Annotated in this window: 43 protein-coding genes and 1 pseudogene; 15 read left to right on the top strand and 29 right to left on the bottom strand. The window is 41.7% G+C overall.

The genetic code is table 11. The features are described from left to right. On the top strand, nucleotides 1-722 hold a 722-nt coding region (locus WN50_RS15705), incomplete at its 5' end, for a CHAT domain-containing protein (protein ID WP_152964828.1). Nucleotides 723-956: 234 nt separating this feature from the next. Here WN50_RS15705 and cimA read toward each other — a convergent pair. Beyond that, nucleotides 957-2,579 (bottom strand): citramalate synthase, encoded by a 1,623-nt coding sequence (gene cimA / locus WN50_RS15700; RefSeq protein ID WP_046277237.1) that lies wholly within the window; start codon nucleotides 2,577-2,579, stop codon nucleotides 957-959. A 187-nt stretch (nucleotides 2,580-2,766) separates the two neighbouring features. On the opposite strand from cimA, the gene WN50_RS15695 reads away from it, so the two are divergent. Continuing rightward, entirely contained in the window at nucleotides 2,767-3,102 is a 336-nt protein-coding gene (locus tag WN50_RS15695) for a 2Fe-2S iron-sulfur cluster-binding protein (protein WP_046277236.1), read from the top strand. A gap of 75 nt (nucleotides 3,103-3,177) precedes the next feature. Then, complete coding sequence (trxA, locus tag WN50_RS15690; protein ID WP_235440982.1) at nucleotides 3,178-3,591, top strand: thioredoxin; 414 nt, start codon at nucleotides 3,178-3,180, stop codon at nucleotides 3,589-3,591. 122 nt (nucleotides 3,592-3,713) lie between these two features. Here trxA and WN50_RS15685 read toward each other — a convergent pair whose 3' ends face one another. Next, the gene (locus WN50_RS15685) at nucleotides 3,714-5,306 is read right to left on the bottom strand and encodes a serine hydrolase (RefSeq protein WP_046277244.1); all 1,593 of its coding nucleotides are present in this window, start codon (nucleotides 5,304-5,306) and stop codon (nucleotides 3,714-3,716) included. Nucleotides 5,307-5,419: 113 nt separating this feature from the next. Continuing rightward, a complete protein-coding gene (locus WN50_RS15680; RefSeq protein WP_082172459.1) occupies nucleotides 5,420-6,367 on the bottom strand; it encodes an RNA methyltransferase in 948 nt (315 codons plus the stop codon). 267 nt (nucleotides 6,368-6,634) lie between these two features. On the opposite strand from WN50_RS15680, the gene WN50_RS15675 reads away from it, so the two are divergent. Beyond that, nucleotides 6,635-7,558 (top strand): isoaspartyl peptidase/L-asparaginase, encoded by a 924-nt coding sequence (locus WN50_RS15675; protein WP_046277235.1) that lies wholly within the window; start codon nucleotides 6,635-6,637, stop codon nucleotides 7,556-7,558. Between the two features lie 69 nt (nucleotides 7,559-7,627). Here the strand turns inward: WN50_RS15675 and WN50_RS15670 are convergent, their stop codons facing one another. Continuing rightward, nucleotides 7,628-8,812: a DUF4336 domain-containing protein gene (locus WN50_RS15670; RefSeq protein WP_046277234.1), complete on the bottom strand. Its 1,185-nt coding sequence runs from the start codon at nucleotides 8,810-8,812 to the stop codon at nucleotides 7,628-7,630. A gap of 203 nt (nucleotides 8,813-9,015) precedes the next feature. On the opposite strand from WN50_RS15670, the gene WN50_RS15665 reads away from it, so the two are divergent. The 5 genes from WN50_RS15665 to WN50_RS15645 all read left to right on the top strand — a co-directional run bounded on the left by WN50_RS15665 (nucleotide 9,016) and on the right by WN50_RS15645 (nucleotide 12,657). After that, nucleotides 9,016-9,672 (top strand): pentapeptide repeat-containing protein, encoded by a 657-nt coding sequence (locus tag WN50_RS15665; RefSeq protein WP_046277233.1) that lies wholly within the window; start codon nucleotides 9,016-9,018, stop codon nucleotides 9,670-9,672. A 229-nt stretch (nucleotides 9,673-9,901) separates the two neighbouring features. After that, nucleotides 9,902-10,540, top strand: coding sequence for a bifunctional 4-hydroxy-2-oxoglutarate aldolase/2-dehydro-3-deoxy-phosphogluconate aldolase (locus tag WN50_RS15660; protein ID WP_046277232.1), 639 nt, complete (start codon nucleotides 9,902-9,904; stop codon nucleotides 10,538-10,540). A 71-nt stretch (nucleotides 10,541-10,611) separates the two neighbouring features. Then, nucleotides 10,612-11,124 (top strand): L,D-transpeptidase, encoded by a 513-nt coding sequence (locus tag WN50_RS15655; protein ID WP_046277231.1) that lies wholly within the window; start codon nucleotides 10,612-10,614, stop codon nucleotides 11,122-11,124. Further along, nucleotides 11,117-11,851 (top strand): metallophosphoesterase family protein, encoded by a 735-nt coding sequence (locus WN50_RS15650; protein ID WP_046277230.1) that lies wholly within the window; start codon nucleotides 11,117-11,119, stop codon nucleotides 11,849-11,851. Before WN50_RS15655 ends, WN50_RS15650 begins: the two co-directional genes overlap by 8 nt. A gap of 101 nt (nucleotides 11,852-11,952) precedes the next feature. Beyond that, complete coding sequence (locus tag WN50_RS15645) at nucleotides 11,953-12,657, top strand: metallophosphoesterase family protein (protein ID WP_046277229.1); 705 nt, start codon at nucleotides 11,953-11,955, stop codon at nucleotides 12,655-12,657. Nucleotides 12,658-12,932: 275 nt separating this feature from the next. Here WN50_RS15645 and WN50_RS15635 read toward each other — a convergent pair whose 3' ends face one another. From WN50_RS15635 to WN50_RS15600, 9 genes and pseudogenes are all read right to left on the bottom strand, one after another. Then, nucleotides 12,933-14,654 (bottom strand): peptide ABC transporter substrate-binding protein, encoded by a 1,722-nt coding sequence (locus WN50_RS15635; protein ID WP_046277227.1) that lies wholly within the window; start codon nucleotides 14,652-14,654, stop codon nucleotides 12,933-12,935. Nucleotides 14,655-15,077: 423 nt separating this feature from the next. Continuing rightward, nucleotides 15,078-16,628: a calcium-binding protein gene (locus tag WN50_RS15630; RefSeq protein ID WP_049559742.1), complete on the bottom strand. Its 1,551-nt coding sequence runs from the start codon at nucleotides 16,626-16,628 to the stop codon at nucleotides 15,078-15,080. 294 nt (nucleotides 16,629-16,922) lie between these two features. Further along, nucleotides 16,923-18,602, bottom strand: a complete 1,680-nt coding sequence (locus WN50_RS15625) for an alpha/beta hydrolase (protein WP_063847400.1) — start codon at nucleotides 18,600-18,602, stop codon at nucleotides 16,923-16,925. A gap of 172 nt (nucleotides 18,603-18,774) precedes the next feature. Beyond that, nucleotides 18,775-20,676 (bottom strand): alpha-amylase family glycosyl hydrolase, encoded by a 1,902-nt coding sequence (locus tag WN50_RS15620; RefSeq protein ID WP_235440981.1) that lies wholly within the window; start codon nucleotides 20,674-20,676, stop codon nucleotides 18,775-18,777. Nucleotides 20,677-20,782: 106 nt separating this feature from the next. Continuing rightward, nucleotides 20,783-20,929, bottom strand: a pseudogene (locus tag WN50_RS32310) (ion channel); the annotation flags it as partial. 390 nt (nucleotides 20,930-21,319) lie between these two features. Continuing rightward, nucleotides 21,320-21,583: a histidine kinase dimerization/phospho-acceptor domain-containing protein gene (locus tag WN50_RS15615; RefSeq protein WP_046277226.1), complete on the bottom strand. Its 264-nt coding sequence runs from the start codon at nucleotides 21,581-21,583 to the stop codon at nucleotides 21,320-21,322. A 121-nt stretch (nucleotides 21,584-21,704) separates the two neighbouring features. Next, nucleotides 21,705-22,772: an ABC transporter permease gene (locus WN50_RS15610; protein WP_046277225.1), complete on the bottom strand. Its 1,068-nt coding sequence runs from the start codon at nucleotides 22,770-22,772 to the stop codon at nucleotides 21,705-21,707. A gap of 48 nt (nucleotides 22,773-22,820) precedes the next feature. Further along, on the bottom strand, nucleotides 22,821-23,927 hold the full coding sequence (locus WN50_RS15605; protein ID WP_046277224.1) for an AI-2E family transporter: 1,107 nt from the start codon (nucleotides 23,925-23,927) through the stop codon (nucleotides 22,821-22,823). A gap of 53 nt (nucleotides 23,928-23,980) precedes the next feature. Next, on the bottom strand, nucleotides 23,981-24,835 hold the full coding sequence (locus tag WN50_RS15600; RefSeq protein ID WP_046277223.1) for an Npun_R2479 family HD domain-containing metalloprotein: 855 nt from the start codon (nucleotides 24,833-24,835) through the stop codon (nucleotides 23,981-23,983). A 537-nt stretch (nucleotides 24,836-25,372) separates the two neighbouring features. On the opposite strand from WN50_RS15600, the gene WN50_RS15595 reads away from it, so the two are divergent. Both WN50_RS15595 and WN50_RS15590 read left to right on the top strand, forming a co-directional pair. Further along, nucleotides 25,373-27,163, top strand: coding sequence for an efflux RND transporter periplasmic adaptor subunit (locus tag WN50_RS15595; RefSeq protein WP_046277222.1), 1,791 nt, complete (start codon nucleotides 25,373-25,375; stop codon nucleotides 27,161-27,163). A 33-nt stretch (nucleotides 27,164-27,196) separates the two neighbouring features. Further along, complete coding sequence (locus WN50_RS15590) at nucleotides 27,197-30,370, top strand: efflux RND transporter permease subunit (RefSeq protein WP_046277221.1); 3,174 nt, start codon at nucleotides 27,197-27,199, stop codon at nucleotides 30,368-30,370. Between the two features lie 416 nt (nucleotides 30,371-30,786). Here WN50_RS15590 and WN50_RS15585 read toward each other — a convergent pair whose 3' ends face one another. The 13 genes from WN50_RS15585 to cas10 form a co-directional block, all read right to left on the bottom strand. Continuing rightward, nucleotides 30,787-31,089 carry a hypothetical protein gene (locus WN50_RS15585; protein ID WP_009785626.1) on the bottom strand — a complete coding sequence of 101 codons (303 nt, stop codon included), beginning with the start codon at nucleotides 31,087-31,089 and terminating at the stop codon, nucleotides 30,787-30,789. Next, nucleotides 31,086-31,445, bottom strand: a complete 360-nt coding sequence (locus tag WN50_RS15580) for a type II toxin-antitoxin system RelE/ParE family toxin (RefSeq protein WP_200906295.1) — start codon at nucleotides 31,443-31,445, stop codon at nucleotides 31,086-31,088. Before WN50_RS15580 ends, WN50_RS15585 begins: the two co-directional genes overlap by 4 nt. Before the next feature lie 261 nt (nucleotides 31,446-31,706). Beyond that, the gene (locus WN50_RS15575; RefSeq protein WP_046277219.1) at nucleotides 31,707-32,315 is read right to left on the bottom strand and encodes a hypothetical protein; all 609 of its coding nucleotides are present in this window, start codon (nucleotides 32,313-32,315) and stop codon (nucleotides 31,707-31,709) included. Further along, nucleotides 32,315-33,385: an RAMP superfamily CRISPR-associated protein gene (locus WN50_RS15570; RefSeq protein ID WP_200906294.1), complete on the bottom strand. Its 1,071-nt coding sequence runs from the start codon at nucleotides 33,383-33,385 to the stop codon at nucleotides 32,315-32,317. Before WN50_RS15570 ends, WN50_RS15575 begins: the two co-directional genes overlap by 1 nt. Next, nucleotides 33,385-33,834, bottom strand: a complete 450-nt coding sequence (locus WN50_RS15565; protein ID WP_046277218.1) for a hypothetical protein — start codon at nucleotides 33,832-33,834, stop codon at nucleotides 33,385-33,387. The genes WN50_RS15570 and WN50_RS15565 overlap by 1 nt, the downstream gene beginning before the upstream one ends. Next, nucleotides 33,834-34,787 carry an RAMP superfamily CRISPR-associated protein gene (locus WN50_RS15560; protein WP_046277217.1) on the bottom strand — a complete coding sequence of 318 codons (954 nt, stop codon included), beginning with the start codon at nucleotides 34,785-34,787 and terminating at the stop codon, nucleotides 33,834-33,836. The genes WN50_RS15565 and WN50_RS15560 overlap by 1 nt, the downstream gene beginning before the upstream one ends. A 30-nt stretch (nucleotides 34,788-34,817) precedes the next feature. Further along, the gene (gene csx7 / locus WN50_RS15555) at nucleotides 34,818-35,711 is read right to left on the bottom strand and encodes a type III CRISPR-associated RAMP protein Csx7 (protein ID WP_046277216.1); all 894 of its coding nucleotides are present in this window, start codon (nucleotides 35,709-35,711) and stop codon (nucleotides 34,818-34,820) included. 21 nt (nucleotides 35,712-35,732) lie between these two features. Further along, a complete protein-coding gene (locus WN50_RS15550; protein ID WP_046277215.1) occupies nucleotides 35,733-36,299 on the bottom strand; it encodes a Uma2 family endonuclease in 567 nt (188 codons plus the stop codon). Between the two features lie 46 nt (nucleotides 36,300-36,345). Beyond that, a complete protein-coding gene (locus WN50_RS15545; protein WP_046277214.1) occupies nucleotides 36,346-37,494 on the bottom strand; it encodes a putative CRISPR-associated protein in 1,149 nt (382 codons plus the stop codon). A 46-nt stretch (nucleotides 37,495-37,540) separates the two neighbouring features. Next, entirely contained in the window at nucleotides 37,541-37,981 is a 441-nt protein-coding gene (locus WN50_RS15540; RefSeq protein WP_046277213.1) for a hypothetical protein, read from the bottom strand. Then, nucleotides 37,978-39,204: a type III-D CRISPR-associated RAMP protein Csx10 gene (csx10, locus tag WN50_RS15535; RefSeq protein WP_046277212.1), complete on the bottom strand. Its 1,227-nt coding sequence runs from the start codon at nucleotides 39,202-39,204 to the stop codon at nucleotides 37,978-37,980. Before csx10 ends, WN50_RS15540 begins: the two co-directional genes overlap by 4 nt. After that, the gene (locus tag WN50_RS15530) at nucleotides 39,201-39,929 is read right to left on the bottom strand and encodes an RAMP superfamily CRISPR-associated protein (RefSeq protein WP_046277211.1); all 729 of its coding nucleotides are present in this window, start codon (nucleotides 39,927-39,929) and stop codon (nucleotides 39,201-39,203) included. The genes csx10 and WN50_RS15530 overlap by 4 nt, the downstream gene beginning before the upstream one ends. Next, entirely contained in the window at nucleotides 39,926-42,196 is a 2,271-nt protein-coding gene (gene cas10, locus WN50_RS15525; RefSeq protein WP_046277210.1) for a type III-B CRISPR-associated protein Cas10/Cmr2, read from the bottom strand. Before cas10 ends, WN50_RS15530 begins: the two co-directional genes overlap by 4 nt. 745 nt (nucleotides 42,197-42,941) lie before the next feature. Between cas10 and WN50_RS15520 the strand changes: the two genes are divergently transcribed. Continuing rightward, complete coding sequence (locus WN50_RS15520) at nucleotides 42,942-43,811, top strand: alpha/beta hydrolase (protein ID WP_046277209.1); 870 nt, start codon at nucleotides 42,942-42,944, stop codon at nucleotides 43,809-43,811. Between the two features lie 318 nt (nucleotides 43,812-44,129). Next, nucleotides 44,130-44,303, top strand: a complete 174-nt coding sequence (locus WN50_RS34680; protein WP_160315391.1) for a hypothetical protein — start codon at nucleotides 44,130-44,132, stop codon at nucleotides 44,301-44,303. 152 nt (nucleotides 44,304-44,455) lie between these two features. On the opposite strand, the gene WN50_RS15515 is transcribed toward WN50_RS34680, so the two are convergent. Further along, a complete protein-coding gene (locus tag WN50_RS15515) occupies nucleotides 44,456-45,508 on the bottom strand; it encodes a Fe(3+) ABC transporter substrate-binding protein (protein WP_046277208.1) in 1,053 nt (350 codons plus the stop codon). 240 nt (nucleotides 45,509-45,748) lie between these two features. Further along, nucleotides 45,749-46,252 (bottom strand): pentapeptide repeat-containing protein, encoded by a 504-nt coding sequence (locus tag WN50_RS15510; protein WP_046277207.1) that lies wholly within the window; start codon nucleotides 46,250-46,252, stop codon nucleotides 45,749-45,751. A gap of 42 nt (nucleotides 46,253-46,294) precedes the next feature. On the opposite strand from WN50_RS15510, the gene WN50_RS15505 reads away from it, so the two are divergent. Continuing rightward, complete coding sequence (locus WN50_RS15505) at nucleotides 46,295-46,855, top strand: YraN family protein (RefSeq protein ID WP_082172456.1); 561 nt, start codon at nucleotides 46,295-46,297, stop codon at nucleotides 46,853-46,855. A 4-nt stretch (nucleotides 46,856-46,859) separates the two neighbouring features. On the opposite strand, the gene WN50_RS15500 is transcribed toward WN50_RS15505, so the two are convergent. Next, the gene (locus WN50_RS15500; RefSeq protein WP_046277206.1) at nucleotides 46,860-47,249 is read right to left on the bottom strand and encodes a hypothetical protein; all 390 of its coding nucleotides are present in this window, start codon (nucleotides 47,247-47,249) and stop codon (nucleotides 46,860-46,862) included. 239 nt (nucleotides 47,250-47,488) lie between these two features. On the opposite strand from WN50_RS15500, the gene queA reads away from it, so the two are divergent. Next, complete coding sequence (gene queA, locus WN50_RS15495) at nucleotides 47,489-48,604, top strand: tRNA preQ1(34) S-adenosylmethionine ribosyltransferase-isomerase QueA (protein WP_046277205.1); 1,116 nt, start codon at nucleotides 47,489-47,491, stop codon at nucleotides 48,602-48,604. Nucleotides 48,605-48,849 lie beyond the last annotated feature (245 nt).

The following is a 48,849-nucleotide window of genomic DNA, read 5'->3' as shown; positions in this document are numbered from 1 at the left end:
GGGATAGCCCCCCTCTGTCCCCCCAAGTTTGGGGGGCTAGGGGGGCGAAAGTTGACATGAGTTTTGAGGCGTTACCGGGAACGGCTGAAGAAGCAAATATCATTGCACCTTTATTGTCTGATGTGACGTTATTGACTCAATCTCAAGCCACAGAAAATGCGGTTAAACAGTTAGACGCACCGAAAATTATACACATTGCAACGCATGGTTTTTTTCTGCCCAATCTTCCTAGAGTTGAACCGGATAATACTTTGGGGTTTATCTCAGAAAACACTCAACAAAATACCCCTATTCAAGAAAATCCGTTAATTCGTTCCGGGTTGGCGTTGGCGGGTTTTAATCCTCGTGAAAGTGGTTCGGATGATGGGGTATTAACGGCGTTGGAAGTGGCAAATTTAAGGCTTAGAGGCACAAAATTAGTGGTGTTATCGGCTTGTGAAACTGGGTTAGGAAGCATCGAAAATGGAGAAGGGGTTTATGGGTTGAGACGGGCGTTTACGTTGGCGGGGGCGGAAAGTCAATTAATGAGTTTGTGGAAAGTAAATGATGATGGAACGAAGGATTTAATGATAAAATATTATCAACGGTTGCTGCAAAATGAAGGACGTTCGGATGCGTTGCGTCAAGTGCAGTTAGAGATGTTAAATTCATCTCAATATCAACATCCTTATTATTGGGCGGCGTTTATTCCTATTGGAGATTGGAGTCCGATAAAAGATTAATTGAACGGGAATTTAACCTAAATTAACATGAGTTCGATGACCTCTCCCTAACCCTCTCCTACCTCGGGCTACCCTCTCCACCCCTCTATAGTCTCCCCCTCTCGATTAATAAATAGTCCCGCCAGGGACACCTTTTCCCTCTCCTTGTAGGAGAGGGTTAGGGAGAGGTGGAGAGGGATGGGGAGAGGTAGGAGAGGGGTTGTTTCTATTTGTCGAATTCACGTTAAATTCAATTTAACTCAACTTCAGTGAAACGGGATTTTGTTGCGTTTGAGTTAATAATAAACCATATTCTAACCCTTCTACAACCGCTTGATAAGACGCATCTAAAATGTTTGTGGAAACGCCAACGGTTGTCCAACGTTTCTGACCATTACTCGACTCAATTAATACCCGAGTTTTAGCAGAAGTTCCTTCTCTCCCATCCAAAATTCTCACTTTATAATCTGTGAGTTGAAATTGAGCAATCGCCGGATAAAAACTCAATAATGCCTTTCTTAATGCCGAATCTAAGGCGGAAACAGGGCCGTTTCCTTCAGCAGAAGCCAGGATTTCCTCTCCATTTACTGTGACTTTTACAGTGGCTAAAGAATTGCTCATGTCTGAGGTTCGTTTGTCACAATGAACTTGAAATCCTTTAATTTCAAACAACGATTGTCGAGTCAATAATGCTTCTCGCATTAATAATTCAAAACTCGCTTCCGCCGCTTCAAACTGATAACCTTGATGTTCTAACTCTTTCAACCGTTGTAAAATTTGCCGACAAGTGGGATGATCACGATCAAGTTCAATGCCAAAACTCTGCGCCTTGATTAAAACATTACTTAAACCCGACTGTTCAGAAATGACAATTCGCCGTTTATTTCCCACTGTTTCCGGTTCAATATGTTCATAAGTCAGGGGATTTCGTTGAACGGCTGAAACGTGTATTCCCCCTTTGTGAGCAAACGCCGACAACCCAACAAATGGCGCGTGTTCATCGGGAGCAAGATTAACTAATTCACTCACTAACCGACTGGTTTCAGTTAATTTTATAATTTTGTCTTCCCCAATACAGGAATAACCCAATTTGAGTTGTAAATTAGGAATAACCGTACAAAGATTCGCATTTCCGCAGCGTTCCCCATAACCATTGATCGTCCCCTGAACCATCCGCGCCCCTGACCTCACCGCCGCTAAGGCGTTCGCCACCGCCGTTCCTGAGTCATTATGAGTATGAATGCCAATTTGCGGAATCGGGTCTAAATTCCAACTCGCCACCGCCTCCACGACTTGGCGGGTAATTTCGCTAACTTCATGGGGAAGAGTGCCGCCATTGGTATCACACAGAACTAACCATTCAGCACCCGCACGGGCGGCAGCTTCTAGGGTTTTCAGGGCGTAGTCAGGATTTTGTTTGTAGCCATCAAACCAATGTTCTGCATCATAAATCATTCGCCGTCCTTGAGCGATCAGAAACTCTATCGAGTCTCCTATCATGGCGAGATTTTCCTCTAAACTGGTCTTTAAACCCTCTGTAACCTGTAAATCCCAGGATTTGCCAAAAATTGTCACCCAACGGGTTCGGGCCGATAAAATCGGTTTAAACGCGGGTTCTGTGGCGGCAGTGGTTCCGGGTCGGCGGGTTGAACAAAAGGCGACCACTTCAGCTTGGGTGAGGGGTTCTTCTTGGAGTCGCCAAAAAAACTGCACATCTTTGGGGTTCGCACCAGGCCAACCGCCTTCAATAAACGGTATTCCTAAAGCATCTAGACGGTGTGCAATTCGCAGTTTATCTTCGATCGACAGGGAAATACCTTCTCGTTGGGCGCCGTCTCGCAGCGTGGTATCGTAAATCCAGCAGGTGGGGTGAGTCATGTTTGAGTGGTATATTCTTTTTGAGCTATTTTTAGAATGCCCAATATGACCATTATCTAATTTTACCCCCCGGTTTTGTCTAGTCTTTTTAGCAACTTTTTAACAAAGGGAGATCCGCCAAAAGTTGTTAAAATTTCTAACAAGAATCTTAAAAAGATGAGTAGTCTTACAAGAGGAGAACACTTTTATGGTATGTATTCAGGTGCAAGGGAAAACCATCACTTGCGATCGCGGTGAAAATTTACGTCAGGTTTTACTGAAAAATGATATTGATCTTTACAATGGTCAAGCCTCTGTGATTAACTGTCGGGGAATTGGAACTTGTGGAACCTGTGCGGTGGAAATTTTTGGTGAAGTTTCTGAACTCCAGTGGCGAGAAAAGGCGAGACTTTCTATTCCGCCTCATTCTCCCCAAACGACTCGCCGTTTAGCCTGTCAGGTGAAGGTGTTGGGCGATATTAAAGTTAAAAAATACGATGGGTTTTGGGGACAAGGTTCACAAACCGTTTGGACAGAAAGCTAGAGATCCCATTGATTTTTGGTAATTTTGGTTAACTTTTAAGTTGCCCCTGAATTTATGAGTCCATTTTGCGATACAGTGGCTCAAGAGTATTCAGAACTGATTGAGATAGGCTGGCTGCTGATGCACATATCCATCTCAATCATTAACAATTTTGGAGACACACCAATGGGTACGGTTACGTTTATTCAAGATGAAACTGAATTAGATTTACTGCTTGCAAATGAGTCATTATTGGTTGTAGACTTCACAGCGAGCTGGTGTGGTCCCTGCAAACTTGTAGCGCCTTTAATGGATCAACTCGCAGAGGAGTATGGGGATCAGATCAAGGTATTCAAGCTCGATCTAGATTCTAACAAGCCCGTTGCTAAACGGTTTTCGATTAAAAGTATTCCGGCTATCTTATTCTTCAAAGACGGTGAGTTGACAGAGACATTAATCGGGGTAAAACCTTACGAAGACTTCAGCAGTGTAGTTGCAGGACTCTTGTAGTCTGAAATGGTGTGCTGTGGAAAGTATCAACTGATAACATGGCACTCAGATCAAGCGCGATCATGCCTGAACTTCAGAAGTTCTCAACCCCCTTTGCACCTTGACATATTTCCTTCTAATTCTTAATTTTCCTCCTCTGTATCTTCTGAATTTTCAGGGTCTTGAACTTCAGAATCTTCTGTTGATTCGGCTTCCGTTTCGGGTTCAGGTGAACGGCTAAAATCTTCATAAACCGTTTTAGAAATGTTTCTAATTAGAGATTCAGCCGCCGAGTCTTCCTCATTTCGTTCGACAATAACGGCTAATAAATACCGCTTTCCATTCGGTAAATCAATTAAACCGACATCACCTGTAACCAATTTTAAATTCCCCGTTTTATGAGCAATAACCGCACCTTTACCTAAACCACTCGGGAGGAGAGAATCATTTTCTGTTTTCTCCATAATTCTAAAAATGCGATCGCGAGATTTCATCGAAACCAATCCACCTTGATTCAATTGAGTTAATAAATTAACCAAATCTCTCGGTGTAGTTTTATTCGTTCCTCTCAAATCGGGAAGTACATCTCGAATCACCGTATTTTTCATGCCCCAATCGAGAAACTTTTGATTGATAAATTCTGCACCCCCCAAACGTTCAATCAACATATTTGTTGCCGTATTATCACTAACTACAATCATTTTAGTCGCCGTTTCTAAGGCGGTGAATTCCGTTCCTGCGGGTTTGTATTGCATATCACCTGAACCGCCAGCAATATGTTGATCCTGCATGGTTAAGGTTTCATCTAGGCGAATTTTTCCTTCATCAACCGCTTGAAAAAATGCCACTAAAATCGGGACTTTAATGGTGCTTGCTGCCATAAAAGCCGATTCACTATTTATATCAACATAACCTCCCGTATCCAAATCAAGCAACAATACACCCGGTTTTAAATTAGAATTTTCTGGAGTTAAAGCTAAGATTTGTTGTTTGAGGTTTTTAATTTCTTGGTTGAGTTGAACCGATAACGGAAGCGTTTCTACACCGACTGGGGTTGGAGTTGGCGACTGTTGACTTTCAAGACCTAAATTGGCACTCGAAGTCGCCGCAGAAGATCCCAAACGTCCGAGAGAACTTAAGACCGATAACACTGTACCTGAAATTACCCCAATTCCAATCCCCAAAATCAGCAAACGCGCCCCATAAATCATCGGCGAAAATCGACGTTTCTGCTTTCTGATCACACGGGGGCGAGAAGAAGCAGTAGACACAGAAGCAGCCGGGGGATCAGTTGGCGCGAGGCTGCGGCTTTGACGACTGGAAGCCGGAGAGGGTACGTTAAGCTTTTTGCGGCTATCTGCGATCAAAAGCGGTAAAGGAGAACTAGAGGGTTGACGAGTTCGGTTGCGCCTTGGAGGGGGAGTTTTGCGACGATCTTCTTGTTGTCGAGTTTGCTGTCGCTGTCGTAGTTGAGAGACTAGCGGTTCTAGTGACTCCGCCCTTCGCGAAGTGTCAAAACGCGACGGTGAACTTGAGGCGTTAGAATTTTTGAATCGCAGAAAAGGAGCTATCCAGCCCTTAAAAAAGCCAGACGGTTGAGATGAAGCAGAACGACGATCGCGACGCCGACGCCGAGAAGTAGCAGCAGACCCATTACGAGAGGGGGACTCCCGAGATCGAGAGCCAGATCGAGAAGAAGAAACAAGCGATAAATGACGGGGAGATCGCTGGGCCACACCAAACACCTAGTAAACTGTGATCAACCAAACAAAGAATCAGTCCGCTTGGACGAGGACATAAACAGGAAAATCTTGTTGAGAGGAGAATCGGTGATCTTTAACCCTCAACGCTAGATCGAAGTCTCCGACGATGGGGATTCGCTCTCCCGACGGGTTGCTGGCTGTTCGACCACTGAACTGTTCGGGGAATTGCACAGAGTATCTGCAACAGGATGATTGCACGCTATCAGGGTATCATCAACTGCACCGGATTGTTCCGCCGAGTTTAATGCCCATTCCATTTGAGAAAGAATTCCCCGCAGCATATCGACTTCTGTTTGAGATAAATGAGCGCGATTAAATAAACGCCGAAATTTTTCCATGCGACTCGCCGCAGTATGGGGATAAAGATAACCAATGTTGAGTAAGAGGGTTTCAAAATGCTCGTAAAATCCTTCTAAACGCTCGAGGGAAGCCTCTGAGGAGGGAGAAACTTCTGAGGAAATTCCAGGAGGAACAGTCTGGCTCCTGCTGGCCAGTTGAGACAGTTCATAACAACAAACGGCCACAGCTTGAGCTAAATTTAACGCCGGATAAGCAGAACTTGAGGGAATGCGAACAAACCGTTGAGCATAGTTCAGTTCTTCGTTGCTCAGTCCTCGATCTTCCGGGCCAAAAATTAAAGCAGAGGGCGTTTCGAGTAACCACCCTAAAGCATGGCGAGGATGTTCTAAAGGGGTTTCTAGGGAACGTTGACGTGCTGTGGTTGCGATCGCCCGTTGACATCCAGAGAGGGCTTCTGGCAGGGTCTCAACGAGGATAGCAGTTTCTAAGATATCAACTGCATGAACGGCCATTTTTTGGGCTTCTGAGCCTCGGGGATCGCATTGGGGATTGACTAACACTAATTGTTGTAATCCCATATTTTTCAGAATCCGAGCCACAGAACCTACATTTAAGGCTCCAGCAGGCTCAACTAAAATAATCCGAACTTGGGCTAACGCTTCGTCTAACACCTTCTCTAACCTGGACAATGATATGCTAGTTGTTGAAAACAAGCAACTCAAATAACTTAACATGGCACGCCAGCGTTCTAAATCTGACTTGCCCACTAAATTATGCCCTGTTTGTGGTCGTCCCTTTACCTGGCGCAAAAAATGGGCTGACTGTTGGGATGAGGTGAAATATTGTTCAGAACGTTGTCGGCGACGGAGAAACAGTGAACAGTCTTGACAGTGAACAGTCACCCCATCTCCCATTTCCTGACCAATTCGCTTGGAATTGGTGAACTGGACGTGCAACAATATTTCAACTACTAACTAGAAAATCTATTTTCGCAAATCAGTATGGTGCAGCCTAAATTAATTATTCACGGGGGAGCTGGAAGTTCCATTCACAGTAAAGGGGGGATCGATCAAGTCCGAAAAGCCCTTTATAGCGTTTTAGAAAAAGTTTATCCTCTCTTCGCTCAAGGGATCAGCGCGACAGATGTGGTTATTGAGGGGTGTCGGTTACTCGAAGATGAACCCCTCTTTAATGCTGGGACAGGTTCGGTTCTTCAGTCTGATGGTCAAATTCGCATGAGTGCGGGCTTGATGAATGGTACAACTCAAAGTTTTAGTGGCGTGATCAACGTTTCTCGGGTGAAAAATCCTATTGATCTCGCTCAAGCGTTACAAGGCTCTATGGATCGCATTTTATCGGATCAGGGAGCGGCTGAACTGGCGCGAGAATTGCAAATGCCGATCTATAATCCCTTAATTGATCGCCGACTCAACGAATGGATCGAGGAACGCAAACACAACTTTACCCGAGAAATGGCGAATGTTGTCGCTGAACCTGCTCGTACAGGTACGATTGGAGTTGTAGCGTTAGATGCAGCAGGTAGACTCGCCGCCGGGACTTCAACGGGGGGTAAGGGCTTTGAAAGAATTGGTCGGGTGAGTGATTCTCCTATGCCTGCGGGAAATTATGCCACATCAGATGCGGCCGTGAGTTGTACGGGAATCGGCGAAGATATTATTGATGAGTGTTTTGCGGCTCGTTTAGTGATTCGGGTGACAGATGGCTTATCGTTAAAAGAAGCGTTAAATCGTTCCTTTTTAGAAGCTACGCAACGAAAACGAGATTTTGGAGCGATCGCCATTGATGCGACAGGTGCGATTGGTTTTGGTAAAACCTGCGATGTGATTATTGCGGCGTTTCACGATGGTCATCAAATGGGTGATAGCCTGGAATTTGAGACAGGAACTCAGGTTTTTGTGGTGTAATTCTGTTTATTTGTCAAGACTTTTATGGCCGCTTCTTAGAAATGAACCTCTTTTGGTTTTATAAACCAGTTAAACCGCAGGAGGAATAATCTTTGTTCTGCTGAGATTTTCGTTAATTTGTCTGAGAAGTTCAAAGTCTTCTTCTGGTAAATAGGAACGCTTTTCTAAAAAGGTAAAAGCTTGTCGAAATTGATCGGGGTTGGCAGAAATGGGTGAGTCAAAATGACAAGCAATTATTCGTTCAAATTGCCAATTTGCCACCCAGTCAGCCCAGATTAAAGTTTCTACAGGAGCGCGGTTTAGAATTAGGGTTTGTAAAATCGGAGCCACTAATAACCGCCCCTGTTGATGTAAGGCTTGAAAAGATTGTTTCCAGTCGGACTTCCATCGAAATGGAAATAAACCAAAATACGCTTTTGAGGAACGTTCAGGGGCTTTTTTTGCCTCTGTTAGCGTTTGCGACAATGGAACGGTTTCTAAAGCACTGGGACTGAAGTAAAACGAAAATAAACAGATGCGTTGCCATCCTTTATAACGGTTCGCTTCACTATCGATCATTTTATCTAAAGCATGATCTCGGGCGTGAAACAGTAACGGGTAAGGATCAAGTTGTAGAATTTCAGGTGGGGTTTGGGGAACAGAAACAACGGTATCTGTTACCAATAATGTACGCGATCGCCGATCAAAAAAGACAACCTCCGCAAATTGTCCTGGCCCTAAATAAATTGGCCCCAGTGTGGCATAGTCGAACTGGTCACTAAAAGGCGCTTGACTGCTATCTTCGGGTAAAATATGAGTGCGATTTGCAGGTAAACCTAGCCAGCTCAAAGGTAAGTTTAACGGAAAACTCCATTGACTGGGAGCAACAAAAACTTGGGCTTGTCGAAAGTAACGAGCAAACGGGCCTACAAAAACTTTGTGTTCGATGCCGGAAATTGTTGGCAAAATAATATACTTGACATCGCCATGTTCAGCCACTAATTCTCGCACCAGACGAATACATTCCGGTGTTGGGGCGACAGGCGCGTAAACCAGCAAGCCTCCTTTTTCCAGCTTGACAACGCTCATGCGAATTGGTACAACCACGTAGAGAATCCCCTGAAGTTGATCAAAAGTCCAGAGGGTATCTTTGATCACTTCTCGCCGCAATGTACGTCGCTGTCCGTAGGGATAAAGCGGTGCGGCTGGCCACCAAGGCCAAGAAAAGTCTCTCGAAGGCATCGGTTGTTGTAGCGGCTCAGGTTGAAATAGCATCGATTCGCTATGATGTTATCGCGATCGCAGTTGTCCCAGAAGTTTAGCAGATTTTCCGGGAACAGGGAACACCGGAACAGTGAACAGTGATCTCTATCACCCTATAGTCCGATTACAATCACACTAAAGCGAGATGCTACTCATTTCTCGTTCCCCTAAAATAAGGAATAGTAAAGACTATCGAGTTTACCGAGGGTGTGCGAATGAAACTGGTAATGATAGCCACCGTAGCATTATTGATGAAAGTAGGTCTAGCTAGTCCCGCGATCGCTGAGAATCCCGCACACCTGAAGCAGTTGCAGGAAACAAACAACTGTCAAGGCTGCGATCTCAGCAATGCTAAACTGACGGGTATAAATTTAAGTGGGGCTAATCTTGAAGGCGCAAATCTTCAGGGTGCAAACTTAACAGGTGCTAATCTCAACGAAGCGAATTTAATTCGAGCGAATCTAACTCAAGCGAATTTGAGCGGTTCGAGTCTAATTGTCGCTAAACTACATGGGGCGAATTTGAGTGATGCGAATTTGAGTGATGCGAATTTAAGTTTGGCGGGAATGGTGATTGCTAACCTAACAAATGCTGATCTCAGTGGCGCGAATTTGGTGGGTGCCAATCTTGAAAGTGCTGATTTAACAGGTGCTAATCTCCAAGAGGCGCGTCAGTCGATTGGAAAATTAGGTCAGATTTCTTTACAAGAAGGAAGTCTCTACGGAATTGATGTGGCGGGGATTAATTTAAGAGGTGCGAATTTAACGGATGCTGATCTCACAGGTGCGAATCTAAGTGCTTCGGATTTGGGTGGCGCCAAGTTAGATAATGCGATTTTATTGAAAGCTAATCTGGTGAATACGCGGCGATAAAATCTTCTAAACATAGATTGTTTGAGGGATATATTGAAAGGATCTGAGTTCACGCAAAAGTGAAGCTTATGATTATAATTTTCAGAAAGAGAGTTAATATTCTTTCGATTTAAGTCAGTTACAATCTGTTAAAAATCTGGAAAGTCGGCAATCTTGAACTCTGTTCAGAATGTCGGCTTTCTTGCTTGGTGTTATATAATAAAATGTTTGACCTATTAATCTGGATAAAATGAAGCCTGAAACCTGGCGAGAGTTATTAGCCCAATATCGTGCGATCGCTGTTATTCGTTCTCCAAATCTTGAACTAGGAAAACAAATGGCAACTGCTATTTATAATGGTGGAATTCGCCTCATAGAAATTACTTGGAATAGCGATCGCCCGACTGAATTAATCTCTAAACTGTGTTCAGAATTACCAAATTGTACGATTGGAGCAGGTACATTATTAACAAGAGAAGACGTGCATCAAGCGGTTGATTCGGGTGCTGAGTTTCTCTTTACGCCTCATACCAATCCGGGGTTAATCGAAGCGGCGAGAAAGCTAGATATTCCCATGATTCCGGGTGCATTTTCTCCGACGGAAATCGTTACGGCGTGGCAAGCGGGGGCAAGTTGTGTAAAAGTATTTCCCATCTCAACACTCGGCGGAGTGGCTTATGTGAAAAGCTTACAGGGGCCACTCGGAGAAATTCCGTTGATTCCAACCGGAGGAGTTACGCTCAAGAATGCTGAAGCGTTTATTTCAGCAGGGGCAATTGCAGTCGGACTTTCAAGTGAATTATTTCCACCCGCTTTATTATCGGAACAAAACTGGCAGGCGATCGCCAAGCAAGCTGAAATCCTCACCCAACAGTTAGCAAAAATTTAGGTTGAATTCAATCAAGATCGACTAAAATATTTTAAGCTTAAATCAGATGATTAGCAAATGTGGAGGAGATTATGCAAAAGATTATGAATTGGAAAAAATGGCATCACTTAGGAACCCTAATCGCGAGTGTTGCTTTAAGTGTAAGCGTGATTTATCCGGAGTCAACGCCAGTTTTTGCTGATGAGTATCACAATGCGATCGCCTATCGGATGCTAGAATTACAAGACTCTACAGAACGCTGGATTCAGATTGATTTAACCCGACAACGGTTGGTGGCTTGGGAAGGGAATAAACCTGTTTATGCGGTGATTGTGTCTACCGGAAAACGTTCAACGCCCACTCGTACAGGTACGTTTAAAGTTTATACTAAGTACCGGGAAACCCGGATGACAGGCCCCGATTATGATGTGCCTGACGTTCCCTATACAATGTACTATGATGGCGGTATGGCTATACATGGAGCGTACTGGCATAATCTGTTTGGGACTCCTGTCAGTCATGGCTGCACGAACGTAGCCGTTAATCATGCGAAGTGGCTGTTTGAGTGGGCTGAGGTTGGAACACCTGTTGTTGTGCATGAGTAGAATCCACAAGCCGAAACGAACGCTAGTGATTGGAGATATTCACGGTTGTTTGAGTGCGTTTGATACGCTTCTGGCGACTGTGAACCCTCAACAGTGCGATCAGATCGTAACGCTTGGGGACTACATTGATCGAGGGCCAAACTCAAAGGCAATTATTAATCGGTTAATTGAATTGCATCGTCGGGGACAACTGGTGGCGTTACGAGGAAACCATGAACTGATGATGTTGCGGGCGCGTGAGGGCGATCGCTACGAACTTTATCACTGGTTAACCGCAGGAGGAGAAAGCACGTTAGCCTCTTATTCTCAAACGGCTACAACCAAAGGACTCGCCAGTATCCCCGATGAACATTGGAATTTTTTAGAGAATATTTGTGTGAATTGGTGGGAAACAACATCCCACTTTTTTGTTCATGCGAATGTCTATCCGAATTTACCCCTCAACCAACAACCGGAACGAATGCTGTTTTGGCAAAAGTTTACAAATCCTCCTCCTCATTGTTCTGGAAAAACGATGGTTTGTGGTCATACTAGCCAAAAAAGCGGTCAACCGATTAGTATTGGTCATGCTATTTGTATTGATACTTGGGTCTATGGGCGGGGCTGGTTAACCTGTTTGGATGTAGTGAGTGGTAGAATTTGGCAAGCCAATCAAACCGGACAATTACAAATGGCTTGGATTGATGATTATTACCAGAAGTATAGTAAGCGATATTATCGGGCTTGATCCCCTCTCAAATTGTTAAATTTTCCGATTCAGATAACTGGAATACATCACAATTGTCAGAATTTGGATACAATTAACCCCATCATCAGAATTAATTTTTTATGCGAATTCTAGCTATTGGTGATATACACGGCTGTTCTAAAGCGTTTGATACGCTGATGCAGGCAGTTAAACTCCAACCGGATGATCGCATGATTACCCTGGGTGACTATGTAGATCGAGGGCCAGATTCTAAAGGGGTGATTGATCGTTTAATCGGATTAAATCACACCGGACAACTGGTGGCGCTGCGGGGAAACCATGAGATCATGATGCTGGATGCCTATTGTGATCGCCATCGTTTAGAAGGTTGGCTGGCTTGTGGGGGGCGGGAAACCCTGGCTTCCTACACTTCTTCCTCAAAAAAAAAAGGTCAATTAGATAATATTCCCGATGAACATTGGAATTTTGTCGCCAATATTTGTCAAGATTGGTGGGAAACAAAAGACCATTTTTTTGTACATGGCAATGTGAACCCTCATAAACCTTTATCTCAACAATCGAGTCACGATTTATTCTGGACAAGATTTTATCATGCTCAACCCCATTATTCAGGTAAAACCATGATTTGTGGTCATACCAGTCAAAAAAGTGGTCAACCGATTAGTTTGGGGTATGCAATTTGTATTGATACTTGGGTTTATGGAAAGGGTTGGCTGACTTGTTTGGATGTCAATAGTGGTGAAATTTGGCAAGCCAATCAAAAAGGACAACTCCGAACGGCTTTGATTGAAGAATTTAGCACTTATTGTGCGATTTCTTCTTAAGTTATCCCTGGCAATATGAATTCTATAGCACTAAGCATTATGGTTAGGACATTGGTAAAAGCGAAAAGTTGAGGCAGTGCGGTCTTGGGGTCCCCCCAAGTAGAGCAACTGCCGTGGCGGTGTCGGTTTCCGTCCCGCCAAACTTTTTAAGAAGCTGAAAATCTTTTCTAGTCTTACTTTTGCCTTTCTTACAAACTTTGCTCTCGCCGGAAACCGCCGAGTCGCAAGTTTGCGCTTTTGCCTCTTGCCTATTGCCTGCGCGTAGCGCTATACCTTTAATCGGATGAACGTTGCCAATTTTTAATATCCCAAGTATTCGCATCCCAAGGTGAGGGTTCAACGCCAATTAAACGGTTACTCACGCCTTGAGTATTTGCTCGATCAACAATGGGAAGAAGGGCGACATCTGTCGATAATAATTCATCCATTTTTTGAAAGAGTTCGGCTCGTTTTTGGGGGTTAAGTTCGGTTGTTGCTTGCTGCCAGAGTTTATCATATTCGGGGTTACAATAACGAGCATAATTTGATTTTTGCCAGTTATTCGCTTTTTGGGTAATTTCTTCACAAGTCCACCATTTCATATGGGCTTGGGGATCGGGGCTATCATTGCCCGTATTCAACATTTGTAAATCAGCATAAAAATGATTTAACGTATCAGTATTTGCCGGATCTCCTGAAAAGAACACACTGGCATCAATACTTTTGAGTTCAACTTTCACTCCAATTGATTCTAACCCTTGTTTGACAATTTCTTGGGTTTTTTGTCGAACTGGGTTAACAGAAGTTTGAAACACAACCTGCATTTCTACGCCATTTTTATCGCGAATTCCGTTACCGTTGCTATCTTTCCAACCTGCTTCATCTAACAAGGCTGCGGCTTTTTCTAAGTTAAACTCATAGCTAATTTTATCAGATTTATAGCGTTGAGGTGCGACCAAAATTTGAGCCGTTGGCCGACCTGTTGGGCCGTAGAGTTGATTAGAAATAGTATCGCGATCAATCGCTAAATTAAACGCCTGACGGACTTTTTTATCGGTAAAAAAGGGATGGGGAAACTGAATACTCGAACGTTCTCCCTCGGCTGTGGCTTGATTGGGATTCGTAAAATTGAGCATAATTCGTTCAACATACGGCCCAAAATTTGCCACAACTTTTCCTTTTCCGGCTGCTTCTAACTGTTTTAAAATATTCCCTTCCACTTGCAAATTATAAGCATAATCTGCATCGCCTGTTTGTAAGACAGCCCTCGCCGCAGACACCGCATCACCCCCGCCTTTGAGTTCAACTCGTTTAAAATAAGGCTTTCCTGTATCCCAATAATTAGGGTTCGGTTCATAAATAATAATATCTCCCGCTTTGAATTCAACCACTTGATAGGGTCCGGTTCCAATCGGTTTTTGATTAGCGGGGGCTTCTCGAATATTGGCGCCGTTATATTCAGCAAAAATATGTTTTGGTAAAATCATGCCATTTTGACCTGTAAACGGCACTGCCCAACCGGGATTAACATCTTTAAAGGTAATTTTTACGGTATAATTATCAACAGCTTCTACTTTTTCAATCGTGGAATAATACTCAATACTCGCCGAAGCAACATCGGGGTTGGTAATAAATTGATAGGTGAAAACAACATCTTCTGCGGTTAGCGGTTCACCATCAGCCCATTTGACATTTTGTTTGAGTTTCCACGTCACAGACTTTCCATCTTTAGCAATACCGCCATTTTCAACAGTGGGAATTTCTGCGGCTAAAAAGGGAATGAGTTGATCATTTTTGTCGTAACTGGCTAAAGGTTCGTAGACGATACGGGCGGCGTCAAAGTCTTTGAACCCAGTGGCGAGGTGGGGGTTGAGAATAGTTGGGGCTTGCCAATATAACAGTCGCAACCTGTCTGTATCGCCTGGGGTTCCTTGGTTTTGCGTCGTTTGCGGGGTGCAGGCGACTGTCATAGTCAGGGCGAGGGATAACAACGAGACGGGGAAAAACAGACGACTCATGGCAGTATTCTTTGAATAGGCGGGTATCTTTATACTTATAATCGCGATCGCTTCTGTTGGCTAGACAAGTACCAGGATTTCGGATATTCTAAAATTGGATCTTTCCAAGATGAAATTCCCCGCAAGCGGACTGAAACGAATAAAGAATACAAGGAGTTCAGCAGTTCAGAATTTCCCCACAATTAACCCATCCGTTACAATATCTGTTTCCAAAAGTATTAACCTCAAAAACCCCGCAACAGAAACCCGGTTTCTGCTAGAAACCGGGTTTCTACCCAATTGTGTACCTCACAGAACTGAAAACTGCTATATCTGTTTCCAAAAGTATTAACCTCAAAAACCCCGCAATAAACCCATCTGTTTCCATAAAAGTAGAATGAGCAATGCCCATCCTACCTCAAAAATTGATTCAAAAATCGTTAATTACGAGAAGAATTGGATATCATTTTCATCTAAACTGCTAACATTTTCGATGAGAAGTGTACCGCCATTAAAATTCTCGATGACGTCGTTGTTAATTTGATATTCCACAACTCCCAAAACATTCCCTTCTGCGTCTAGGACTTCACCAGCCGCAGGGAAATTAATTAACAGACTACCACCGATTTCTTGAACAAAGGGAAAATCTAATTCGGTGAGGATATCATCAGAACCTTGTTCGAGTCCGTTTGGATCGAAATCTAAAATCTCAAAGTTCTTGAGAATCGAATCACCCTCTGGAGGATTTTCTAACGTTAAAAAGATATCAAAACCCAAGTCAATTTTATCCAGACCGACCTCAAAACCCGTGAGAATATCATTACCAAAACCGCTAAGTTCCTCTCCCGTCACTCGGAAGATATCCTGTTGGTTGTCTGCATCTGCGATCGGATTATTTTGATCATCAGCTAACAAACTACCGCCACCGATAAGCTGATCATCGCCACGACCCCCAATTAAGGTATCCTCTCCTGAACCCCCAATAACGGTATCATCCCCATCTCCACCTGCAACGGAATCATCACCGCTAGACCCTTCAACAATGTCGTTGTCATCACCACCATCGAGAGTGTCGTTACCGCTATCGCCAAACAGGGTATCTTGATCATCATTTCCAAACAGGACATCATCCCCTGCATCGCCGTCTAAAGCATCATTTCCGGCATCACCAGACAACGAGTCGTTATCGCCACCACCGCGTATGGTATCATCTCCGAAGCCACCAAAAAGCAGATCATCGCCATCACCCCCATTGAGGAAATCCTCGCCGTCATCGCCTCTGAGGGTATCGCTACCGTTATTAATTCCCCCGTCTAGGATGTCGTTGTCTCCGCCACCTGAGAGACTGTCATTACCGGAACCTCCGTCGAGGACATCTGCACCAAAATTTCCGACTAGGGTATCATTTCCAGAGACACCACTGATGTTATCCTCATCTTGACCTCCGTCGATGAAGTCGTCACCCCCATCGCCACTGAGATTATCATCCCCACTATCCCCGAAAATGCGATCGTTTGCGCTACCCCCTCGAACGAAGTCGTTTCCCGTACCGCCATGTATTGTATCAGCGCCTTGTTCACCGAGTAAGGTATCCGCGCCTGAACCTCCCACAATTGAGTCGTTGTAGGTGTTCAAAAACAAAACATCTGGAAGCAAGAAGACTTCGCTAAATTCGACAGTTTCACTGAGGAGTGAGGCTTGCAGTTCGTTTGTTAGGAAGTCATTGGATGTGGGTGTAAAATTTAACGTCCTCGACTCCGCCACAACTCTTTGTCCGATGGGTAAATCGGGAATGAGGGGATTACCTGTGCGATCGCCGTAAACGTAGTCATTTCCTCCCCCACCTAAGAGAGTATCTGATCCCTCACCGCCAAATATGCGATCATTACCATTAAGTCCCGAGAGGCGATCATTTCCTCCTAGTCCTCGAATGGTATCGGCGTTATTCGTACCGGAAATATTGTTATTGTTGTTGTCGCCTGATAAATTTGCCATGATTAATTGTCCAACCTTGAGTTTGGTTTCTGTGTGGATATCAAAGCATTTGCTTGAAAACCCTTTGGGGATGGAATGGCTCTAAAATAATGACTGAAACTGTTGAGTTTCAATTCTTCAATGACTAGACTTGAAGGCTTCTGTGTAACTCATATCTTTTAGCTTAGGGATATCACTATCAATTGACAAGTCGCATTTTTGAGGGTCACTCATTTGAGCGACAGGCCATCACTCAACTCTGTGTGACGATATAGCGCGAAGCGGGAATAACTCATCTGGCACCAACTTTAACGATTAACGTTTCGCCGCTTGTCTGACTTGTTCCTGACTCAAACCTTCTATTAAACTGAGGTTGAAGGGTTGAGCTTCAATTGTATTGACATAAGTTTGGGAAAGATAAGGTAAATATTCCGGTTGATTCTGAAGATAGCTTTCAAAAAATGCCAAACTGAAAGCTTTTAAATAAGGGTAGGCAAGATTCGGATCAGGGCCGATTAATTGAGAAGGAACCGCTAACCGTCCTCCGCTTTCTTTCAAGAAGGAAAAATGTGTTCCCGGAGCGATTAAAATCAGATGTTTTCTAGAGGTTTTTAACCAAGTAAAGGGTTTAATCTGCTCAGGAACAGCCGGAGTGACATAATCTTTAGTTCCGCCAATGATCATCGTCGGAACCTGAATATTACTCATCCCTTCCTCCCCAAAAATCAAACTGGTGAGCGGATTAATCGCAATTACGGCTTGAATTCGTTGATCTTGAAAATTGTTTTGCTGTGATGCGACTTCTAGAGAACGACACTGAAGTAATGTTGAAAGATTTAAAGTAATTCGTCGATCTTGAGACTTCTGACAATCTTCTGTTAATTTGTCAGGATTTAGCTTTGCTCCCGCCACCGCTAAAGCCGTATAACCGCCAAAAGATTGACCCATAACCCCAACATTGTTAAAATCGATCCGACTTTTCCAGAACGGATAAGATTGATATTTCTGTTGTAATTCATCGAGTAAATAAGTAATATCTAAAGGCCGATTTGCAAATTCAGAAGGGTTTGGCGGGCGTTCAAATCCATCAAAAAATCGAGCAAACTTCTTAGCGCTGGTATCAAGATGTTCAGGAATTGCTACAGCAAAGCCATGAGAAGCTAAATGTTGAGCAATATAACTAAACGTTTGCGGATCAGAACCTAAACCATGAGAGATGACAATTAAAGGAACGGGCTTTTTAACTTGAGGTAAATAAACTCGTAACGGAGAAGGACGATCCCGATTAGGATTGCGAAACGTCAATTCTTCTTCTGTCCAGCGAATCGATCCAGGCTTTCTAATATCTGGTAAATTAACTGGATAATTGTCATTAATTTTCGCCTGTTGTGCCTGATCTTCTACGGATTGAATGATTAAATCATCTTCAACCAAAATTTGTAGAAGATCCTCCAACAATTCTAGACTAAATTCTAAATCAACTCGAATACTTTCTCCCGGAAATTCTCGCAACAGACCGAGAATCGTTAAACCTTCAGGATGAGCCGAGGCTTGACCAATAGCTATTCTTAATGCTGCATAACCGTTTTCATTCTTATCTGTTTTCAGCACTTTTCCCACCCGAGTCAAAATCACGTTTCCGGTCGGTGTATCGAGCAATTGTCCGACACTCCAGGGACTTGCTTCTAGGGGAGTTTGTAAAATTGTTCTCAGCCTTTTTCCATCTTTTAATTTGAGTAATGTTCCATACAACGCAAGTACAGGAGTAACTTCTCCTTTCTTAGCAAAACGTTCGATTTCATTAATTGAAACGTAGGATTCAGCCGGCCCATAAGAAATGGTAATTTGTTCGGCACTCTGAGCGGGAATCACTGTCAATATTCCAGAAATTATCCCCAGACTCGCAGCAACTAAACGAGAATTAAGGCGCAATAATTCCGGTAGCCTTTCCAAAAACGAGAAACGCTTGTCCCGTTGGGGTATCAAGGTAAACATTGTGGCATTTTTCCAAAGAAAGGGACTGAAAGATCACAAAGAGAGAAATTCAATCAGCTTTTAAGCTTAAAAAGATTTTTCTTTGGTCTAGAGTGATTTGCCGGAAATTTTGCATTTTTCACCTGCAATCTTTCCTTGAATCTTTCTGTTTATCAGTCCCTTTACCCTAGCCTTAAGACTCGATGCTCTTTTCGAGTTCTACAAACGGAATCAACCAATTGATATCATAGGGTTGCAGAGTAATCACCAATTTCTCATCCGTTATCGTCCAACCCCGTTGACTGACGAGATCATACCATTGGGTTTCTGCGACTTCCAGTTCAGATAACGGGATTTCTAACTGACAAATCTTATTCGCCACATTGGTTAAAGTCAGGATGTGCTGATCCTGTTTGGGAGAAATTCGTAACACAGCAAAAACTTCGGGAGCGACGAACAAAATCTTCTGTTCTCCACTGGGATGAAAAGCGGTATGACGCACCCGAATATCGAGTAAGTGTCCTAACTTTTCTAAGATGAGAGAAAGCTTAGATTGGCGATCGTGTAAATCTTCAATTAAGCTGTTAACTTCAATGACTCGACGGTTAATATCTCGCTTGGATTTCGTTCGCAAAACGGCATCAATATCATTGCGAGTGCCAATTAAACCGTGAAAATAAATCCCCGGTACACCCCGTAATACGAGAGCAATACTACGAGAAGCGATAAACCGTTTGACTTGAAACGGAATATCTTCTCCGTTATTATCTAAGTTCAGAGCGCTAAACCAAGTGGTATTAATTTCATAGGGTTCTTCGCCCTGTTCTCCGGTTTTGTAGGAAACAAACGCCCCGTGTTCTCTGGCTTTTTGGATAATAAAATCTACTTCTTCTTTGGGTAAAAGACTCTTGACTCCCATCAATCCCACGCCATCGTGGGTATCCAGCATATTCAGGAAAGTTGTCATTTTTGACAAGTATTTGAGTTCTTTTGCCCAATTAGATAGAGCGGTTGTATCTTCTCGATAAAAGGTGTAAAGCACTAAGGGCGGTAAGGCAAAGTTATAAACCATTTGTGCTTCATCATAACCATTGCCAAAATAGGAGACATTTTGTTCGTGAGGCACGTTTGTTTCGGTAATTAAAGCAACAGTTGGATCGACCGCTTTAACAATATCACGAAACAGTTTAATTACTTGGTGAGTTTGTTCTAAATTCGCACAAGGCGTTCCCGGTTCTTCCCAAAGATAAGTCACCGCATCTAAGCGAACTAAATTGGCTCCGCGTCGGATATAAAGCAATAGCGTTTCGATTACGCCTAAGAGAACTTTAGGATTTTTATAATTGAGGTCAATTTGATCGGGTGAAAAGGTTGTCCAAACCCAAATCGGGCCGTTAATTGATTGAAATTGGGTTAAAATATCGGAGGTGCGAGGACGAACAATCATCCGCCGTTCTTCAGGTGTGAGTTCATCGGGGGAATGATAAGTGGTAAAATAATCTTTATAGTCGGGGTTGCCATTCAGCATCCTTTGAAATAAAGGACTTTTGGAGGAAACATGGTTAAAAACCCCATCAAACATCAGTTGATAATAGTTTCCCATTTCCTCAATATCTTTCCATGATCCTAAATTGGGATCGACAGTATCAAAATCAATCACAGAAAAACCGCGATCAGAAGAATAGGGAAAGAAGGGTAAAATATGCAGGGTGTTGATACTTAAACCCAGATAATGATTTAAAAAATGTGCTAAAGTTGATAGAGGTGATTGTCCGTCTCCTTTTAATAAATCGCCGTAGGTAATTAAGATTAAATCCCATTCGGTAAAGCGATTATTGGGGTCAAAGTCTTTTTCGGTTTCTATGAGTTCGGTGGGTTTGTGTGCATAATGAACTTTCAGAATTCTTTCCAATTCAGGCATATATAATTTTGCCTGTTCTTCGCCGTAAAGAAAGCAAAACCGCTCAAACATTTGTTGATGCAATTCGGGCGAAATTTCTAAAGGGGGTCTGGTGTAGTCCGGTGTGTCATTGTAGGGAATTCTGACTCTCCGCATGGATTTTTGAAGCTGTTGACTGATGTGATCCATAACCATTGTTTGAATTGTTGAACTTGTTCTTGAAGATTATAGCGGTTTATTGGCGGATCAGCATCGAGAGAATAAATTAAAGAAATACAGTAATTTTATTTGTTCAAATCATTTATTCGGCTGTGTATAAACCGACTAATCGAGCAAGAACAATGGCTGAATACATTTGTCCGATAATCGCTTCTAAGTTAGAAAACATCATTACTTTATAGTTTTTAGGCACAATATCGCCATACCCTAATGTTGTCAACGTTGTAAAACTATAGTAGACGAATAGATTCTAGCTATTGTTGGGTTGTGAATGAATTGCTCCTGAAAAAGAATCGTTATCTAATACAAAGAAAAGATCATAAAAGAATGCCCATAAAATCCCAATTAAAAGATAGATACAAATTCCCCCTTGAATCGTATCGCTCCCTACTTTTTGGATTGAGATGATAATTGACCCCGATGTACTGTTTTATGAAAACGGAGAACTAATCAATATAAAAATCAGAAGAAGTAGCAGTCGAGTATATTTTGTTTGAGATAACTTTTTTGTGGATAAAGAGGGAAAGAGTCTCATGTCTCCAGAGATGAAAAGCCGCTTTCGACTTGCGAGATCAACTAAACTTCTCAGTAAATTTACCGAATAGAATTGACGGCTCCCTCATGATACAGAGTCTTGTAGGTTTTGAGCGTAATCTTTTAACTTGTTAGCAAATTCATCACTGTTGAGGAGTTGAGTCAGTTCACTCGCCGCTTTTTGGACACGCTGAATATACTCCAACTTTTTCTCCTCAGACCAAGAATTATTGTACCGACTCAATAATTCTGCGGAAATGAGAATAGTCGTTAAAGGGGTACGCAGTTCGTGGTTGACGACTGTGATCAAAGATTGATGGCGATCTGGGCTGAGTTGGGAGATATTCATAATTAAGCCAATCTTTTTTGATTAAGTCCTGTATTGGCTCTATCATAAACCGAATTTCTCTTGACTTCATCCGAGGAAATACCGAATTTCCCAGGTAACTTTTAGTGCGATCGCATGATCGCTAACGTTGCAAACTCCGAGGATCGAGAGCATCTCGCAGTCCATCTCCCAGTAAATTAAAGGCCAGTACCGTTAGAATAATTAACACCGCAGGGGGCAAAATCAACCAGGGTTGCAGCACTAAAATCGAAGCATTTGTCGCCGATGAAAGTAAATTTCCCCAGGAGGGATCAGGTTCTTGAATGCCTAATCCAATCAAACTTAAAACAGACTCAGAGACAATAAATCCAGGAATCGCCAGTGTTGCAGAGATGATCACATAAGTCGCCGTTTGCGGTAAAACATGACGCCAAATAATATAGAGGGGATTTGCACCCATCGCTTGAGTGGCTTGTACAAATTGTTGCTCTTTAATCGACAAAACTTGTCCACGAATCACCCGTGCTAAACCCGCCCAACTAATAAAGGAAATAATCACAACTATTAATAAATAGCGTTGAGCGCTACTCAGTTCGGGGGGTAATATAGCAGCCAAAGCGACTAACAAATAAATGCCGGGTATTGTCATCAACACTTCGACAACGCGCATGATAAACGTATCCAGAAAACCGCCAAAGTAACCCGAAATCCCGCCAAAAATCATCCCAATAGGAAAATAAATGGCAATCCCGACAAACCCAATACTGAGACTAATTTGACTGCCAAAAATCAAACGACTAAACTGATCACGGGCTTGTTCATCCGTGCCTAAAAGATGAATTTTGCACTCTCCAATCGCTCCGAATAAATGTCGATTTCCGGGAATGATTCCCAAAAGTTTATAGGGTGTTCCCTGAACAAATAACCCCACCGGACAAGGATTATCTCGATCAACAACTAACAGACGTTTTCCAGTTTCAATATCCACTGGCCCTTGAGTGGTTGGATAAACGTGCGGCCCGATAAATTTTCCCTGTTGATTCTGCCAATAAATGCTGGTCGGTGGTAGTAATGCCCCATCAATTTTAGTGGCGTAGGGACTATAAGGAGCGACAAAATCGGCTAGAATTGCACAAAGATAAAAGACAATTAAGATGATCGCTCCGAGTCGAGCTAAGGGATTTTTTTTCAGTCTATGCCACCATTTCATTTGTGTTTTTCGTTCTAGTTTTAGCGTTAATTTGATAAGAATTACTCGTTAGTTATTCGTCGTGACGGGGGATTTTTCCTCCTCTATTGCTTCTAAAGGATTGGCAAAAAATGAACCCGTTTGGGGAGGAGAACCCGGATCGAGAATCACTTCCACAATAGTTTTCACTACACCTGTTAAGGGAATTGCCAGAATAACACCCAATAATCCGCCAATTCTACCTCCAAGTAGGAGAGACGAGAAAATAATCACTGGGCTAAGTCCGGTAATATTTCCCATAATTCGAGGGGTGACGAGATTATCTTTGATTTGCTGAAAGATGACAGCCACAGTGAGAACTTCTAAGGCTAACCTCCAATCAATAAAAGCCACAATAATGGTAACAGTTCCAATTCCTAATGTAGCCCCAACAAAAGGAATCACTTCCAGGATGCCAATAAACACGGCAAATAACAGAAAGAAGGGAACTTTGAGTATAAAAAAAGAGATCGTTAAAGACACAGCCATAAACAGCCCCAGGAGAAACTGACCGACTACAAATCCCTGAAGATTTCGAGCTAGAGACTCTGTAAAAATATAGCGAACTTTTGGCGATAAAAAACTGGTAATTCCATCCCATAACCGTTCGCCATCCAGCAGCATATAAAAAGCAATCACTAGAATCAAAATAAAATCAATAAACCAGTTAAAGGTACCCAGCACTAATCCTAAACTGGTCGTCGCGATCGCTTGTGCTTTTCCTTGAACATTCACCAGCAGTTTTTGTTGTAAAATTCCGACATCTATGGGTAAATTTCGTTCTAAACCCCAAGTTTGAAATTCCGCTAATTGTTGTTTTCCAGACTCGATTAAATCGGGTAATCGGGTAATCAGTTGTCGTCCTTGCGTAATCACGGGAGGAACGACTGTTAAAGCAATGACAATGACCACTAAAGCGGTGACTAGATAAACCAATGCTGCCGCTAAACCTCGAGGAATAATCCGTTGTAATTTAGCGACGGCATAATTAAGAATAAAGGCAATTAATCCGGCGGTCACTAAAATACTAATCAGTTCACCGATGTAGTCAAATGCACTAATCGTCAGTCCACCAGCAACTAAAACCAGCACCCATGTTATCAACAAGTTTTGAACAGGGGAAAACATTCTGTTCATAATTCTATAAGCTAATATGTGTAATCAGAGTATTCTAGAGATGCAGACCGTTTCTAAGCTTGAGCAACCTCCTCTGCAATATTATCATGCTCGACCACAAACACATTAGAATAGAGGTTAGCCACGATCTGCTTCCCCTGCTGTGTGAGTGTCAGATAATGTAAGGCATCTTTAATATAGGGGTAAACGCCGTTCCAGTAAAATTTGTGATAATTATTTCGTAAATCTCCTGGATTTTTATAGCCGACTTTTTCATTAAAGCGAGTTTCTTCAAATTCATAAAATAAAGCACCAATCTTGATCAGGTAGCGAGGATCGCTGAGTTGACCAATTAAATCGGCCGCTCGTACCAAACCCGGATAATTGATGGTATCCTGATGATCGGATTCTTTCGGGACTGGAAAGCGAGTCAGTTCGATATTACGCTTGATCACTTCTGCATCAATCAGCTTGTGGCCTCCAAAGCGTTCATCAATAAACAGTTTGGCTCGATCCACATGATAAGGCGTTAAACTGGCATCTGTACATCCATCTGGCAAATTAACCATATCGTCATGGCGTCCGGTGGCATACCATCCTTGTCGATCTTGACGGCAAACGCCTTTAACATAGCCAATATCGTGACACACCAGCGAAATCAAAAAATGCAGCCAGTCTTCACAGGAAACGCCCCCTTCCCGGATATGTCTACCGCGCAAGATTTCTTGACCCACAAGAGTCACGAGGATGGTATGTTCGACATCATGGTACAAAGCATCACTATTGGCAATATTTTCTAAAGCCATGCTTCCCGCCCAGCCCACAATGTCTTCATAGTCTGATTTAAAAGCGCCATAGGTACGACGGTAGCCCTCTCGAATTTGTCTAACGAAGGTATCAATTAATAATTCAGTCGCGTTGAAAAACATACGAGGTATTGACTTTTACAGTCGGTTATTTACGGGTTAGCCAGATTGAACAGCAAATCACAGCAAATCACAACAACTCAGCGAACAAGTACAGCCCTTAAATATTAACCTGCTCGCTCAGTGAACTGTGAATCATCAACTGTTTTGACACTCGTGATCTTGTAGGATCTCACATTCAGTTGCACTCGAAAGAGTCAGTCGCTTAGTCGCTGGAGTTGTAGATGCAACTGATCCGGAAATTTTTCTGAGTCTAGCGTATTTGATCGCGCAGGTCTTCACTCAAATTATGAACCATCTTCCGTGGCATCCCGAAAAAATCATCATTTCAACTTTGCTTTATATAAGTTAACCTTAAATTCATCTCTCTTGATTCCGCTAAAATCAACTAAGACCCTTGATAAATAAGAGTTTGAGTTTAATTTCTCGACCGTGATCCGTGATCATCTCAACACGCTACAATTAAGAATATTAAGAAAAATCCATAATGTTATACATATATCTACACAATTACAGAACTCTAAATTGGAGGAATCCTGAATGGCTTACAAGGAAATTATGTCTGAGTTAGAGGAACAAGATCCCCCTTCCCCGAGAGAATTATCCTCGGTTGTTGATCAGGAACTCCTGGAAATCGAACCCCTAGCCGATGAAACCGAACTCGAAGCGGAAGAAGAACCTTCAACCTCTGACCCCGGTTCAAGCCGATGGGGCGGCATGATATCCGGTTTAGGACTCGGTATTTTAGGGACTGTAGCGGTAATGCACTTCTATGTCAACCCCAAGACTCAAGCCCCTGAACCGACCAACAATCAAGCCGCAGTTGTTGAAGTTTCTGCCAGTGCAGCTTCTAGGCAAACCGTCACCGTCGCCCCTGTCGAATTAGCCACCGTTACCCGTCAGTTAGACGTAACCGGAAGCGTCGAAGCTTACGATCTTTTACCTGTGCTTCCCCAAGCCAGTGGGCTGCAAATTCAACAGGTTCTGGCTAAAGAAGGAGATCTCGTCGAAGCTGGGGAACTTTTAGCCGTTTTAGATGATTCGGTGTTGCGATCGCAAATTGATCAAGCCGTTGCGGGGTTAGCCAGGGCGCAAGCCAACCTCAGCAAGCTACAAACGGGTACCCGTCCCGAACAAATTGCCGCAGCCGAGGCCCGTTTAAATCGCGCTCAAGCCACTTTAGATGAGTTGCAAGCGGGGACTCGCTCAGAAGAAATTGCGGTCGCTCAAGCTAAATTAAATGAGGCTGAAGCCCGATTAGCCGATGCGCGATCGGGGAGTTTGGATGATGAAATTGCTCAAGCGGAGTCTCGACTAATAGCCAATAAAGCCGATCTTGAACTCGCCAGTGAACGAGTGCGTCGTTATCAAGCGTTAAAAGATCAAGGGGCGGTTTCTGAAGATAGTTTGGAGGAATATTTGCAAAACGAACGCCGACTCCGAGCCTTAGTCGATGAAGCCCAAAGACGCATTCAACAGCTTGAACAAAGTCGGCTCAGTCAAGTAGATCGACTTGAGGCTACAGTTGATATGGAACGTCAAGCCCTGCGACAGTTACAAAATGGCGCTCGTCCCGAAGAAATTGCCGCAGCCCAGGCGGAAGTTGCAGAAGTTCGCAGTAATTTGAATGAGTTAATCAATGGCACCCGCCCGGAAGAAATTGCGGTGGCGCAGGCGGAAGTTACGGAAGCCCAAGCCCAAGTTAAACAACTCGAAACTCAACTGCAACAAACCGAAGTTCGCGCCCCTGCAACGGGTGTGATTGCTCGCCGAGTCGCCCGCATTGGGGATGTGACGAATGGCACAAAAGAACTGTTTACTATTATCGCCGAAAATCAGTTAGAACTCCACGCAAAAGTTCCCGAAACTCTACTTTCTCAAGTCAAAATAGGATCGCCTGTTACCATCACTTCTGATGCGGATTCTAAGTTAAAAGTTCAGGGAATTGTGCGAGAAATTTCACCTTTAATTGACCCAGAAAGTCGCAAAGCAACCGTTAAAATTAATCTTCCTCCTCTCGGTGCAATTTCAGGTTCTTTCTTACGTCCGGGAATGTTTTTGCGGGCGGCGATCGCAACCAGCAGCACCCAAGGGTTAAAAATTCCGGCTAAAGCTGTTGTACCTCAAGCCGATGGGAGTTCAATCGTTTATCGGTTAACAGATAATCAAACCGTTCAAGCCACGCCGATACAAGTTGGTGAAATTCGGGGTAATTTAACTCAAGCTAGAGTAGAAATTAAAAGCGGTTTAAATCTCGGCGATCGCATCGTCGTTTCGGGTGCTGCTTATCTCAAAGATGGCGATTCTGTGAATGTCGTTTATCCCGAATAAAGTGTTTAAATTGATCTTACTCCAGATTTAACAATGTCTCAATTTAGTTTATCCGCTTGGTCAATCAAAAGACCTGTTCCCACTTTAGTTTTATTTTTAATCTTAACCGTGGTGGGGTTGATGTCTTTTCCACAATTGGGAATTGATGATACTCCAAATGTTGATATTCCAGCCGTCAATATTACCGTCACTCAACCGGGAGCAGGACCCACAGAATTAGAAACTCAAGTGACCAAAAAAGTAGAAGATTCGGTTGCAGGTTTAGGAAATATTGATCGTTTAATCTCTTCTGTTCAAGATGGAATTTCCACCACAACGGTTAGTTTTATTTTAGGAACAGATAGCGATCGCGCCACGAATGATGTGCGAAATGCGATCGCTCAAATTCGTCAAGATTTACCGTCAGATATTAACGATCCCGTTGTCCAACGGTTGCGGTTTGCGGGGGGCGTTGTCATGACATATGCAGTGACATCTCCAAGAGCGTCTGTTGAAGAATTAAGTGATTTAGTAGATCGAACCATTAGCCGTGCGTTACTCAATGTTCCGGGTGTAGCACAAATTCAACGGGATGGAGGAATTGACAGAGAAATTCGCATTGAGTTAAACCCAGATCGCCTGCAAAGTTTAGGAATTACAGCGACGCAAGTTAATGATCAAATTCGGGCTTTTAATATTAATTTACCGGGAGGACGATCGCAATTTGGTGGAACAGAAAAGAGTATTCGCACGTTAGGAAGTGCTAAAACCGTTGAAGCCTTAAGAAATTATCCGATTGTTCTTCCTTCGGGGGGTTCAATTCCGCTTTCCAGTGTGGGAAATGTGATTGATGGCTTTAGTGAAGTGCGTCAGGTTGCTCGCTATTTTGAGGTCGAAAATTCTAGTGCTTCAAATTCTCAAGAAATTGGAGAACCTGTTGTTACTTTTTCGGTATTTAGAAGTACAGGCAGCACATTAGTCACGGTAGAAGAAGGGGTTCGTCAAGCGGTTGCTGAGTTAGAGAAAACGCTGCCCGATGATATTAGTTTAGAACTGATTCTGACCGATGCTGAATCCATTCGGGAATCCTATCAAGCTTCAGTTGATGCGTTAGTTTTGGGGTCTGTTTTAACCGTTATTGTTGTGGGTTTATTTTTACGAAATTGGCGACCCACGTTAATTACAGCGATTGCGTTACCGTTGTCAATTTTACCAACATTTGTGGTAATGAAGCTATTGGGATATACCCTCAATAGTATGACTTTATTAGCACTGGCTTTAGCGATGGGAAACTTGGTTGATGATGCCATCTGTATGATGGAAAATATTGACCAACACATTGAAATGGGTAAAACACCTTTTCAAGCCTCCCTTGATGCTTCCGAAGAAATTGGGTTAGCGGTTGTGGCGACAACAGCAACCATTGTCGCTGTGTTTATACCTGTTGCATTTATGGGGGGTGTTCCCGGTCAATTTTTTCAACCTTTTGGGGTAACGGTTGCAGTTTCGACGATGTTTTCAACCTTAGTCGCCTGTACAATGACTCCGATGTTAGGGGCGAGGTTATTAAAGCCGAAACAGCAAAAAGAATTAACAATTTCTGATTATAAAGCCCGAAAAAATCGCATTCATCCTTATCGGGGTTTATTGCGTTTTTCCTTAAGAAATAAGATTTTAACGTTAGCCCTTGCGGTGGCATTTTTTATCGGCAGTTTGCAATTAATTCCGATGATTCCCAAGGGATTATTTGATAATGGGGATACAGGTTTAAGTACAGTTTCTATTGAACTTCCACCGGGTTCTACGTTGCAGGATCTCGATCAAACTGCCCAGAAAACAACAGCTTTAATTGGTGAAAATCCAGCCGTTGTCAATGTGTTAGGGGTCGTGGGGACTGGTGGGAATAGTGATGCAGGGGTGAATAAAGGAACGATTTATATTAATCTAAAGCCTCGAGAAGAACGGGAGATTTCCCAAAAAGAATTTGAACAGCAAATGCGCGAAAAGTTTGAACAAATTCCCGGCGCAAGAATTAGTTTTCGCTCAGAAGGTGCTGGCGGTGGTGGCAAAGCTCTCTCGATAGTTTTAACGAGTGAAAATCCCCAAGCGTTAACCCAAACTGCGAATGATTTAGAACGTCAAATGCGGGATATTTCGGGTTTAGTAGAAGTGACTTCTACTGCAAGTTTAGTCAAGCCAGAAATCTTGATCAAACCTGATCCAGAAAGAGCAGGAGATTTAGGGGTTTCGGTTCAATCAATCGCCCGTACCGCCCGACTCGCAACGTTAGGGGATAATGAATCCAGTTTAGCAAAGTTTGATTTAGCCGATCGCCAAATTCCAATCCGAGTTCAATTAGCAGAGGAATTTAGAAATGATTTTGATATCATTCGCAACTTGCAAATTCCTAGTCAAACGGGCGATTTAGTCCCATTATCTGCCGTTGCTGAGATTACAATTGGCAGTGGGCCAGCAACAATTGATCGGTTTGATCGGGCGCGTCAAGTATCAATTGAAGCGAATTTAGAAGGGATTTCTTTAGGCGATGCGTTAGCGAAAGTGCAAGCATTACCTGCGATGAATCCGCTTCCACCTGATGTCGAACAAAAGTCCGATGGAGATGCCAAAATTATGATTGATATCTTCACGCGATTTTTGAGTGCGTTGGGTTTAGCGGTATTAGGAATTTATGCGATTTTGGTGTTGTTGTACAATAATTTTTTACTGCCTTTCTCGATTTTAATGGCGTTACCGTTATCGATTGGGGGTGCGTTATTGGGGTTGTTGTGGACACAGAAAGAATTGGGGTTATTTGCGTTAATTGGGATTGTATTGTTGATGGGTTTAGTAACCAAAAATGCGATTTTGTTGGTAGACTGTTCGTTAGCGAATGAACGAGACGGAAAGCCTCAATTTTCTGCGGTAATTGAAGCAGGAGTTTCTCGTCTACGTCCAATTTTGATGACCACTCTTTCAACCATTGCAGGAATGGTTCCGATTGCGTTAGAATTAGGTGCAGGTTCTCAAACTCGCAGTCCAATGGCGATCGCAGTTATTGGCGGAATGACGACTTCTACACTATTAACTTTAGTTGTTGTTCCGGTTTGGTTCACCTACGTTGATAATTTTCAACATGGGCTACAGAATCTATTCACAGGCGGAAAACGGAAAACGAAACGTTCTTCTAAGTCAAAAAAATCGCAACCCAAACTTCCCATCACAGATTAAATAAAAGTAGGGTGTGTTAGCGATCGTCTAAGGCACCATGCAAGCGAGACGATTGCACTCACTATTGTAATCATTTCCAATATAAATTAGATATTCCACCACAAAAATAATTGTAGTGGAATATTGAATAATATTAACATTTTTGAGTCCCCTTGCGGGGAAGTGGTGAAGACTGAAACAACAGTTCAATCACCATACTAGAGGCGTGTTTCTATCCCCTTGCGGGGTAAGTTGAGAGACAGAGCAAAGTCTCCAAGAAACTTAAACCCTCTAGTTATGTATAACATTAGCGTATTTTGATAGAAAAGTCAAGCAAAAGTTCAAAGAAAGAGCAGGAGTATATTGCTATAAACTCTCCGATCAAAATTGAGTCAGCAAATATTTACTCCTGCATTTTCTAGAGAAAACCAAAGCAATTATTCAAAGTGAGCCAGCGTAACTTCTTTGTCTGGGAAATTAGCGACTATTTTCAAACTTCCACCCAACGCTTGAATATAGCGAGACAGAGTAGAGATTTGATGATCTTCTTGGTTTTCTATATCCGACAAGACAGATAGAATATCAATATCTTGTCCCATATCATCCGGTGTTACTCCTAATGACTCTTGCAATTCTGCTAAGTTAAGGTAAAGTAACGCTAATTGAGCGCGAGCTTTATTTTTAGCTCTCCGCTCAGGTGTCATTCGTTTGCGTAATTCGTTAAAAGACTTTGTTTTCATATCAAACCTTCATTTTCTAGCTCTTGCAATAGTTCGTCATAGAGCCGATCTGCTTTTGGTACATTTTCTTCATACCAGCGATCATTGCCAACTTTGCTACCTCCTAAAAGGAGTACCGCGACTCGGCGAGGATCGAAAACATACAAGATGCGATATGGATTACCTTTGTGTTGTACACGCAGTTCCCGCATACGCGGGTGACGAGTACCCTGAACACCGGAACTTTGGGGAAAACGAAGATTTGGCCCCCATTCTTGAAGTAACTCAACGGCAATATCAATTTCGTCTTGAGTCGCTTCATCTAGTGTTAACCACCATTGTTCAAACTCGTCCGTGTACTCGACTTCGTATGTCATGTTATTTATCCTTTGCTCTGCAAAATACGTTCTGTCTGATGCTTGAAAAGTTGATTCAGTCGCGCTAGGTGATGTTTGAAAAGTTGATTCAGTCATTTTAGTGAATGTTTGCAAAGTTGATGCGGGCGGGTATGAGCTTTCGAGCCTATCCATACAGATATTTCTCCTAATCAAATCAAAAAAACATCAACCGACAGAGTTAGCTGTGATTGATGCCTCCTATAGTAGCACTCAAAATAGAGTTAGTGGTTACAAACTCTCTCAATCAGCAAGTTTAACCTTTTTAATACTCCCATCTTCTTTCAAATCAACGATTTCAACCTGAACGTTTTGCCCTTCCGATAGAGAAGCTGCTTTTTTGGGTTCTTTCTCCGTTAATTTAATCGTTCCCAAAATCTCATAAGTCACCTTATTTCCCTTAATATTAGTAACGATTGCCTCTAAAATTTGACCGATGTTAAACGCTTGACTACCAACAGCCTCGGCAATTTCTGCTTGACGGGCGGACTCAGCAACAGGCGCCGGAATCTCTCCAATTGACCCCGAACTTTGGTAATATCGCATTAAACGCGCTACCCAACCGAGAATCTGTAACATTACTATTGAATCATTTTCATAGGCTTTAAGATATTGAGTACAAGTTGCTTCTATTGTTTCATAATATCTGGAAGTTTGTCTGCTGTGACCAATACTTCGACCATTTTTAGTTAAGGTTTTCAGATAGTTGAAAAACTTCTGTCCAGATTCGTTGGGACTCACATAATTTCTGAGATAGGAAATCGCTTTTCTTAACTCATTTACATCTGTATTTTCTAAAACTAAAGTTTTGGCGATCGCGTGAGCAGTTGTCCACTGATTTTCTGTTAGCATTAGTACATTCCTTCTGGGGGTTCACGATCTGTTGGATAACGTAAAATTTCAGCAAGTTGTTGAAGTTGGGTAGTTTGAATCAAACTCGAATGAGCCAATTGAATCTTTTCTCGAATAAACTGTTTTAATTCTTCACCCATTTTTGTGTTTTCTGAAGGCTGAAAATTAGAATAGCGTTCTTGTAAATCTTGCTGATTTTGTAAAACATTAGCTGCGGTTATTTCAACTGTCATTGTTCCCATTCCGATGGGTTTACCGCCTCCCACTTTCAACGCTATTGGGTAGTTTTCATCTTGTCCGAGAGCAATTAGTAAAGTTCCGAGTTCCGCAGATTTGAGGTTTTTAAAGCGAATTTTGGTTGTGAATATATATTCTTTTGCCGCTTGTTGAACAGGAATTCCCTGATTTTGACCTTTATCAATCGCTCGAATGGTATGATAATAAAACTTCCGTCCTGCAACTTTTCCCCGTTGAAAATAAGCGGTTCGTTCATCCGGGCGAGGACGATAAAGAGACGGCATAAAACCCGTTGAAAAGTTATGATTTTCGCATTTTGCATCATTAAATTCTATTAAACCTTGCCAATCTAACGCCCCAAAAACTTGACTCGCAGGACACAGTTTATCTTTGCTTTTACAGGGTAAACGTTCCGGCGAAATTTTATCTTTATATCTTGAAGTAATGACGGCTAACGTGCTATTAGTAATCGCTTCATAAACTGAACGAACACAGCCTTTTAATGAACTTCCTTGAATTAAAAGGTTTTGATCAACGTCTTGAATCATCGTTTTAATTAAGGGAACACGGGTGTTAATATCACTCCCCATTGCGACAATACCCGTTGATACATGAACCGCAGTTTTAACGGTTAATTTGAGTTCAAGAGTTCCATGAATTAGATCATTGAAAAATTGCTGATGTCCGGCGGGGCGTTGCAAATTAGGGCGGTTTTCTGGAAATGAAACCAATTGATAGGGTTTATAATTATTGACTCCTACATCAGCATTTATAGCAGGAGGTTGGCTGGGTGGGTTAAGTCGGTTTGGCTTTTTGATAGGGCGATTTGTCATTATTCCTCCTGAATAGTTAGAGCGATAAAATGTACCGTTGAAGTCTTTTTATTTTTGAAATAACGTTGAGCAATCTTGAAATTATCGGGATATTTAAAACGATTCGGAAAGCGTGTTACCGTTGGCTGATATAAACAGGCTTTTCGCACCTCAGTTTCCCATTCACAATCCTCCTCTATAGTTTTCCATTTACCCGGTAAAGAATCACCTTCAGTTAACAGCAAAACTTCAAAACCGGAACCTTTTCGTTTCCAACGCAGTTCTAATTCTGAGTTAAACATCTGTCCTTCAGGACTGGGATTTTGATGAAAATCTAAGGGTAATTCTTCAACAATTCCACTGACTTTATCAACCCAACGTAGAAAGTAATAGCTATTTGAATTAGCATTTTGAGTTAATAATTCTTTCAACTCAACTGAAGAAATATTTTGATAACCAACAAAACTCATTAGGCGACTCCTGGCTGTAACAGTTGTTTCCAAGCTTTAACTGAGCGGGTAAATAAATCTTTTACCTGTTCTTCTCCTGAAAACGTTAATTCAACTCCAAATCCTAAATCCATTAGTTGAGCAGCAACAGGTGTTTGTTGATGATCTGAGGTAGGAAAACGATAAAGTTCTGCTTCTTCCCTTTCAAGAAATTCACCCGCACCTAATAACATTGTGTTTTCCCAAATTTTATCACTGCCTAGCAGCTTAATTTGACGGGTTTGTTCATCTAAAATACAGCCAGGATATTGAACAGTAGCAGAATTATACTGCACAGAAACGGTTCCTAAACCGCGAGATTTTGCAAACCCCAAACCAAACCAACCATCATTCAAGTCTCGCAATACTAAACCCATTAAACCTAACTGAGCGAGGGTAAAATTCTTCAAATGAATTTTGGTTTTAAATTCTCCAGATGTACAGACTTGATAGTTAAATGGCCCTACCGCAACCGAACCAAAAACCCGATCAATTGCGACGCCGTTACGTTCTTCTATTTTGAGTTTAGTTTTATCTTTTGGGTAAGCATCTTCAATTCTAACTCGACTGGCTATTGAAGTATTGCCAAACATTTTATCCGTAAAAGAAGAAAGTTTGTAGATATTATAACTTGGCTCCTTTTTGAGATAATCATACTTATCATTTAACGGATCGTTCGCCCAGGGAAGGCGGGAATTATTGGAGTTTTTTTCTCCTCCAACAGTTCTGACAATGCGTTCAGCGTGAGCGCGAATAGCACCTTTTAAAGAACTCCCTGGAAGATAAATTGAACGTCCGCCTGTGTGGTAAGTTTCCACAAATTCCATTTCGGGTTTTGTCGGGTCAGCACCTTCTTTTCCAGATTTAATTAAAATCGGCCCGTCAGGAATAATCGTTAAATTGATTGTACAATGATTAACTAATTTTTTGTGCATTGTTATTTTCTGAATTAATTTTAATTGATTCTAATCTCGGTTTTGTTCAACTGGATTTTCGGCTTCAGTACGTTGAGATATTTTTGTATTGAGATGTTCAATCAGTTTCCCAACCCATTCATCTTTATAGTCTAAAGCATCTTCATAGGCTGTTTCATCGTTTCTTAATAGTTTTTGGAGATATTCTAACAAAAATTCTGGGTGATCCTCAACATCAACCCAACGCATTTTATCAATATCTAAACGAACTACACCTAAGCCGCGAGAACGTCCGCCACCCAACGGAATTTGTTCGGTTTCAAACTGATGCAAACCAATCATTAATAAACCCAATTCCCAATCTTCTGCATTTTCTACAACTGCTTTAAAATCAAAATCCGTTCCGCCTGGTACAACTTGATAATCATAAAGTTTACCTTCGGATGCGGTTTCTGTATCTCTATCTATCGCTACTCCATCTCGTTCTTGATATTGATTAAACCAAGTGTTAGTATCAACGGTTAAATCTCGGACTTGAAATTTACTCGCTATCCAAGGAGAACCAAATAAACTCGATATTAAGTCTGTATTTTCAAGAATATACTGATGTAAGCAGTTTTCTTTTTCTTGTGAGTTCAGATTCTTAAGTTCGTTCATTTTGAACTTTGCTAATTCTTTAGAAGTGAGCGACCATTCATCATTTACACTCGGATTTCCCACTAATTTACGGTTATTTCCTAAGATTCCTCGCAAGAAACTTTCAAGACGCGATCGCAATGCGCCTTTGAAGCTAGAACCCGGAATAAAAGGCTGTCCTAACGCATCTTTAATCACGGGTAAATCCGATCCAATGGGTTCGGTGGAACGTCCCGCACTAATCCGTAATGCGGTAATTGTAGTCAGTTTTCCAGTCAGTTCGAGTCGATTTTTAAACGTTTCAAACATAAGAGTGCATCCTGATTGAGATTAATTGAACGTTAAGTAACTAAACACATCTTCTACAGAAATATGCCAACTTTGTAGTAAACTTAAAACAGGTAAATTATCCTGATGGCGTTTAGTTTCGGGTTGTTGGTTTGGCTTAAATATCATCACCATTCGTTCTTGTGGATCAATCAACCAACCGAGTTCTGTCCCATGATTTAAACAAAATAAAATATTGTCAATCACACGGGTTGAACTTTGATCGGGGGAAAGAATTTCAATTGTCCAGTCTGGTGGAATTTCAAAAGTATTTTCGATTTCTCCTTCGGCATCTGTAGGGATTTTTTCCCAAGCAAAAATACTGATATCTCGAACCAACGAACCACCCCCAAAAGTACAACGTAATTCGGTAAAAGCACAGGCTAAATGTTGAGGTTCAGCGACTTGGTTAATCTCGGTGACTAAGCGAGTTTGGAGTCGGCTATGCTTCCCTTTTGGCATCGGTTTTTGGTAAATTTCACCCTCAATATATTCACAAACGGGTTTGGTTTCGGGTTGTTGTAAAAAGTCTTTGAGGGATAGTTTAGGGAGGGATTGAATTGAGATCATATGATTTCTGAAAGATTACTGAACATCAGGATTTAATCCTAGTTTTTTAAACTTGTTCACTGCGCTCGACATGATCGTGAGTTCCATAGTGCCGAAGTGATAAATTTTCCCCATCAACAAACTTACAACTGACTCGCATACTTAAATTAACCCGAAAATGATCAATATTTGTATTTTTGTAAGTCTCAAGTTGTACACCTCCATCCCCTTTCAAAGCTTGTACTCCATTTTTTGATTGACTAAGTAACTTAGAAACTTTAGCAAGGGTTTCTTGAAGTTTAGCTCGTTCCTTGTTATCACTAACTCTTTGATAGTCCTGAACAAATGATCGCTCGTACCTAAGCTTAGGAAAAGTCAAAAGTTCACCAGAGAGAAGTTCAGTTTTTTTCTGATCCCAGATCAGGTTTCCCCAGTTCGATAAAATCACTTCGCCATCAACTTCAAATATCAATGCTTCTTGAATGCCTCCAAGTTCAGAACGATTAAATTCTACTCCGGCTACCATCAGTGCTATTTCAAGGGTATAAGGTTTAATGACAGTCTCATCAATATTTATGGGTAGTCGAGGAATCTTAATCACTTCAGAGTTTGCGCCTTCAAAAATATAAATGATTTCATCAGCATAAAACATTCCAATCGTGTTTAAATATCCCTGTAAAGCTTTAAAACCACCCACTAAATTGAATTTGATTTCATAGCCATATCTTTTAAATTCTGGCAAAGTTTTTTGAAATTGTTCTAATAGTTGATCAATACCCCGTTTAAACTTGCCTGTACTTTTAGTAGACAGTTCCTCTGGAGCATAAACTTCAACTGTCATTCCTTTTAACTTTAACTTTAAGAAACGTTCGACAATATTAGCTGCTATTTTTCCCTGTGCTGTATCTGTTGTAATTAACCAATGTTGATCTTGCGGATTTTTCTCTGTATACTCATAGATACCATAAATACCATTGAGTTCTGCACTAATTTCTCTAATTTCATCATCTTCCGTATCTTCATTATAGAGTTTATCCTCGACTCGTTGTTTTAAGGTTTCAAGAATATTTTGAACGTCTGGATAATATTCCATTTCCTCAACAGTATAGTTAGCCGCTTCATTTAAGCGTTCTAGCCAGCTACTCGGATCATAATCTCGGTCAATTTGATTCGTCAATAAACTTGTACCGACTGTTGAAATAATTAATTGTGGCATGATGCTAAATTCCTAAATATCAAGTGATTAAAATGATAAAAATGCTTTAAAATTCACCTTCTAGTTTGTACTTCAGGTAACGCGCACCATATCCTAAGTAACGACGTGTTAGCTGAATCAAAATAGAGTTATATTCATCGGTTTTTGCTTCTTTTGAAATCTTACGAGCAAGTTCTTTCAATTGATTATCAATATCGTCAATGATTGTTGCAGCCAAAGATTCTTTACCTCTACCCCATTTGTTATCACGACCTACTTGATAACGTAAAAAGTTTTTAATCACTTCTGTACTTTCTGTACTCTCTGCAACTCTCACTAAATTGCGAAACTGTGATTCTTCCAATTTGCCGTAGGAACTTGTTTTATCTAACGCTTTCTGTATATAAATCACGATTTCATCTTCCTTTTTACGAATACCTTCCTGAATTTTAAGTTCTTTTTGAGCTTTGATTTTGAGTTCTTTTTGTTGTTCAATATCTTCGTTCATACAGCTTCCTCCCGAAATCTCAAATGAAACTCATTACAAATTTGCACCTGTCCAAACCCTTCATTTGTTCGTTCTCCGACTCCTTTACTTTCTAAATTTTTTAAAGCTGAATACCAAGTTTCAGTTTTAGTTTTACTAATACTAAACAGATAAACGCCTCCTTTATTCGTGACTAACTCAACGTCTTTCATTAACCCCCAAGCCGCATTCCAACCCGAATAATAGTCATAACTGCTATAGGCGACTTCTAGCTGGAAAGATGAATCATCAACTGTTGCAAATTCTTTTAGCATTGCTTCTGAAATAACGGTTGTTCGCCGCCAATTTTCAGTTAAGATGGCATCAGATTGAAGGTCTAGTGTGAAGTAGGTTCGCTCTTGTGAATATTTTCCTGATGCCGGACTAAATAAACTTCCCCAGAGTTGCCATCTTTCTTTTAGTTTAGCATTAAATTGTTGAATTCGATCCTCAACTGAAGCTATATTTTCTCGTAACTCTGCTTGAATTTTAACTTTCCCTAACCCCCGCGAAGTTGAACCCCCCAAACGAAATAATTCGCTGTGCTTATTAATAAAATCACGTAACTTTTCAGCCAGTTCTCCATCGGGTACAAGAATCGCACCTCGATAGATTGACGGCTTTTCCTTTTTGGGTTTGGATTCATTCAACACCTCAATACTGTAGAGAATTGATTCCTCAGCAGTGGCTCGTTTTCGGTTTATTCCAACTCGCGTTAACAGACGTTTGTTCGCTGAGAGTGGATGATATTTATCATATATTTTACAATAAAATCCGCTAAAATTATCAACGCGATCATAATCTTTTGGACAATTTGGATCATAGAGTTGACCATAATCTTCCGCACAAAACTGATCAATTAAAGTATCAAACACCCCATTTCCTTTATCTTTAAAACCAGGCTTCGCTTTGGAACTGAGAACGGTTGCAGGAAGAACTAAAACTGTATCAATTTTTGTGTGATTTTTAGGTGGATTGGCTGGATAAGCATTTTGAAAAATTGCCGAGTTTTCATCCAAAAATAGGGCGTGAAAATCATCGTTGGGTTCGGGGTTTTGATTGGATTGTAACAGAACAGAAGCAAACGCACCTCGGATAACAGAACCGGGAATATAATCTTGGGCTTCACTAATAGAACCACCCGGTTTATGACGACCAATGGCGAGGGGAGATAATGCTTCTATTTCGAGTTGAATTCGATTCATTTTTGGACTCCTTTAGCGAGAAATTCCCAAGCTGAACTCTCTGTATTAATGTCAGATAATGTGCTTTCTAAATTCCAAGTTAACCAACCTAAACCTGTGGATTTACTCCCACCCAACGCATGAATATGATGCAATCCCGCAGCGATTAATACTTTGGCAAAATTTGGACAGTTGGGTAAGAAATGAATCTGACCTGTGAATTGTAATTTTGCGTTGACGGGAGAGGTTTCTAGAAAGTAAAGTTTTTGTTCTTCTGCGGTGCGACGACGGCGATTAATCGTTACACCGGGACGTAAAATTTCAGGGAGATAATCTGGATTTTCTGTACAAATCAAATCATCAAATAAAACGCGAGAGTGTAAGCTAGGATTGCCAAAGATTTGACAGATTAAACAGTGATATTGATCATCAATTTGATATTCATCACGATGAAATTTTTGTTCCTCATTTTCCGATAAACCCTCTCGTTGAGGACACATGGTATTCGGTGTAGGAGATTGACAAACCGCCCAACCTAAACCCCTGGCTATTTTCTCACATTCATGTCGCAAACGACCTTTAATTTGAGATGCTGGAATCAGTAAATTTCCGTCTGTATTGCGAAGAATAGGTTTATCCGCCAAAGAACCCGATGAACCTCCCGCACCCACGCACAAAGCGGTGTCAAGCGTTGCAGTAATGGTGTGAGATTCTATCGATAAATTGAAGTTTTCTAGAGAGATCATTGATTCGCCTCTGTTGGTTGTTCAGATGCTTTTGATGAGTCGGTATTTGTTTTTTCAGTAAAAGCAAATAGGTCTACTAAATCTCGCCAAATTGTTTCATAATAGGGGTCTTCTGGCTTGTCTTTATCGCGTTTTCCATCTTCATACATCCAGGGTGCTATAATTCCATCATTTGTTTTTGCTGAACACCAAACGTCTTCAAAGTCTTGTTTTATTGTACCTTTTCCTTGAGTTAAACGTACCCTAAAATAGCGATAATTTAGAATTGCGGTGCGTTTTCCTCGTTCGAGTAAACTGCGAATTTGATACAGTTGCGATCGCGGAAAATCTACGTTTTTAAAAGCTTGAACAGTTTTCAAAAGTCCTCCGATTTCATGTAAGGTGTAAGGTGCTGCATAGAGTCTTAGCTTGGGTTTGGTAAAATCTTTTGTAAGTCCTTGTTCTCGAAACTCTTTAATACTCGATGCAATCATTGTGACTGATTTCATGGTTAAAAAGTCTATTGTTCCCCCATAATATCCTTGTTTTCGCAACAGTTTTGCACGTTCTTTCGCCGATTTCAGCAGTTGATTTGTTAACTTATCAGCATAGTAAATCGGTGTTTCTTCAGCAGTAATTAAAACTCCGGTTGAGATACTGAGTTCACATTGATTATTTCCGGTTGGAAGATTATCACCATGACAACGATGAACCGCTTGAGGCGTGTAGGTTTCATCTGAATTATAACCCCTTGTTTTCAGCAGTTCTTCAAATTTTTCACCCAATGTTTTGGCAACTTCTAACGCTTTATTTGCCGGAACAATTAAAAGAACATCATCTCCGCCAATCGTAATAATTTCAAAGGGATGAATCCAATCTCCATTTTTGTTTTCAATATCTGGATCGGTTAAGTTTTTTAACTGATGGGGTCGGAGATGTTCAGATAACGCATAATAAACGGCTTTTTCTGTTGCGTTGAAAATATCTTGGCTAAATTTTTTGTAATCTTGGGGGGTTTTAACTTCTTTCTGAATATAACCTCCCATGTTATTACCATCGGCGTAGATATAAGCAATAAAACCGTTATAAACATTCCCTAATTCTCGCACAGTTCCGGCTTTTTTAGGCTGGTAACATTCAGGATCGGGACATTCCGAATAATATTTATCCTTCTGTTCGCGGTTTTCTTTGAGATAGTCTTCAAATTCCCCAACCCAACTTTTGATTTTAATACCTGTCGGTTGCCAACCTAATTGAAGCTTATTAAACCAAGTTGGTAAATGATCTTGTAAAGCTTCATCTTTAGCAATTTGACCCACAATTTTTTTCCGAACTAATGCTTCTGATACAAGCGGTTGACTTGCAATTTCATCGATTTTAGCAATAGCTGAACGGCGATCACTTTCATCCCGAACTAAATAAGGATGAGTTTCAAACATTGGCGGATAACGACGACTCAGGCGGTTTTCGGTGTGATTTCCACTGCGTCGCTGATTGAATTGAATTGCTAGTTTTGTGACCAGTTCATTAAAGCTTTTGCGGTTTTTAAATTGTTCGTCTTCGTTAACATCTGGCTGTTTATAATAGGCTTCTAGCAGGGGATGATTTCGATTTTGACGATATTTTTCCAGCCAAAAGCAGTTTTCATCGATAGTATCGGGAAGGACACCTAAACGCAATTCTAAAAACTTAAAACAATCTCCAACTGCACAGGAATTAGCGGTTAAAGTTTCGTAGGTGTAACGTTTTTCAATGGCATCACAGAGTTGATCGACGAATGCAGCCGGACAAAAGGCTAAGATATTTCCGCCTGTTGAATAGATGATTAATTCAGGGATTAAAGCTGCTTCTAAATCCGGTAAATTTTTACTCAGCCACTGTGAAATAGTAATGGACTTGCCTTTCCCAAAAAATGCGGGTAAATCAACTAAATTAATCCGATCTAATAGTGCCGATGCGCCCCGAACGTCGGGTAATTTTGCGGCTTCAAATACATATTGTTTGATTTTAGTTGCCCCTCCGTAAATTAAACCGATTTTAGAATTCCAAAGGGTTGAATATTTTTCAGTTAATTGTTTTAAATCAGCTAAAGTGTCGGGAAATTTTATATCTTCTAATTGCCTCACCTGTTGAACGATTAATTTAACTTCCTCCGAAACTTCCTGATTTTCCAGCATCGCTTTTCGCATTTGCTGTAATATTTCTAGATTGACTTGAGGTTGAGTTTCTTCTCCCCAAGCCAAACACCAAGCGATGCCAATGGATAAATCTGGTAAAGAATCTGTCATTATTTCACCCTTGATTAAACGTCTATTGAAAGCAGTTGAGATGAAAACCCCGTCTGGTTTTTAACTGATTAAATAGTGGTTCAAAACTGATAACACGGCGATTTTATTGGGTTGTATCATTCCACAAACATCAACAATAACCTGTTTTTTATGGTGTCCTAGTTTGAGAATGGCTTGGGCGTGGTAGGTGAAAAGCTCTGGGGTCAAACCCCCTTTTTTACTGCTTTGAAAATTTCCTGATCAATATTTTTTTTATTCTAACACGTCATTACCCTCACCATTCCGATTAGCCCGTTGAAGATAGATTTCAGAATATTGCGGTAACAAGACTTGAAATCAAGTCTGATAAAACACAGTTTAAACGCTATAATACACCCAACAAGTATCAACACTGGAGAGAGTTTTGAGTCAATTTTACCGAGAAAATAACGGGACTAACTAGAGCTTCTCGAGAATGAGTCTTAATCCCCGGTTCTCGACTAAAATAGAATCTGTACGATGAAAATAATCGGTTTTTAGATTTGATCAGAAGGCGCTTCTAACGACACAGAAAACCAGACGTACCTATACAAAGCGGTGATCAACAGCTACACTCAAAATCAAGTGAAAAAGCAGGAAGTAAGTGTTAAACTGTATGATAGGAAACTGTCACGCACACTTCGCGCTGGGAGGGGTGAGTGCTGAACTCAAACCTGACGCGCTAAAAATAATACAGAGTTGAATTAAGTTCGGGAAATCAGGTTGTATGACAGACACAATTCGCATTTTTTTGGGACGACTGGAACTGATGTTAGCAGTCGGATCTGCACTCGCCTATACAATAGCTTGTCTGATTCTTCGCTTTGCTCAAAGTCGGTTTATCTTTTTTCCCTCCAGAAAAATTCAAACTACACCCGCAGAATTTAATTTACCTTATCAAGAAGTTTGGCTTCCTGTAACGACAAAAACGGGGAAGCTAGAACAGGTTCATGGATGGTGGATTCCTTCTGATTCCCCTACGGAAAAGCGTGTTATTCTTGATTGTCATGGTAATCGCAGTAATATTAGTGCGAATTTAGATTTGGCTCAACAATTTCATCACATGGGTTTGTCTGTTTTTTTGATTGATTATCGAGGATATGGACGCAGCACCAAACGGATTCCTACAGAAACAACTGTTTACGAGGATGTAGAAAAAGCTTGGAATTACTTAATCCATGAACGAGGGATTAATCCTCATCATATCTTTATTTTTGGTCATTCTCTCGGGGGTGCAATCGCAATTGATTTAGCCTCTAAACATCCAGAAATAGCGGGGTTAATTATCGAAAGCTCTTTTACTTCTATTCGTAAAATGGTTGATTTTCAAAAAAGATACTGGATGTTCCCGATTGATCTCCTCTTAACTCAAACCTTCAATTCAATTTCTAAAGTTTCTCAGCTCAAAATGCCGATTTTATTTACTCATGGCACAAATGATCGCGTTGTTCCTGTCGAAATGAGCAAACAACTCTTTACCGCAGCAATTGAACCCAAACAACTTTTAATTGTACCCGGAGCAGGTCATAACAATGTCCGTCAAGTCGGAGGAATTTTGTATCACGAGGCTTTACGACAATTTATCGAACAATATTAACCGAAAATCGCGTTAAGTTTTATCAAGATTTTAACTCGACTATCTAGGGACATTTAATATTATGTCCGGATAATTAGTGATAAAAAACTTTCTCATAATCCGACTCTTTCTTCTTCTTTATTTCCTCCTGACTCCTGACTCCTGACTCCTGACTCCTCTGTCGTTTATTTATAACTGTTCAACCGGACATGATATAATTAATCTTGCTTATGAGTGCCAACAGAAATTTATATCTGGAGAAGATTGTAAATCTCGATTTGATTTGTAAAAATCGCCGAAGTGATTTACAATAGAAGATCTAAACTTAGAAGTGCAATAATGGAAACAGGTATTTTATCTGGCTTATTACTCGCTTTTGCTAACGGTGCAATTTGTCTAGCGTTACCCGCAGTTTTAGCCGCAGTTCCGAGCAAACGTAAGTCAATGAATCATGTTACTTCTGTATCAAAATCCCTCAACCCGTCTGAACTGATTACTCAAGAAGCTCACTAGAATTATTTTTTGACTGAAAATAAAGTCTGACTTCACTATGGAAAATTGTTAATCAATCAAGTGCCTATTAATCTGGGGGGATAGCCAGATAACCTTTAGAGTTTTAGGCTTTTCCCCTTATTTTCCATCAAAGACGCTGGTGAGTCAGATGATTATTTCCAACCCGCCCGATCCATCAATCGAATCGCCTCGGGATTCTGTTTACCATAGACGGCGACATTCATTGAATCACTTTTGAAGGTTCCAAACTGACTTAAAGTCCCTGAAACAGGTACTCCCGAAACAACAGGATATTCATGATTTCCTTGAGCAAAGATTTTTTGGGCTTCAGGACTCACCAAATATTCTAGAAACTTCACCGCTCCTGCTTTATTCGGTGCTGACTTCACGACTCCTGCACCACTAATATTAATATGAGTCCCCCGATCTCGTTGATTCGGGAAAAACATTCCGACTTTTTGGGCAACGGCTTTGTCTTCCGCTTTGCTGGAACTCGCTAAACGCGCTAAATAGTAAGTATTAGCAATAGCTAAATCTCCAACCCCGGCAGCAACGGCTTGAATTTGAGCGGTATCATTGCCTTCTGGGGGACGACCAAAGTTAGCAACTAAAGCCTTAGCCCATTTTTCGGTTTCTGCGCCGCCATGAACCTCTAGGAGCGACGCCACTAAAGATTGATTGTAAATATTACTCGAAGAACGAATCAGCACTTTCCCTTTCCATTTGGGATCTGCTAAATTTTCGTAGGTAGACAGTTGAGCCGGATTGACTTTGGCTTTATTGTACATGATCACTCTAGCCCGTTTAGACAGACCAAACCAGTGATTTCCCGGATCTCGTAAGTTAGCGGGAATGGCGTTATTCAAAACCGAAGAGGAAATAGGCTGAAATATCCCTTGCTGCTGGGCTTTCCACAAATTTCCCGCATCAACGCTGATCAGCACGTCTGCGGGACTATTAGCACCCTCGCTCTTAATTCGTTCAGTTAACTGAGCTGCATCACCTTCAACTAGGTTAATCTTAATGCCAGTCTTTTTCGTAAAGCCTTCATAAAGTTGATTATCAGTGTCATAATGTCGGGATGAATACAGGTTAACCACTCCTGCATTAGCAAAACTAGGATTCCTTCTACCGAGTTCTCCTAAAGTTACTGCGGCGATCGCTGTTCCACTTGCTAAAAATACTCTTCGTGTAATTTTACTCATTTCGGCTTTATTCCTTGAAATCAAACGTTTTTAGAGCTTCAAGATTCTACACTCTAGGGATTAACTTAAGCTGTTAATGCAAGTAATTCTTAAGTTATAATTCCGAAGAAAGATTCTATCATAAGAAATGGGTCTTGATTAAGAAAATTTTGGATGAGCTTTAGACTGAGACTAACTCAGGCAAAAAAAAAGACACCCCAGCAGTAGCAAGGGTGAACGGTTCAAGTCAAAATCAGCAATTCAGTTGCAGTAAAGGGTATCGCGAGTATTGCGTCCCGTCACCGGGTTTGTTCCTTCAGCTACCGCACAGAGCTTTTGCTGCATATCTCGACGCAATAAAACATCGGTGAAATCAGCCCCCTGGATAATCGCATTGGTAAAATCAGTATTATAAGCATAAGCCCCTTCTAGGATGGCATTGGTGAGGTTAGCTTTGTTAAAGCGAGCCGTGTCTAAGGTGGCATACCGGAGATCCGCCCCTTCAAAATTCGTCCGTTGTAGCTTCGCCCCAAACAAACTAACGCCCCGCAAGTCACTATGGCTAAAGTTACTTTCCTGCAAGTTCGCAAAGTCAAACTCAGAGTCTGTGAGAACCTGTTCAGAGAAATCAGCATTTAAGAGGGTTCGCTTCTCGTAGTTCTCCGCCCCTGCGGGTTGAGAAGTTATCCCGGTTACAATTAACCAAAGTCCAACGAGAAAAGCTAAACTAATGGTCTGAAATCGTAAGAAAATACTATTATTCATATCCCAACTATTTTTTCGAGGTCTGAACTCTGATCAATATTTATGTTAATCAAGTCCGCAAACAAATTTCAACTCTATCCTACCGTGAGTATTCCTTTTTCGAGCCGTGATTCTTCTTATCCCCTGTCTCAAACCATCGGAACTTTGGGAGAACAACTGGTACAAGCGTGGTTAAACCAACAAGGTTGGGAAATTTTATTTCATCAGTATCGCTGTCGTTGGGGAGAAATCGATCTGATTGCACGAAAAATAGCAGACTCAAAACCTGAGTCCACTGTAATTTTTGTAGAGGTAAAAACCCGTAAAAAACGCAATTGGGATGAAGATGGCCTTTTAGCGATTACCCCAACTAAACAAGCCAAACTAATTAAATCTGCTCAAACCTTTTTAAGCGATCGCCCGGAACTGGCTGACTTCCCGTGTCGGTTTGATGTTGCCCTGGTTCGATGCGATCGCCTCACCGTTTATAATTCCAGTCAGGATTCTGGCTCAATCACTCCTGAGTCCTTGTTTCCGACTGCCCTGGGTCAACCTGTTCAGTGGAAAGGGTATCAGCTCATCCTACAAAACTACATTCAATCTGCATTTGAGGATGAGAGGTGAATCTTTAAGCCAGAGCCTCTGGACAGTAACCCAGACCTTGAACAAACTGAGTTCGGAATGCCTCAATATCCTCTCGATTCGGTTGACCATGAGACACCACAGCCACTTGATAGCGACGCATCACACTCAAGGGAGACTGTCCTGTTTCTAGCCCCCACAGGGCCATCTTAATCCGAATATTCGGTTCGTAGGGAATTCCCAACTCACTCATAAACGCTCTAAAGTCTCCATGCTGTTTAGCTGTTAGAGACTGACTCATTTTAACTTTGACAATCCAGCCATCGATTTGGTGAATCACAGTCACCAACCGGACAGGGAGTTGAGTCTGAGTGCGTAAATGATCTACAACTCTAAGCGTAAGGCTGGTATTGGCAAGGTAGTAGAGGTATTCCATCGTCGATCTTCTCCCGCATAGTCCTCCCGCCTTTAGATCGCTTCTCTTGTTCTGGCAAGACTGGCGATGAGGAGCAAACAGGGCGGGTTCTGTGCTTCTCGGTTTTACCGCTTTATACTTATATAGTCGCGAGATTAGCTTACTCTTGCCAGGGGAAAAGCACCCGATTTGAGATGGGGGATTATACCCAAACTGATTGGGAATTGAGTAATGAACGGCTTTGAGTATTTCTGAACACTATGGAAACAGACAGACTGGACTGGACAACAGAAGGTTATGACTACGAACTCCCGGAGGAACGAATTGCCCAAAACCCTGTCATTCCTCGGGATCAATCTCGCTTGTTAGTCGTTGATTCGCTCACTTCTCACCATCACCGTATCTTTCAGGATCTCCCCAATTACCTAAAATCGGGTGACTTACTGATATTTAACGATACTCGGGTCATTCCGGCTCGTCTCTATGGTAACAAATCCAGTGGGGCTGCCGTTGAGATTTTGTTGATCGAAGAACGAAAGCCGAATTGTTGGTTAGCTTTAGTTAAACCGGGAAGACGCTTTAAAATTGGTGTTCGGGTTGAATTTGAATCGCTCAACTCGACTGATCAAGAGGTTCTGCAACCTTTAAGCGCTACCGTTGTAGAAACTGATGCAGCCACAGGCGGACGGTTATTACAGTTTGATTTACCGGCCGGACAGTCTTTGATCGAACAATTGGATCAGTTTGGTCACATTCCTTTTCCCCCATACGTTACCCAGTCAGACGCCTTACCTCAACAATATCAAACGATTTATGCCCAACGTCCGGGGGCTGTTGCAGCGCCGACTGCGGGTTTACACTTTACCGAGGAACTGTTTGAACGGTTGCACCATCAGGGCATTAACAAAGCGTTTGTAACGTTACACGTGGGAGTGGGTACGTTTCGCCCCGTAGAAGTTAAAGATATTACCACTCATCAAATGCACGCGGAATGGATAGAAGTTTCCGCAGAAACCGTAGAACAAATTGAGAAAACGAAAGCCAATGGGGGACGAATTATTGCAGTCGGAACAACCGTAGTGCGAACCTTAGAAGGAGTAGCGATGGCTGAGGGTAAACTGACTCCCTACTGCGGAAAAACAGAGGCTTTTATTTATCCGGGTTATCAATTTCGGGTGATCGATGGGTTAATTACTAATTTTCATCTTCCCCGTTCGAGTTTAATGATGTTAGTCGCGGCATTAATTGGTCGTCAACGCCTGTTAGATTTGTACCAAGATGCGATCGCTCAAAAAGCTGAGGGTTTTGCTCATCCCTATCGTTTTTATTCCTTTGGGGATGGAATGTTGATTTTACCAGAAGCCGTGATATCTTAAAAAAAATCAGGTTGGCAGGATTTGCCAACCCAATCTACTGGTCTTTGACATACTCCCCATTTCTAAAGAAAGGGGATTCTCCAAGCCTCACGGCTTTGGATTACTGATTCATTGACAACCCTTAAAGCCAACTGGTTTCCCAATCAACTCCAGAGGGGTGAGTCTCCCCAGTCGTTCATCTCATTTCAGAGATAGTTTCGGTATGCCCTACCGTACTTGAGAAAAAAATGCTTGATTCTCTGTAC

It is taken from the genome of Limnoraphis robusta CS-951 (assembly GCF_000972705.2).
The sequence above is the reverse complement of the archived record's forward strand: the minus strand, read 5'-3'. Positions and strand labels throughout refer to the sequence as shown.

Excerpts from the sequence above, each read along its gene's own strand:
- WN50_RS15520 (WP_046277209.1), top strand. The coding sequence starts at position 42,942 with ATGACAGACACAATTCGCATTTTTTTGGGACGACTGGAACTGATGTTA.
- csx7 (WP_046277216.1), bottom strand. The coding sequence starts at position 35,711 with ATGTTTGAAACGTTTAAAAATCGACTCGAACTGACTGGAAAACTGACT.
- WN50_RS15560 (WP_046277217.1), bottom strand. The coding sequence starts at position 34,787 with ATGCACAAAAAATTAGTTAATCATTGTACAATCAATTTAACGATTATT.
- WN50_RS15580 (WP_200906295.1), bottom strand. The coding sequence starts at position 31,445 with ATGACATACGAAGTCGAGTACACGGACGAGTTTGAACAATGGTGGTTA.
- WN50_RS15575 (WP_046277219.1), bottom strand. The coding sequence starts at position 32,315 with ATGCTAACAGAAAATCAGTGGACAACTGCTCACGCGATCGCCAAAACT.
- WN50_RS15610 (WP_046277225.1), bottom strand. The coding sequence starts at position 22,772 with ATGAAATGGTGGCATAGACTGAAAAAAAATCCCTTAGCTCGACTCGGA.
- WN50_RS15505 (WP_082172456.1), top strand. The coding sequence starts at position 46,295 with ATGTTAATCAAGTCCGCAAACAAATTTCAACTCTATCCTACCGTGAGT.
- WN50_RS15510 (WP_046277207.1), bottom strand. The coding sequence starts at position 46,252 with ATGAATAATAGTATTTTCTTACGATTTCAGACCATTAGTTTAGCTTTT.
- WN50_RS15630 (WP_049559742.1), bottom strand. The coding sequence starts at position 16,628 with ATGGCAAATTTATCAGGCGACAACAACAATAACAATATTTCCGGTACG.
- WN50_RS15605 (WP_046277224.1), bottom strand. The coding sequence starts at position 23,927 with ATGAACAGAATGTTTTCCCCTGTTCAAAACTTGTTGATAACATGGGTG.
- WN50_RS15620 (WP_235440981.1), bottom strand. The coding sequence starts at position 20,676 with ATGGTTATGGATCACATCAGTCAACAGCTTCAAAAATCCATGCGGAGA.
- WN50_RS15515 (WP_046277208.1), bottom strand. The coding sequence starts at position 45,508 with ATGAGTAAAATTACACGAAGAGTATTTTTAGCAAGTGGAACAGCGATC.
- WN50_RS15665 (WP_046277233.1), top strand. The coding sequence starts at position 9,016 with ATGAAACTGGTAATGATAGCCACCGTAGCATTATTGATGAAAGTAGGT.
- WN50_RS15565 (WP_046277218.1), bottom strand. The coding sequence starts at position 33,834 with ATGAGTTTTGTTGGTTATCAAAATATTTCTTCAGTTGAGTTGAAAGAA.
- WN50_RS15595 (WP_046277222.1), top strand. The coding sequence starts at position 25,373 with ATGGCTTACAAGGAAATTATGTCTGAGTTAGAGGAACAAGATCCCCCT.
- WN50_RS15540 (WP_046277213.1), bottom strand. The coding sequence starts at position 37,981 with ATGAACGAAGATATTGAACAACAAAAAGAACTCAAAATCAAAGCTCAA.
- WN50_RS15655 (WP_046277231.1), top strand. The coding sequence starts at position 10,612 with ATGCAAAAGATTATGAATTGGAAAAAATGGCATCACTTAGGAACCCTA.
- WN50_RS15585 (WP_009785626.1), bottom strand. The coding sequence starts at position 31,089 with ATGAAAACAAAGTCTTTTAACGAATTACGCAAACGAATGACACCTGAG.
- WN50_RS15680 (WP_082172459.1), bottom strand. The coding sequence starts at position 6,367 with ATGTTAAGTTATTTGAGTTGCTTGTTTTCAACAACTAGCATATCATTG.
- WN50_RS15645 (WP_046277229.1), top strand. The coding sequence starts at position 11,953 with ATGCGAATTCTAGCTATTGGTGATATACACGGCTGTTCTAAAGCGTTT.
- WN50_RS15500 (WP_046277206.1), bottom strand. The coding sequence starts at position 47,249 with ATGGAATACCTCTACTACCTTGCCAATACCAGCCTTACGCTTAGAGTT.
- csx10 (WP_046277212.1), bottom strand. The coding sequence starts at position 39,204 with ATGAATCGAATTCAACTCGAAATAGAAGCATTATCTCCCCTCGCCATT.
- WN50_RS15590 (WP_046277221.1), top strand. The coding sequence starts at position 27,197 with ATGTCTCAATTTAGTTTATCCGCTTGGTCAATCAAAAGACCTGTTCCC.
- WN50_RS15670 (WP_046277234.1), bottom strand. The coding sequence starts at position 8,812 with ATGCTATTTCAACCTGAGCCGCTACAACAACCGATGCCTTCGAGAGAC.
- WN50_RS15695 (WP_046277236.1), top strand. The coding sequence starts at position 2,767 with ATGGTATGTATTCAGGTGCAAGGGAAAACCATCACTTGCGATCGCGGT.
- WN50_RS34680 (WP_160315391.1), top strand. The coding sequence starts at position 44,130 with ATGGAAACAGGTATTTTATCTGGCTTATTACTCGCTTTTGCTAACGGT.
- WN50_RS15675 (WP_046277235.1), top strand. The coding sequence starts at position 6,635 with ATGGTGCAGCCTAAATTAATTATTCACGGGGGAGCTGGAAGTTCCATT.
- WN50_RS15550 (WP_046277215.1), bottom strand. The coding sequence starts at position 36,299 with ATGATCTCAATTCAATCCCTCCCTAAACTATCCCTCAAAGACTTTTTA.
- WN50_RS15615 (WP_046277226.1), bottom strand. The coding sequence starts at position 21,583 with ATGAATATCTCCCAACTCAGCCCAGATCGCCATCAATCTTTGATCACA.
- WN50_RS15600 (WP_046277223.1), bottom strand. The coding sequence starts at position 24,835 with ATGTTTTTCAACGCGACTGAATTATTAATTGATACCTTCGTTAGACAA.
- WN50_RS15530 (WP_046277211.1), bottom strand. The coding sequence starts at position 39,929 with ATGATCTCTCTAGAAAACTTCAATTTATCGATAGAATCTCACACCATT.
- WN50_RS15570 (WP_200906294.1), bottom strand. The coding sequence starts at position 33,385 with ATGACAAATCGCCCTATCAAAAAGCCAAACCGACTTAACCCACCCAGC.
- queA (WP_046277205.1), top strand. The coding sequence starts at position 47,489 with ATGGAAACAGACAGACTGGACTGGACAACAGAAGGTTATGACTACGAA.
- cas10 (WP_046277210.1), bottom strand. The coding sequence starts at position 42,196 with ATGACAGATTCTTTACCAGATTTATCCATTGGCATCGCTTGGTGTTTG.
- WN50_RS15660 (WP_046277232.1), top strand. The coding sequence starts at position 9,902 with ATGAAGCCTGAAACCTGGCGAGAGTTATTAGCCCAATATCGTGCGATC.
- WN50_RS15545 (WP_046277214.1), bottom strand. The coding sequence starts at position 37,494 with ATGCCACAATTAATTATTTCAACAGTCGGTACAAGTTTATTGACGAAT.
- cimA (WP_046277237.1), bottom strand. The coding sequence starts at position 2,579 with ATGACTCACCCCACCTGCTGGATTTACGATACCACGCTGCGAGACGGC.
- WN50_RS15635 (WP_046277227.1), bottom strand. The coding sequence starts at position 14,654 with ATGAGTCGTCTGTTTTTCCCCGTCTCGTTGTTATCCCTCGCCCTGACT.
- WN50_RS15625 (WP_063847400.1), bottom strand. The coding sequence starts at position 18,602 with ATGTTTACCTTGATACCCCAACGGGACAAGCGTTTCTCGTTTTTGGAA.
- WN50_RS15650 (WP_046277230.1), top strand. The coding sequence starts at position 11,117 with ATGAGTAGAATCCACAAGCCGAAACGAACGCTAGTGATTGGAGATATT.